The 55633-nt window shown below is 41.0% G+C and carries 70 protein-coding genes and 2 tRNA genes; 32 read left to right on the plus strand and 40 right to left on the minus strand.

The window, feature by feature from the left end; all coding sequences use genetic code 11:
* Nucleotides 1-403: 403 nt before the first annotated feature.
* A complete protein-coding gene (locus IQ230_RS13715; protein ID WP_193932530.1) occupies nt 404-1387 on the minus strand; it encodes a DnaJ C-terminal domain-containing protein in 984 nt (327 codons plus the stop codon).
* A gap of 94 nt (nt 1388-1481) precedes the next feature.
* Nucleotides 1482-3497: a molecular chaperone DnaK gene (gene dnaK, locus IQ230_RS13720; protein WP_193932531.1), complete on the minus strand. Its 2016-nt coding sequence runs from the start codon at nt 3495-3497 to the stop codon at nt 1482-1484.
* A gap of 760 nt (nt 3498-4257) precedes the next feature.
* On the opposite strand from dnaK, the gene pds reads away from it, so the two are divergent.
* The 3 genes from pds to IQ230_RS13735 all read left to right on the plus strand — a co-directional run bounded on the left by pds (nt 4258) and on the right by IQ230_RS13735 (nt 6796).
* Nucleotides 4258-5697: a 15-cis-phytoene desaturase gene (pds, locus tag IQ230_RS13725; RefSeq protein WP_193932532.1), complete on the plus strand. Its 1440-nt coding sequence runs from the start codon at nt 4258-4260 to the stop codon at nt 5695-5697.
* On the plus strand, nt 5681-6613 hold the full coding sequence (crtB, locus tag IQ230_RS13730) for a 15-cis-phytoene synthase CrtB (protein WP_193932533.1): 933 nt from the start codon (nt 5681-5683) through the stop codon (nt 6611-6613). Before pds ends, crtB begins: the two co-directional genes overlap by 17 nt.
* Before the next feature lie 94 nt (nt 6614-6707).
* Nucleotides 6708-6796, plus strand: a tRNA-Ser gene (locus tag IQ230_RS13735).
* 4 nt (nt 6797-6800) lie between these two features.
* Here IQ230_RS13735 and IQ230_RS13740 read toward each other — a convergent pair.
* The 8 genes from IQ230_RS13740 to IQ230_RS13775 form a co-directional block, all read right to left on the minus strand.
* Complete coding sequence (locus tag IQ230_RS13740; protein WP_193932534.1) at nt 6801-8537, minus strand: UvrD-helicase domain-containing protein; 1737 nt, start codon at nt 8535-8537, stop codon at nt 6801-6803.
* Nucleotides 8538-8657: 120 nt separating this feature from the next.
* Nucleotides 8658-8951 carry a type II toxin-antitoxin system RelE family toxin gene (locus tag IQ230_RS13745; RefSeq protein ID WP_193932535.1) on the minus strand — a complete coding sequence of 98 codons (294 nt, stop codon included), beginning with the start codon at nt 8949-8951 and terminating at the stop codon, nt 8658-8660.
* Nucleotides 8948-9196, minus strand: a complete 249-nt coding sequence (locus tag IQ230_RS13750) for a type II toxin-antitoxin system Phd/YefM family antitoxin (protein ID WP_193932536.1) — start codon at nt 9194-9196, stop codon at nt 8948-8950. Before IQ230_RS13750 ends, IQ230_RS13745 begins: the two co-directional genes overlap by 4 nt.
* A 36-nt stretch (nt 9197-9232) precedes the next feature.
* Nucleotides 9233-9490, minus strand: a complete 258-nt coding sequence (brnA, locus tag IQ230_RS13755) for a type II toxin-antitoxin system BrnA family antitoxin (protein WP_193932537.1) — start codon at nt 9488-9490, stop codon at nt 9233-9235.
* A complete protein-coding gene (locus IQ230_RS13760) occupies nt 9477-9740 on the minus strand; it encodes a BrnT family toxin (RefSeq protein ID WP_193932538.1) in 264 nt (87 codons plus the stop codon). The genes brnA and IQ230_RS13760 overlap by 14 nt, the downstream gene beginning before the upstream one ends.
* Nucleotides 9741-9798: 58 nt before the next feature.
* A complete protein-coding gene (locus IQ230_RS13765) occupies nt 9799-10173 on the minus strand; it encodes a hypothetical protein (RefSeq protein ID WP_193932539.1) in 375 nt (124 codons plus the stop codon).
* A gap of 169 nt (nt 10174-10342) precedes the next feature.
* Nucleotides 10343-13252 carry a DUF3854 domain-containing protein gene (locus IQ230_RS13770; RefSeq protein WP_193932540.1) on the minus strand — a complete coding sequence of 970 codons (2910 nt, stop codon included), beginning with the start codon at nt 13250-13252 and terminating at the stop codon, nt 10343-10345.
* Nucleotides 13253-13616: 364 nt separating this feature from the next.
* The gene (locus tag IQ230_RS13775) at nt 13617-13757 is read right to left on the minus strand and encodes a hypothetical protein (RefSeq protein WP_193932541.1); all 141 of its coding nucleotides are present in this window, start codon (nt 13755-13757) and stop codon (nt 13617-13619) included.
* 153 nt (nt 13758-13910) lie between these two features.
* Here IQ230_RS13775 and IQ230_RS13780 point away from each other — a divergent pair, with 153 nt between their 5' ends.
* The 11 genes from IQ230_RS13780 to IQ230_RS13830 all read left to right on the plus strand — a co-directional run bounded on the left by IQ230_RS13780 (nt 13911) and on the right by IQ230_RS13830 (nt 21527).
* On the plus strand, nt 13911-14240 hold the full coding sequence (locus IQ230_RS13780; RefSeq protein WP_193932542.1) for a hypothetical protein: 330 nt from the start codon (nt 13911-13913) through the stop codon (nt 14238-14240).
* Nucleotides 14241-14242: 2 nt separating this feature from the next.
* Complete coding sequence (locus IQ230_RS13785) at nt 14243-15019, plus strand: hypothetical protein (RefSeq protein WP_193932543.1); 777 nt, start codon at nt 14243-14245, stop codon at nt 15017-15019.
* Nucleotides 15019-15516 (plus strand): hypothetical protein, encoded by a 498-nt coding sequence (locus IQ230_RS13790; RefSeq protein WP_193932544.1) that lies wholly within the window; start codon nt 15019-15021, stop codon nt 15514-15516. The genes IQ230_RS13785 and IQ230_RS13790 overlap by 1 nt, the downstream gene beginning before the upstream one ends.
* A 3-nt stretch (nt 15517-15519) precedes the next feature.
* Entirely contained in the window at nt 15520-16095 is a 576-nt protein-coding gene (locus IQ230_RS13795; protein ID WP_193932545.1) for a hypothetical protein, read from the plus strand.
* Nucleotide 16096: 1 nt separating this feature from the next.
* Nucleotides 16097-18568 carry a hypothetical protein gene (locus IQ230_RS13800; protein WP_193932546.1) on the plus strand — a complete coding sequence of 824 codons (2472 nt, stop codon included), beginning with the start codon at nt 16097-16099 and terminating at the stop codon, nt 18566-18568.
* A complete protein-coding gene (locus IQ230_RS13805) occupies nt 18555-19385 on the plus strand; it encodes a hypothetical protein (RefSeq protein ID WP_193932547.1) in 831 nt (276 codons plus the stop codon). Before IQ230_RS13800 ends, IQ230_RS13805 begins: the two co-directional genes overlap by 14 nt.
* Nucleotides 19386-19476: 91 nt before the next feature.
* Nucleotides 19477-20055: a hypothetical protein gene (locus tag IQ230_RS13810; protein ID WP_193932548.1), complete on the plus strand. Its 579-nt coding sequence runs from the start codon at nt 19477-19479 to the stop codon at nt 20053-20055.
* Between the two features lie 2 nt (nt 20056-20057).
* A complete protein-coding gene (locus IQ230_RS13815) occupies nt 20058-20285 on the plus strand; it encodes a hypothetical protein (protein ID WP_193932549.1) in 228 nt (75 codons plus the stop codon).
* On the plus strand, nt 20286-20741 hold the full coding sequence (locus tag IQ230_RS13820) for a hypothetical protein (RefSeq protein ID WP_193932550.1): 456 nt from the start codon (nt 20286-20288) through the stop codon (nt 20739-20741).
* Between the two features lie 4 nt (nt 20742-20745).
* Entirely contained in the window at nt 20746-21027 is a 282-nt protein-coding gene (locus tag IQ230_RS13825) for a hypothetical protein (RefSeq protein WP_193932551.1), read from the plus strand.
* On the plus strand, nt 21027-21527 hold the full coding sequence (locus IQ230_RS13830; protein WP_193932552.1) for a hypothetical protein: 501 nt from the start codon (nt 21027-21029) through the stop codon (nt 21525-21527). Before IQ230_RS13825 ends, IQ230_RS13830 begins: the two co-directional genes overlap by 1 nt.
* A 10-nt stretch (nt 21528-21537) precedes the next feature.
* Here IQ230_RS13830 and IQ230_RS13835 read toward each other — a convergent pair whose 3' ends face one another.
* From IQ230_RS13835 to IQ230_RS13860, 6 genes are all read right to left on the minus strand, one after another.
* Nucleotides 21538-21960, minus strand: a complete 423-nt coding sequence (locus tag IQ230_RS13835) for a helix-turn-helix transcriptional regulator (protein ID WP_193932553.1) — start codon at nt 21958-21960, stop codon at nt 21538-21540.
* Entirely contained in the window at nt 21960-22160 is a 201-nt protein-coding gene (locus tag IQ230_RS13840) for a hypothetical protein (RefSeq protein WP_193932554.1), read from the minus strand. The genes IQ230_RS13835 and IQ230_RS13840 overlap by 1 nt, the downstream gene beginning before the upstream one ends.
* Complete coding sequence (locus tag IQ230_RS13845) at nt 22157-22417, minus strand: hypothetical protein (protein ID WP_193932555.1); 261 nt, start codon at nt 22415-22417, stop codon at nt 22157-22159. The genes IQ230_RS13840 and IQ230_RS13845 overlap by 4 nt, the downstream gene beginning before the upstream one ends.
* Nucleotides 22414-22665, minus strand: coding sequence for a hypothetical protein (locus IQ230_RS13850; RefSeq protein WP_193932556.1), 252 nt, complete (start codon nt 22663-22665; stop codon nt 22414-22416). Before IQ230_RS13850 ends, IQ230_RS13845 begins: the two co-directional genes overlap by 4 nt.
* 200 nt (nt 22666-22865) lie before the next feature.
* A complete protein-coding gene (locus tag IQ230_RS13855) occupies nt 22866-23171 on the minus strand; it encodes a hypothetical protein (RefSeq protein WP_193932557.1) in 306 nt (101 codons plus the stop codon).
* Between the two features lie 106 nt (nt 23172-23277).
* Nucleotides 23278-24582, minus strand: a complete 1305-nt coding sequence (locus IQ230_RS13860) for a site-specific integrase (RefSeq protein WP_193932558.1) — start codon at nt 24580-24582, stop codon at nt 23278-23280.
* Nucleotides 24583-24870: 288 nt separating this feature from the next.
* On the opposite strand from IQ230_RS13860, the gene IQ230_RS13865 reads away from it, so the two are divergent.
* Nucleotides 24871-26232, plus strand: coding sequence for an ABC transporter substrate-binding protein (locus IQ230_RS13865; RefSeq protein WP_228054905.1), 1362 nt, complete (start codon nt 24871-24873; stop codon nt 26230-26232).
* 223 nt (nt 26233-26455) lie between these two features.
* Here the strand turns inward: IQ230_RS13865 and IQ230_RS13870 are convergent, their stop codons facing one another.
* The gene (locus IQ230_RS13870; RefSeq protein WP_193932559.1) at nt 26456-27268 is read right to left on the minus strand and encodes a hypothetical protein; all 813 of its coding nucleotides are present in this window, start codon (nt 27266-27268) and stop codon (nt 26456-26458) included.
* Nucleotides 27269-27620: 352 nt separating this feature from the next.
* Between IQ230_RS13870 and IQ230_RS13875 the strand changes: the two genes are divergently transcribed.
* Nucleotides 27621-28265 carry an SGNH/GDSL hydrolase family protein gene (locus tag IQ230_RS13875; protein ID WP_193932560.1) on the plus strand — a complete coding sequence of 215 codons (645 nt, stop codon included), beginning with the start codon at nt 27621-27623 and terminating at the stop codon, nt 28263-28265.
* Nucleotides 28266-28469: 204 nt separating this feature from the next.
* Here the strand turns inward: IQ230_RS13875 and IQ230_RS13880 are convergent, their stop codons facing one another.
* The gene (locus IQ230_RS13880; protein ID WP_322742413.1) at nt 28470-29024 is read right to left on the minus strand and encodes a DUF2062 domain-containing protein; all 555 of its coding nucleotides are present in this window, start codon (nt 29022-29024) and stop codon (nt 28470-28472) included.
* A 202-nt stretch (nt 29025-29226) separates the two neighbouring features.
* Between IQ230_RS13880 and IQ230_RS13885 the strand changes: the two genes are divergently transcribed.
* Nucleotides 29227-29652: an acyl-CoA thioesterase gene (locus IQ230_RS13885; protein WP_193932561.1), complete on the plus strand. Its 426-nt coding sequence runs from the start codon at nt 29227-29229 to the stop codon at nt 29650-29652.
* A 67-nt stretch (nt 29653-29719) separates the two neighbouring features.
* Here IQ230_RS13885 and IQ230_RS27400 read toward each other — a convergent pair whose 3' ends face one another.
* The 5 genes from IQ230_RS27400 to IQ230_RS13905 form a co-directional block, all read right to left on the minus strand.
* Nucleotides 29720-29851 carry a hypothetical protein gene (locus IQ230_RS27400; RefSeq protein ID WP_265576216.1) on the minus strand — a complete coding sequence of 44 codons (132 nt, stop codon included), beginning with the start codon at nt 29849-29851 and terminating at the stop codon, nt 29720-29722.
* Between the two features lie 40 nt (nt 29852-29891).
* Nucleotides 29892-30353, minus strand: coding sequence for a DUF29 domain-containing protein (locus IQ230_RS13890; RefSeq protein WP_193932562.1), 462 nt, complete (start codon nt 30351-30353; stop codon nt 29892-29894).
* A gap of 377 nt (nt 30354-30730) precedes the next feature.
* Entirely contained in the window at nt 30731-31192 is a 462-nt protein-coding gene (locus IQ230_RS13895) for a DUF29 domain-containing protein (protein ID WP_193932563.1), read from the minus strand.
* Nucleotides 31189-31563, minus strand: coding sequence for a hypothetical protein (locus IQ230_RS13900; protein WP_193932564.1), 375 nt, complete (start codon nt 31561-31563; stop codon nt 31189-31191). Before IQ230_RS13900 ends, IQ230_RS13895 begins: the two co-directional genes overlap by 4 nt.
* A gap of 74 nt (nt 31564-31637) precedes the next feature.
* Nucleotides 31638-31850 (minus strand): hypothetical protein, encoded by a 213-nt coding sequence (locus tag IQ230_RS13905; RefSeq protein ID WP_193932565.1) that lies wholly within the window; start codon nt 31848-31850, stop codon nt 31638-31640.
* Between the two features lie 222 nt (nt 31851-32072).
* Here IQ230_RS13905 and IQ230_RS13910 point away from each other — a divergent pair, with 222 nt between their 5' ends.
* The 8 genes from IQ230_RS13910 (at nt 32073) to IQ230_RS13945 (ending at nt 38184) form a co-directional block, all read left to right on the plus strand.
* Nucleotides 32073-32324 (plus strand): helix-turn-helix transcriptional regulator, encoded by a 252-nt coding sequence (locus IQ230_RS13910; protein WP_015189523.1) that lies wholly within the window; start codon nt 32073-32075, stop codon nt 32322-32324.
* A 94-nt stretch (nt 32325-32418) separates the two neighbouring features.
* Nucleotides 32419-32757 (plus strand): hypothetical protein, encoded by a 339-nt coding sequence (locus tag IQ230_RS13915; RefSeq protein ID WP_193932566.1) that lies wholly within the window; start codon nt 32419-32421, stop codon nt 32755-32757.
* A gap of 359 nt (nt 32758-33116) precedes the next feature.
* Nucleotides 33117-34691, plus strand: a complete 1575-nt coding sequence (locus IQ230_RS13920; protein WP_193932567.1) for an AAA family ATPase — start codon at nt 33117-33119, stop codon at nt 34689-34691.
* A gap of 529 nt (nt 34692-35220) precedes the next feature.
* Entirely contained in the window at nt 35221-35418 is a 198-nt protein-coding gene (locus tag IQ230_RS13925) for a hypothetical protein (RefSeq protein ID WP_193932568.1), read from the plus strand.
* Between the two features lie 2 nt (nt 35419-35420).
* On the plus strand, nt 35421-37094 hold the full coding sequence (locus IQ230_RS13930) for a UvrD-helicase domain-containing protein (RefSeq protein ID WP_193932569.1): 1674 nt from the start codon (nt 35421-35423) through the stop codon (nt 37092-37094).
* 189 nt (nt 37095-37283) lie between these two features.
* Complete coding sequence (locus IQ230_RS13935; protein ID WP_193932570.1) at nt 37284-37535, plus strand: hypothetical protein; 252 nt, start codon at nt 37284-37286, stop codon at nt 37533-37535.
* Between the two features lie 32 nt (nt 37536-37567).
* The gene (locus IQ230_RS13940; protein ID WP_193932571.1) at nt 37568-37768 is read left to right on the plus strand and encodes a hypothetical protein; all 201 of its coding nucleotides are present in this window, start codon (nt 37568-37570) and stop codon (nt 37766-37768) included.
* Nucleotides 37768-38184 (plus strand): helix-turn-helix transcriptional regulator, encoded by a 417-nt coding sequence (locus IQ230_RS13945; RefSeq protein WP_193932572.1) that lies wholly within the window; start codon nt 37768-37770, stop codon nt 38182-38184. The genes IQ230_RS13940 and IQ230_RS13945 overlap by 1 nt, the downstream gene beginning before the upstream one ends.
* On the opposite strand, the gene IQ230_RS13950 is transcribed toward IQ230_RS13945, so the two are convergent.
* Entirely contained in the window at nt 38176-39027 is an 852-nt protein-coding gene (locus tag IQ230_RS13950; RefSeq protein WP_193932573.1) for a peptidoglycan-binding protein, read from the minus strand. The two genes, IQ230_RS13945 and IQ230_RS13950, sit on opposite strands and share 9 nt — an antisense overlap.
* 47 nt (nt 39028-39074) lie before the next feature.
* On the opposite strand from IQ230_RS13950, the gene IQ230_RS13955 reads away from it, so the two are divergent.
* Entirely contained in the window at nt 39075-39371 is a 297-nt protein-coding gene (locus IQ230_RS13955) for a hypothetical protein (protein ID WP_193932574.1), read from the plus strand.
* Here the strand turns inward: IQ230_RS13955 and IQ230_RS13960 are convergent.
* The 14 genes from IQ230_RS13960 to IQ230_RS14025 form a co-directional block, all read right to left on the minus strand.
* Complete coding sequence (locus IQ230_RS13960) at nt 39368-39808, minus strand: hypothetical protein (protein ID WP_193932575.1); 441 nt, start codon at nt 39806-39808, stop codon at nt 39368-39370. The two genes, IQ230_RS13955 and IQ230_RS13960, sit on opposite strands and share 4 nt — an antisense overlap.
* A 7-nt stretch (nt 39809-39815) precedes the next feature.
* The gene (locus tag IQ230_RS13965) at nt 39816-40058 is read right to left on the minus strand and encodes a hypothetical protein (protein ID WP_193932576.1); all 243 of its coding nucleotides are present in this window, start codon (nt 40056-40058) and stop codon (nt 39816-39818) included.
* A 17-nt stretch (nt 40059-40075) separates the two neighbouring features.
* Nucleotides 40076-40441 (minus strand): hypothetical protein, encoded by a 366-nt coding sequence (locus IQ230_RS13970; RefSeq protein ID WP_193932577.1) that lies wholly within the window; start codon nt 40439-40441, stop codon nt 40076-40078.
* Nucleotides 40442-40468: 27 nt separating this feature from the next.
* Nucleotides 40469-40783: a hypothetical protein gene (locus IQ230_RS13975; RefSeq protein ID WP_193932578.1), complete on the minus strand. Its 315-nt coding sequence runs from the start codon at nt 40781-40783 to the stop codon at nt 40469-40471.
* 247 nt (nt 40784-41030) lie between these two features.
* Nucleotides 41031-41720 (minus strand): hypothetical protein, encoded by a 690-nt coding sequence (locus IQ230_RS13980; protein ID WP_193932579.1) that lies wholly within the window; start codon nt 41718-41720, stop codon nt 41031-41033.
* The gene (locus IQ230_RS13985) at nt 41713-42573 is read right to left on the minus strand and encodes a hypothetical protein (RefSeq protein WP_193932580.1); all 861 of its coding nucleotides are present in this window, start codon (nt 42571-42573) and stop codon (nt 41713-41715) included. The genes IQ230_RS13980 and IQ230_RS13985 overlap by 8 nt, the downstream gene beginning before the upstream one ends.
* Before the next feature lie 8 nt (nt 42574-42581).
* Nucleotides 42582-44714, minus strand: a complete 2133-nt coding sequence (locus IQ230_RS13990) for a collagen-like triple helix repeat-containing protein (RefSeq protein WP_193932581.1) — start codon at nt 44712-44714, stop codon at nt 42582-42584.
* A 1-nt stretch (nt 44715) separates the two neighbouring features.
* On the minus strand, nt 44716-45456 hold the full coding sequence (locus IQ230_RS13995) for a hypothetical protein (protein ID WP_193932582.1): 741 nt from the start codon (nt 45454-45456) through the stop codon (nt 44716-44718).
* A gap of 2 nt (nt 45457-45458) precedes the next feature.
* Nucleotides 45459-45953, minus strand: coding sequence for a hypothetical protein (locus IQ230_RS14000; RefSeq protein ID WP_193932583.1), 495 nt, complete (start codon nt 45951-45953; stop codon nt 45459-45461).
* Nucleotides 45953-46729: a hypothetical protein gene (locus tag IQ230_RS14005; protein WP_193932584.1), complete on the minus strand. Its 777-nt coding sequence runs from the start codon at nt 46727-46729 to the stop codon at nt 45953-45955. The genes IQ230_RS14000 and IQ230_RS14005 overlap by 1 nt, the downstream gene beginning before the upstream one ends.
* 2 nt (nt 46730-46731) lie before the next feature.
* A complete protein-coding gene (locus IQ230_RS14010; protein WP_193932585.1) occupies nt 46732-47061 on the minus strand; it encodes a hypothetical protein in 330 nt (109 codons plus the stop codon).
* A gap of 248 nt (nt 47062-47309) precedes the next feature.
* Nucleotides 47310-48440, minus strand: coding sequence for a site-specific integrase (locus tag IQ230_RS14015; protein ID WP_193932586.1), 1131 nt, complete (start codon nt 48438-48440; stop codon nt 47310-47312).
* Between the two features lie 196 nt (nt 48441-48636).
* Nucleotides 48637-48709: transfer RNA gene (locus IQ230_RS14020), tRNA-Phe, on the minus strand.
* A 66-nt stretch (nt 48710-48775) separates the two neighbouring features.
* Entirely contained in the window at nt 48776-49642 is an 867-nt protein-coding gene (locus IQ230_RS14025; protein WP_193932587.1) for a metal ABC transporter permease, read from the minus strand.
* Nucleotides 49643-49717: 75 nt separating this feature from the next.
* On the opposite strand from IQ230_RS14025, the gene IQ230_RS14030 reads away from it, so the two are divergent.
* Both IQ230_RS14030 and IQ230_RS14035 read left to right on the plus strand, forming a co-directional pair.
* A complete protein-coding gene (locus tag IQ230_RS14030) occupies nt 49718-49861 on the plus strand; it encodes a hypothetical protein (RefSeq protein WP_193932588.1) in 144 nt (47 codons plus the stop codon).
* Nucleotides 49862-49891: 30 nt separating this feature from the next.
* Nucleotides 49892-50302: an ArsR/SmtB family transcription factor gene (locus IQ230_RS14035; protein ID WP_193932589.1), complete on the plus strand. Its 411-nt coding sequence runs from the start codon at nt 49892-49894 to the stop codon at nt 50300-50302.
* Between the two features lie 9 nt (nt 50303-50311).
* Here IQ230_RS14035 and IQ230_RS14040 read toward each other — a convergent pair whose 3' ends face one another.
* On the minus strand, nt 50312-51127 hold the full coding sequence (locus tag IQ230_RS14040) for an SDR family NAD(P)-dependent oxidoreductase (RefSeq protein ID WP_193932590.1): 816 nt from the start codon (nt 51125-51127) through the stop codon (nt 50312-50314).
* Nucleotides 51128-51933: 806 nt separating this feature from the next.
* Between IQ230_RS14040 and crtW the strand changes: the two genes are divergently transcribed.
* From crtW to IQ230_RS14060, 4 genes are all read left to right on the plus strand, one after another.
* Nucleotides 51934-52707, plus strand: a complete 774-nt coding sequence (gene crtW / locus IQ230_RS14045; protein WP_193932591.1) for a beta-carotene ketolase CrtW — start codon at nt 51934-51936, stop codon at nt 52705-52707.
* A 45-nt stretch (nt 52708-52752) separates the two neighbouring features.
* A complete protein-coding gene (thiD, locus tag IQ230_RS14050) occupies nt 52753-53565 on the plus strand; it encodes a bifunctional hydroxymethylpyrimidine kinase/phosphomethylpyrimidine kinase (protein ID WP_193932592.1) in 813 nt (270 codons plus the stop codon).
* A 124-nt stretch (nt 53566-53689) separates the two neighbouring features.
* Entirely contained in the window at nt 53690-54241 is a 552-nt protein-coding gene (locus IQ230_RS14055) for a hypothetical protein (RefSeq protein WP_193932593.1), read from the plus strand.
* A 271-nt stretch (nt 54242-54512) separates the two neighbouring features.
* Nucleotides 54513-54851 carry a P-II family nitrogen regulator gene (locus IQ230_RS14060; RefSeq protein ID WP_009632395.1) on the plus strand — a complete coding sequence of 113 codons (339 nt, stop codon included), beginning with the start codon at nt 54513-54515 and terminating at the stop codon, nt 54849-54851.
* A 157-nt stretch (nt 54852-55008) separates the two neighbouring features.
* Here IQ230_RS14060 and rdgB read toward each other — a convergent pair whose 3' ends face one another.
* Nucleotides 55009-55593, minus strand: coding sequence for an RdgB/HAM1 family non-canonical purine NTP pyrophosphatase (gene rdgB / locus IQ230_RS14065; RefSeq protein ID WP_193932594.1), 585 nt, complete (start codon nt 55591-55593; stop codon nt 55009-55011).
* Nucleotides 55594-55633 lie beyond the last annotated feature (40 nt).

Below are 55633 nucleotides of genomic sequence, written 5' to 3' on the forward strand. Positions count from 1 at the left end.
TTCGACTCACTTGATGCTGTTACAGATGTCCTTTGCCAAGGCTTGCAGGAGTTAATGCTAGCTCCTGCAAAGCTGTCTTCCATGACCTACTTCCCTCATCTGAGAATTGTTCTTTAGAACGCGGTTTAGTATTATTTCTCTTCGTAGATGTATCGGCTTAAGTGTAAATTTTTACCTTTTGACTATTGACAATTAATACGCTTAATTATAGGAAAAGTTATTAGTAATAGCTTGCATTAAGGGAAAGGTTGGCAAAAAGCTGCTTTTGTATTAGCTTGAGCAGTAACGAAGATCTCAAAGAGACTTTTTTTCTGATCTCCAACAGCTCACTAGCTATGGATATCTTATTTGAGACAGCAAAATTCCTTGTTTAGCTCATGTTTCCTACACCCGTTAACCTTAATTACACAGGTAAATCAGTACGAGGGTTGTAAGCTGTGGCTTTGTGCAGTTTTTCATAGAGTTCTCTTTCTTGAGAACTCAAATTTTTGGGAACGACGATTTGAATTTCTACTAATTGATCGCCGCGTTGACCTTCTTCATCGGGGTAGCCTTTACTTGCTAAACGTAGCCTTTGACCTGACTTAACTCCTGGAGGAATGTTCATTTTCACTCTACCGTCTAAAGTTGGTACTTCCACAGGAATTCCTAATGCTGCTTCACTGGGAGTAACAGGTACTTGGATAGCAATATCATTGCCTTCTAACTTAAAGAAATGGTGGGGAGACACAGTAATTTTCAGGTATAAGTCACCACCACCAAGACCTTGCTCTCGTAAGCGGATTGTTTGACCTGTAATCATTCCAGAAGGCATATTAATTTCTAGCGATCGCCCATCTTCTAAGCGAATTCGCTCAATTCCACCCTGATAGGCTTTTTCCAAGGGTAAAGTTAATTTTGCTTCAACATCGCGACGACTTGAACGTGAAGAAATTGTGTAAGCAGTTCGCGTTGTTCCTGGACGAAAAGGATCGCGAGGTGGACTACTTGGAGGTGGAGAAGAATTCTTGCCGTTTCTTTCTTTGCGACGTCCTAGTACTTGGTCAATAAAGGTATTAAAATCAGAAAATTGACCATAATCAACATCATCTGTACTACCACGGCGATCGCTCCAAGATTTTGCTCGTGCAGTTTGCTTACTCCAAAACCCTTTTTTCCAGTGACTACTGTATTCGTCATACTGCGCCCTTTTCGTTTGGTCAGAGAGAATTTCGTAAGCCTCGTTGATATCTTTAAATTTCTCCTCGGCTTCTTTATTCCCTGGGTTTAAGTCAGGATGATATTGTCGCGCTAACCGTCGAAAGACCTTCTTTATCTCCTCATTTGTCGCGTCTCTAGGTACTCCTAAAATTTCGTAATAGTCCCGAAAGTTTTGCACGTTTTGCATAGTTTAGCGATCAGCTATCAGCCCTCAGCTATCAGCTTTCAAAGTTGTCAGTTCAAACTAGTTTAATCGCCGCAAGCAGTCACAGTCGAGTGAGTTACAGCCAGTTGTCATCGTCTTCATCCCAGTTATCTTGATAAGACGGACGCGGTCTACTTGACCTGTCATTATAGGTTGGTCTGTCATTATAATATGGGGAGTAAGGGGAACGCGTCTCTCGCCTTGGTGGTTCCCAGTCATCTTCGCCAGTGAAGATACGACGAATTGAGCCAAACAAATCATCATCTTCGTCCTCACTAAAATATTGTCGAACTTCGCGGTTGAGTTCATACAATGCATCTTGGAGATCAGCGTAAGCTTGATCAATTCCTCGATCGTTTTCCTTAGCAAGATATTCGCGCAATTCTCGACTAATTGCTTCAATGCGTTGTCTGCGACTTCGTGCGAACTGCATCCCAAAGTCCAACCCAATTTCTTTAAGCTGTCTTTCTGCTTGTAAAATCAAAGCCTCAGCACGAGTGCGCTTTTCTACCTTTTCTTTCCGTTTGCGGTCAGATTGGGCATATTGTTCTGCTTCTTGAATCATTCGCCGGACTTCTGCTTCGCTTAGGGTAGAAGCACCTTGAATCGTAACACTCTGTTCGCGACCTGTCGTTCGGTCAAGGGCTGTTACTAACAAAATGCCATTGGCATCAATGTCAAATGCGACTTGAATTTGCGGCACACCTCGCGGTGCAGGAGAAATACCCGTGAGTTTAAACCTGCCCAGGGATTTATTATCACCTGCCATTTCGCGTTCGCCTTGAACAACATGGATTTCCACTAAAGTTTGGTTATTACTTGCCGTGGAAAAGATGTCAGACCGCCGCACTGGAATTGTCGTATTGCGGGGAATAAGTTTCTTCATCACGCCGTTACTTGTTTCCAACCCCAACGACAATGGCGTCACATCCAACAACAGAATATCTTTGACTTCTCCGCCTAGAATTCCGGCTTGAATCGCTGCACCGACTGCAACAACTTCATCAGGGTTGACATTTTGGTTCGGTTCTAGACCAATCATGGCGCGGACGATTTGCTGTACCATTGGCATTCGCGTACCGCCGCCAACAAGAACTACTTCTTCAATATCTGTGGGTCGAAGATTAGCATCTGTCAGTGCGCGTTTTACGGGCGTACGCAGTCGCGCCACCAAGTCAGTACACAGCCCTTCAAATTGCGTCCGCGTTAAGCGTGTTTCTAGGTGTTTAGGTCCATCTGCTGTTGCCGTGATGAAGGGTAAATTAATGTCAGTGACCGTTACGCCAGAAAGTTCAATTTTGGCTTTTTCTGCGGCTTCTGTGAGGCGTTGAAGGGCTTGGCGATCGCGTCTTAAATCAACTTCCTCAGTCTCTAAAAACTGATCTGCTAGCCAGTCAACAATTTTTTTGTCAAAATCATTACCACCAAGTTGAGTATCGCCACTTGTAGCTTTCACCTCAAATACACCATCACCAACTTCTAATACCGATACGTCAAACGTGCCGCCACCTAAATCGAATACTAGAATTGTTTGGTTTTCTTGCTTGTCTAAACCGTAGGCTAAAGATGCAGCAGTCGGTTCATTTAATATCCGCAACACTTCCAACCCTGCAATTCGTCCCGCATCGCGTGTGGCTTGTCGTTGAGAATCATTAAAGTATGCTGGTACTGTTAGAACTGCTCCAGTTATTGGTTCGCCCAAGTATCGGCTAGCGTCTTCTACAAGTTTGCGTAGCACCATTGCACTAATTTCTTCTGGCGCAAAATCTTTATCCAGACGCGGACACTTGATTTTGACGTTACCTGCCTCGTCTCTCCGTACGGTGTATGGCACTCGTTTTGATTCTGGACTGAGTTCGCCATATTTGCGACCAATAAATCGTTTAACGGCGTAGAAGGTATTTTGGGGGTTGAGAACGGTTTGTCGCCGTGCCATCTCCCCAACAACTCGCTCTCCGTCTTTGCTGAAGCTTACCACCGAGGGAGTAGTCCGCATTCCTTCGGCATTGGCAATCACCACCGGCTTGCCACCCTCCATGACAGCTACCACTGAGTTGGTTGTACCAAGGTCTATGCCGACTACTTTGCCCATGCGTTGATGTTCTCCTCGCGCGTTTTAATAAATTATTGTTGAGAACCTTTGCTGAATCAATTGTATCTTGCTAGCGAGGGATACATAAGGCAGCGATCGCGCTTTGCTCAAGCAAAAGGTATATAACACTTTAATCAAGATTGACCACGACCGCCTATTTGCCGAGTTTTTAGCTTTTTTAACAGAAGTCGTTACCTATATAGAATAGAACCTGAATTGCCCACTTTCTTGGATAAATGAAGTCTTTACAGATGTTACAGATGGAGAACAACATGCAGTTAATTTGATTGCCAAAGCGTGGTTCTGCGCTCAAGAGTCATAAATTTTCTTATCCATATCGCTTAAGCCACAGCTCAAAGCAACTTTGGTAGACGAATTTGTTACTTCGCTCGGTTATACGAGAAATTTGCTCCACCAGTTTACTCTATGAGCAGTTAAAAAATTTGGGTGAGGTCTTGTCGGATTTTTTGGTTGCTGCTGATTCGGTAACTTGATAGAACCGCGAAACGAATTGAGCAAGCTGTAACAGAAGTGCAGTTGATACTGTTATGTAAACATTTTTTGTGTAAATTCAGCCGAGAAAGTTACTTGTAGAAACGTATCAATCGCAAGTCGTACCTTGATTTCATCATAATTCTGCTGTCAGAGTTGTAGTGTACTAATCTCCTCGGTCTTCGCTTGGCAGCTACAAATGTAAAGGAATGCAAAGTATAATGAGACCGAGTAAACATCAAAACACTGAAGGTCAAATACAAAAGAGATGCGAGTAGCGATCGCTGGGGCAGGTTTAGCAGGACTTTCCTGCGCGAAATATCTCACAGACGCTGGTCACACTCCCATTGTTTTGGAAAGCCGAGATGTATTGGGGGGTTTGGTTGCAGCTTGGCAAGACAACGATGGCGACTGGTACGAAACTGGGCTGCACGTTTTCTTTGGGGCATATCCCAATATGTTGCAGTTGTTTAAAGAACTGGGCATTGAAGATCGTTTGCAGTGGAAAGAACACACGATGATCTTCAATCAACCTGAAAAACCAGGTACATACAGCAGGTTTGATTTTCCTAACTTACCCGCACCCTTGAATGGTATTGTGGCAATCTTGCGCAACAACGACATGCTGACTTGGAGTGAAAAAATTGAGTTAGCAAAAGGTTTGGTTCCCGCGATGCTGCGAGGGCAAAAGTATGTAGAAGCGACAGATCAATACACTTTTTCTGAATGGTTGAAGCAGCAAGGCGTCAGCGATGAGGTACAACAAGATATTTTTATCGCTGCGTCCAAATCGCTCAATTTTATCAACCCAGATGAAATATCAGCTGTCGTATTGTTAACAGCTTTAAGCCGCTTTCTCCAACAAAAAGATGGCTCAAAAATGGCATTTCTTGATGGTTCACCAACCGAACGTCTGTGTCAACCACTGGTAGATTACATCAGCGAACGTGGTGGAGAAGTCCATGTAAATGCGCCCTTGAAAGAAATTTTGCTCAACGCTGATGGTAGTGTTAAAGGCTATCTGATGCGCGGGTTAAATGGGGCGGAAGATTTTGTCATAACGGCTGATGCTTATGTCTCAGCGATGTCTGTTGATGTTGTTAAAGTCTTATTACCAGAAATCTGGAAGCAAAATGAGTATTTCCAACTTTTGGAAGGACTTGAAGGAGTACCAGTTGTTAACTTGCAATTGTGGTTTGACCGCAAGTTGACCGATATTGATCAATTGCTATTTTCGCGATCGCCACTTTTGAGCGTTTACGCGGATATGAGTAATACCTGTCGCGGGTATGCCGATCCTGACCGCTCGATGTTGGAATTAGTTCTTGCTCCTGCCAAAGATTGGATTAAGAAGTCTGATGAAGAAATTTTACAAGCAACGTTGGCAGAGTTAGAAAACCTCTTTCCAGCACACTTCGGTGGAGACAATCCGGCAAAGCTGTTGAAATACCACGTAGTCAAGACACCACGGTCAGTTTACACAGCAATACCAGGGCGTCAAAATTACCGCCCTACCCAGCAAACTCCAATCAATAATTTTTATCTTAGCGGGAGTTACACCATGCAACCATATCTAGGTAGCATGGAAGGTGCCGTACTTTCTGGTAAGCTGACAGCGCAGGCAATTAATGCAGCCCATCAGTCGGCAAATTCTCATAGCCTGCAAATGCAAAACATCCAGCCTGCAACGAATGCTGCAACTGCCTGATTCTCTGTGCATGAAAAAGCTCGCATCTGTGGAGGATGCATACCAACTTTGCCGTCAGATCATGGCAAAGTATGCCAAGACCTTTTATCTCGCCACACTGCTGATGAGCGAGGAAAAACGCCGTGCTATCTGGGCAATCTATGCCTGGTGTCGCCGTACTGACGAGTTAGTCGATGGTCCAGCTGCTGCTATGACAACTCCTGAAACATTGGAACTATGGGAGCAGCAACTAGAATCCGTGTTTGCGGGACATCCCGTTGATGACATGGATGTTGCTTTAGTCGATACTATCCAGCAGTTTCCAGACTTGAACATTCAACCGTTTCGGGACATGATTGCTGGACAACGAATGGATCTGTATCGAAGTCGTTATGAGACGTTTGAGCAGTTAAATCTTTACTGTTACCGAGTGGCGGGAACTGTAGGTTTAATGTCAACTGCTGTTATGGGCATTGAACCGGCAAAGACGACAGCCGCATGGCAGCAAAATCAAGCACCGCACGATCCGACTCCAAAAGCGATCGCCCTAGGAATTGCCAAACAACTCACGAATATTCTGCGGGATGTGGGCGAGGATGCCCGTCGGGGACGGATTTATCTGCCTCTAGAAGATCTCAAACGTTTCAATTACTCTGAAGAAGAGCTATTTCAAGGTGTGGTAGACGATCGCTGGCGAGAACTGATGCGCTTCCAAATTGGGCGGACACGACAGATCTATGCTGATGCGGAAACAGGAATTAGTTACCTATCACCTGATGCACGTCTTCCGGTATGGGCAGCATTGATGCATTACAGTCAAATTTTGAGTGTTATTGAACGCAATGACTACGACGTGTTCCGCCAACGCGCTTATGTCACGCAGGTGCGAAAATTACGTACATTACCAATTGCGTGGTTGCGATCGCAGGCACTTTAGTTAAGAGCTAGCGGTTAGGAAAATATATCTTAAAATCGACTTCTAGCTTTTGCTTGTTGCCTTTAAGTGTGATAATATATTGTTTCGTGACCCTGGAGAGGTGGCTGAGTGGTCGAAAGCGGCGGATTGCTAATCCGTTAAGGATGTCAACATCCTTCGAGGGTTCAAATCCCTCCCTCTCCGTATTTCAGCGTTTTATTCCAAAAGTAGACTTATCCCGTTTGGAATAGTTTTGACATAAAGTTTTACTTTGTCGAGGCAAAATCTCTGTTTTTGGTTCAAACATTTGACTTACTTTTGGAATAACTTGATCAGGTTGCAGATATTCGATCGTCACTTCAATTTCGGGTTGTTCCTCTTCTTCGTCCTCGCTGGGTTCATCTTCTTTAATAAAATAGAGTTCTTCTTTAGCTCTGGTCAGAGCAACATACTTTAGATTCTCTTCTTGGTCTTTTTCCCAGTCTTGCTGATTTGGATATTTTAAAGGCAGTTGATCGGGACGCAAGATAAATACTCTTTTCTCCTCTAACCCTTTGGCGCGGTGAACAGTACTTAGTACAACTGAACTACGGACGTCCGAAAACAATTGTTCAATTTCTTGGCAGAATTGCTCAATGTTCTGACTATTAAAAGACTTGTAACAGATCCAGATGCCATCAAGGCGATCGCACAAAGACTGTTGCTGGCTTTCGCTATTTTTACGTTGTGCCAGCTTAGCTATTTTGGTTTCTTTGTACTCCTCTAGAAATTTGCCGAAGTGTTCAAAATCGAAATCTGGATCTGATCCAACTTCTCTGACGATCGCTGTAAGTGATTTCCCGATATCTCGACCTCGAACCCTTGCAGGTATTCTTTGCGCAATCAATTCGATACACAAGTTGATAGCAGGGGCTGTGCATCGCGAGACGACTAGATCGCCTTCTCTGATTATCTTTGAAACTTTTGTTCGGGGAATGTGTCTGACAACGCCCTCTATAGCGTTTGGCGCAGCTTCAATCTGCGGTACTAGTTTCTGAGCTAGCTTGATGTGTTTTTTTGGGCAACGGTAGCAGATGCTTAGAGGCAGAATCGTAGCTTGCGTTTTTTCAATGATCTGATCAAAGGAATCAGAGCTTGCACCTGCAAAACCATAAATCGCTTGATGGCGATCGCCTACAAATAGTAGTCGCCCACCGCTGCCACGCATCTTTAAAACAAGGTCGAGTTGTGCTGGTGAGAGATCCTGACACTCATCAATAAAGATCCACTCTTGTTTTGAAGGTGTTAAGTTCCACTGGTAAGGCAACCAAAGCATATCGTCATAGCTAATCGTTGCACTGTCAGCAGCCATTCTTTCCCCATCACGCAGGAGAGAAACAAGAGGATAATGCAGCGTCCTCAAATCAAGCGAATCATCCAAGCAATTAAAGTGCGCGATCGTTGCTTCCACTGCGTCGTAATCATGAAATGGTGTTAACGTCACCATACAAAAATGTGCTAATTGCTTGAGTTGATTAGCAATAAAGGTCGCAGTTGGTGGATCTTTTGGTTCCTTGGTGTCTCTATTTTTAGATCGCGCCCACTGTTTGAGAGCTAATTGATAGCGCGAAAATAATCCTTCTGCAATCTCCTTGGCGTAGTCTCTGGCAATGTCGGTGTATTTATGTTCGTCAACGATCGCGTTACCCAAGTGATTGCGGATCGTACTCATTCCGATCGAGTGAATCGTTTTACAAGCCATTGATTTACCGATGCGCAGCTGTAGTTCTTTGGCAACGTGCTTATTGAAGGCTAAGAATGTTGCTTTCTCGGAGCGGAGCCGTGACGCGGCTTCTACAAGCGTTGTTGTCTTTCCACTTCCTGCATAGGCTTCGATAACAGCATCGCCACGTCCGTTTGTTACCCAGTCAAAAATAGCGGTCTGATATTTGGATGGAGTAAACATTGAATGTCCTCCCTCGACAGCAATATTTTACTAGTACGAGCGCATATTTCAGGGAAAGACATTGACAACAAGGCTTGCTTACTGCGATCGCATCGATCGCTTTATGTCAACAACGGAAGTTTACAGGTTGCGGTAAACTTCGCCATCGTTGCGTTTCCCTACCCTAAAAACTTCGACAATTTGAGATTCTTCATCAATGGTGTACAAAATGCGATATTCACCTTGATTGACGCGGTAGCCCCCAGGGTAGCCTTTGAGTGCTGCGCAATCTTGAGGCTTGGGATTGCCTTGAAGTGAAAAGATTTTTTTGGCAACTTGGGTAAATTGTTTGGCTTGGAGATTGAATAAGTCTTTTTCTGCTGTCTTAGCAATCCGCAATGCGTACCGCCGTCCGTGTGTATCTGACTCGCTCATTCGCCTCGACTAGCAATAATTGACTCTAACGTCACGAAGCCGTCGTTTTGTTCGACTGCGCGGCGTAATTCCATTGAATCAATTGCATCTTCTAGCGCTTCCAAACGATTGAGATCCTCAAGGCTGACAATTGCAGCTACAGGTTTACCGTGGCGCTCTAACAAAATTCGCTCGTTTGCATAATTAACGCGATTGATTAGCTCTGGTAGGTTGTTGCGAGCTTCACTAACGTTGGTTTTTGTCATTAGCATACAAAGTGTATGTTTTGTACAAATTATACACTAATTGCTGATGCGATCGCTTTTATGCTTAGCTGCGTGGTTGAATTCTAAACGCTCCGCTAACCACATCTTGATAAGTGATTGTCGTGTCACTCCTAATCGCTGTGCTTCTTGATCGAGCGCGTCGATCATCCATGCGGGGAAGTCAACGTTTACTCGCTTGAGCGAATAAGCAGGACGTAACGCCTTTGATAGCTCTAAAAATTCTGTAACGTCTTCTCCAGAATCAAACTTTTCGTCAAACTCACTTGCCTTCATAAATTGCTACCTCTTCGGATCTAGCACGACGTACTGAAATGATGCGTATTTTGTAACCGCGATAGGTCATGACTGCGGACCAACACTTATCAGCAATTCTCCCAATGACTAAATATCGTGGTTCGTCGGACGTTCTTGCTGGAATTTGAATGCGATTTGTATCGCTCCAAAGAGCTTGTGCTTCTCTAAAGTCGATGCCGTGCTTTTCTTTGTTTGAACAACTCTTATTTTTGTCAAATTCAAAGTCCAATTTGAAAAGTATAGAAACAGCATAAAAACTATACCGTAATTATACTTTTCAAAAGTGCTTATGGTTTAGCATCTGGCGTTACAGGACGTAACCAATTGACCTGAGCCTCCCAAGCACGGCTTACACCAGGAAAGCGAATATCGGCTAGATGTATTGTCTGTCCGTACTTGTAGCCTTGCTTAAGGCGGGTAATTGTGCCGATTTTGCCGTGGTACTTGGAGCCAGGGCAATCGATTTGCACTTGATCGCCTATTTTGAAAGTGTGATTATTCTGATTTTGATCAGCAAAATTTTTTGTTGAGTTGTCTACAGAAATACCTGCATTCCCCTGTATAAGTGCATTTGAGCCTGATGAATTGGTTAGATTGGCATTGTTGGCAGAACCAACACTTGAAGCACTCGGTGAAGCAAAGTGAGGCAAATGGTGAAGCAACGGTGAAGCTGGAAGTGGCTCAGGGAGCGGCGGTGAATCTGGGATGCAACAATCTACTAGCTTTTACATACTGATCGCTTTTCCGATATTTTTGTCAAATTCAAAGTCCAATTTGAAAAGTATAGAAACAGCATAAAAACTATACCGTAATTATACTTTTCAAAAGTGCTTATGGTTTAGCATCTGGCGTTACAGGACGTAACCAATTGACCTGAGCCTCCCAAGCACGGCTTACACCAGGAAAGCGAATATCGGCTAGATGTATTGTCTGTCCGTACTTGTAGCCTTGCTTAAGGCGGGTAATTGTGCCGATTTTGCCGTGGTACTTGGAGCCAGGGCAATCGATTTGCACTTGATCGCCTATTTTGAAAGTGTGATTATTCTGATTTTGATCAGCAAAATTTTTTGTGGTATTGCCTAAAGTGATATCTCCTGATCCAGTATTCAAAGCTCTATTTGCTGAAACAACGTTCAAATAAGCGTTTGGGCTGTCAGTTGAGGTCAGGGGTGAATTGTCAGCTGAGGCACTGCATAAGTCACCAGCTGAGGCACTGCATAAGTCACTAACGCTCTCAGGGAGCGCAGCTGAGGCAGCTAAGTCACTATTTTGTATCTCCCATCGCTGATTCACGATTTTAATTAATGCCGAGCGTTCTTCTACTGATAATCTCTCAATTTGCTGAAAAATGTAATAAGAAGTAGCTGAGAGTGCCTTATGCGGCTCAGCTGCGCTTTCTGTAAGGGCTGGTGACTTATGCAGTGCCTCAGCTGGTGACTTATGCAGTGCCTCAGCTGTAAATCCAATTCCTGATAAATAAACTTGTCCTGTATGAGATCCACGAGTGTAATCAGTCTCTCTTTTGGTTTTAGGAAATATCTCTTGAAACCTCTGACAGACATCTTTTGATACTTTTACAAGCTTGTCTCCACGCCGTGAAGGTTCTACCCAGTCTCGCTTTGTGTCTCCTTTACTATTTGTTGTAATTGTCAAGAAACCATTATCAACGTACCACTTGAGCAAACTATCGTGTAGCTCCCCCATATAAACCCGACCACCAGGCTGATAATCAAGTCCCACATCCTGACAGAAAGCCCACAAGTGATTTGTATCGCGCTGAATATCGCTCAAAGCCTTATCAGTGCAGCTGTAATCGATTCCCTCACGCGCCACTACTGGCAACGCTGCCAGCATCTTATTAAGCAGCGAGGGGCATATTTCCTTTCTAATGAATTCCGGATCGTATCTAAATCGCGGATCAGCTTCTAATTCTCCTTTACTCGGATCGGCATTCTGCTTAAACGTCTTGTTGAACGACAATACAGCCCAACGTGATTTAATCGCCTCTAGCGACGCTTGCAAGTTGGGCGCGTCGTTGATATTAAAGAAAAACACTGCTACTGGTGTGGTTGAGTATTCAGCGATATTTTTATGCTCAACATCTAGCGGATCGCCCGTCACTACCTTTTTGAGCGTTTGCAGATTATCCAACTGATTGAAGTTTGAATTTTCTGATGACCACGAGACACGAGCGCCTTCTAACTTCGCTAACGGAAATTTACGCCCCTGGTCATACATCACAAAATCATTAATCGTCGCACCCACAACACCGATGCTGTACAACTGCAACACCGTTTCTCGTAAGGCATCCTTGCCATTGTTGCCGCCTCCCTTACACAGTAGCGCCCTGATCCGTTGCCCTCTTAGGCTGCGAATTTTATTCAAATCCAAACTTGCCGCCAAAGTGCGAATAAATATTTCTTGCTGCTCTGATTCAAGACAGGCAAGGAGGCGATCGCAATTACTTGGATCAGCATTCGGATCGAAATTAAACTGGCTGCAATACGTGTAAGGAATATCAGGACTGTGTGGCTGCAACTGCCAGCGAGGTTTATTCCCCTCCCACTCAATCACTAATCTGCCATTCAAACAATTAATTCCTGGAGGATTGATCCGGCTCCGAGCAATTCCGAAATCAATTAGCAGCCAATTGTAGATATTCTCAACGTGCGTCGCGGTGGCATACTTATATTCCCAATCGTAGCTAGTCATCACTGAGGTAGAGGCACACCACGCCGCTATTCGCCGTTTCTCCTCATCAGCATCAGCTAACTCGTAATGCGTACCGATCCACTTATACAAATTCTTGTTATACGAAATCCACTGCGTATTGCTGTACAGACAGCGCTTTGCTTGCAAAATGTAATTATCTTCAGCCGGTGGCACATACAGCGTTTCTTTGTCGCTAAAATCGCTTTTAGAAAGCGATTTACCGCGTGGGGTAATAGGATAAGCTGCTTTCCACTCTTCAAACGTCATAGCTTCATCTACAAGCTGCTTAAATGCTGCTTCACCATGCACAACGATAAAATCATCAATTCCCTTCGTTTCTGGTGGCAAGAGCAGCACTTTAACCACAGATCCTTGGGCTGAAATTAACCGCCCCAACTTATCAAGTGCCTTGCAAACATTCGGATTCAAAAATAAATCAGAATCAAAAGCTAGGACAATCGTCCGCCCCACAGTACAGAATTGCGCTAAATCCTTCTTGAGCCTTCCCTTGCGTTGCCCATTCGTTACTCCTGGCAGTGAAATACACGCTTCCCCACAAGTCAATGCTGCGCCTGCCTTCTTAGCTCCCTCAGTAATCAATACTCTTGTACTAGGAGTATTCAGAATAGTCAGCCAATAATCCGGCTCGCCAGTATCGAGAAACAGCGGTGATGTTTCGGCATTACTCGCATTAAAGTATTTCTGATAATCAGGAGATCCATCGCGCTTAAATTTTGGCTTCCCGTCCTCATGACGATGAACTGGGGTATCAGGTTTAAATTGGCTTCCCTCATAGGTAATTTCTCCTGTTTTTGGATCTACTCCCGTTACTGACCAGCCTGGCCCGTGTTCCCAGTGCTGCCAGCGATGTTTTGTATTGCGATTGAGCAATTCATCTATTTCGCAAGAATCGACGAGCGATCTAATATTCCGTGAAGTAATTTGAGGAGATACCCCACTAGAAATAACCCACTCATCAAAATGTTCGCGGTGAATATGGTTAGGGCAGATATCTTTATACTGGCTCATTTACTTACCCTCCATGCTTTGTAGAGATTGCATTTCGAGGGTTGTAGTCTGGGTGACTACCTTACAGCAAAATATTGTTGTAGAATCCATATGTGATTTGAATTACTCCTTATTTGTGATTGGTTAGTACCCGTATCCCAAATGGAGTGAAAACAACGAAGCCAGCGCATCTAGGTCGTCAAACTCTGTCAGCGCTGGCTTTTGCTTTTTCTACACTCCAAATTAAATCAGGTAAGTAGTGTGCCCGATAACGGTAAAAATACGTAAAATTGGCACTGAGCAGATACAAGCTATTAAATCCTAAAGGCTGCTACGGATCAAGATCCTTCCAGTGAAGTATATATCTAATGATTTTGGGAACCAGTTAATTCTCGTCATCAAAAACTTCATCTTCTTTCTGTAATTCTCGTACTTTTCGCACAACCCGATCGTACATAGCTATTACAATTTCTGGCTCTACATTATCTCCAAATATTTCTGTAGCAGCAGATTGTAAAAGATTCAAAGTATCAACTACGTATATGCAAGAATCTTTAACGTATTCGGGAAATTGCTACAACTGGAGACGCTGTTCATATTTACTCATTCCTTTCATATGCGATCGCCATTCCTCTAAATATCGAATATCTTAGATTAGAAGAATTGAGATATTCCAAAATTGGCAGAACCAACACTTCAGCAAGTATTCGGTGCAGGTGCTACACAAGATGCAACTACACTCACAATTGCAAAAGCAGATTTAGCAGCAGTAGGCTTAACAGCAAGCGCTACCAACACAGCAGAATCATTAATAGTAGGAATTCTTTTGCTTGCTAAAAATACACTTACAGCAGCAGCTTTAGATAGTAATCCAGATCAATCAATATCAATTGAAGATAGCTTTGATTCTTTAGTTACTAGAAACAATCAAACTTTCCGTCAAAAAACATACTCAGTCAATCTCCAAAAGCTTGATACTGCTAGCACAATAGATCCAGACGATTATTAACTATGGCGATCGCAATACGTACTGATAGCTTTGTTGCACCATCAATCACGCAACTAAGCTTGTTTAATGCTATTAAACAAGCTTTTCAGAATGCAGGTTTTGTAACTCCGTTTGATGATTACACAAGCGGCACAGATCGCATCGTTGTTTATGCAATAACACTCGATCCATCAAAAACCTATGGTACTACTTACTTAAGAATTCGCTTAACGTCAAGCTTAGTAATTGGGCAGCAGATTTTAGCAACATGGAATACATCAAATAAAACAGGAACTGACGCCAGTTCTGAAGTAACTTATTCTGCAATTGCAACAAACAACCAAGTTGATTTTGTGGCACTTAATGCCACGCCTGAATTAAATATAGTAATGCTAACGCAAGGCTCAACGGCGATCGCACTTGGATCGATATCGCCTGAAAATAAGCCTAGTTGGTGGAATTTAGAGGCATGGAATTATTGTTTTATTCCCATAGGGAATACTTTTGCAACTTGTCGATCGACTACAAATAATCCTTATGGTAATAGCAGTCATGATACCAGTTTAAACATCAGTAGAATGGGAAGTGCAAATAATCAAACAAACCGACGTGATATGCTTCCTGGAATTATCTTGTATACGCAATCAAATCGAGGAATTAGTGGCAGAACCTCAGACGATCTAGTTATGGTTGCTGCTTCAGGAACTACTCGTTATGATACGCTGCAAATTCCAGGCGATAGCAAACAGTATCTAATTATCGATCCGTCGGTAGGAGGCTTAGCAGTAAGGATTAGTTAATGGCTATTTTCTCAGGTCAAGAGAGTAGAGGTTTTAGCTTCCCCAAGCAAAGTGTTGTGATAACTTCAACACAAATTACTAATGGTTTTGCACAAGTAAATCAAACAAGTTTAAGCACTAATTATTTTGAATTTACAAATCAGGGAATTTACCAAGATTATCTATCAACTTTTTCGCGTTTTTTTGGAGTTAACGCGAAACAAGACAACAATTATTTATACATCAACAAGGCTGATTTAGCAGCACTAACAGCAAATGCCAATAATACAGCAGAATCACTTTTAATAGCCTTGCTACTTCAAATTAAAGAATACGAGTCAAACTCGCTACTATCCAGCGTAGTAGTTGAATATTGGAAAACTCAATTTATTAAACTTCAAGATTATTCAATTATCCTGAATATTTTTGTTGTTAAATTATATGCTTTAGTAAAATTTATTAATTATGAATCTCAAAATGCTAGTGAGCCAATCACACCTAACAATATAATGGATTGATTTATGTACTGTTCTGGCCATAACAAAGCTATTGTTACTTATAAACTAGGCAGCACTGCTAAGCAAGTTTATGAAACCGATAAAACACCTATAGAAGTTACAGCTTATCAAAAAAGAGTAGCAGCTACAAACTCATTTAAAAACGAAGGGTTTGGAATTAATTTTTACAGTCCTAATAATAGAAATTGGGTTACGTGGATAGTTCATGATTATGCTTTTTACCCTATTGAAAATTATGCATATCCTGCCATTTCTCCTTGGTTTTGTGATAGGTTTGATTTTAATAGAAATTCATCGACAAAAGAACTATCAGGACCTAGTATAGCTCTTGATACTCTTACTATACTTCCTGATTTAAAATGTCCTAATCCACTAACATCTCGTTGTTATATAGAAATCAAACACAAAGGATTAATTATATTTCAAGATCAAGGCGATTGTCCCGCTACCTTCACAGTTCAATGTGGCGATTGTCCTGAAGACACAATTCGCTGTAAATGTAAGGAGTATCCTGGCTATTGTTGTTTACCTTGTAAAGATGTAGCAGGGAAAATTAATAATATAGTAGTAAGGGCTTAATATGGCAGATTGTAGTGAAATATATGCGGCGATCGCCCGATTAGAAAGAAAGATTGATTCTATCCCGCGCGTCAATGAGCAGGCAATTATTCAGAAATCAGTTAATCTCTCTAAAAGCGCACTGCTACCAGAATTTGCCAAGTATGCCCCACTAGCTGCATTTGGTGCAGTGCAAAGTAAAGTGAATCTTTTAGGTGGAAAAGTCAACGTATTAGGAAATAGTTTGGACGGGCTAAGATATACAACTAATCAATTAGGGTCAAGGGTTAATGTAGCATCAAAAGTAGCCAATAATGCCAAGGTAGCGACAGATAAATTAGGGCGTAATGTCATCGATCAAAGTAAAAAATTAGGCGAGCTTGGCAGTAAGTATGTGAAGCTCGATCAAAAGATGGGGGGATTACTCTCAAAAATCAATCAATTAGGATCTAGATTAGGGAATTTAGCTCAAAGAATACTGCCTTTATTTAATTTAATTGGAGCAGTTGCAGGGCTTTACGCACTGTATGCTACATTGCGCGTTGTATTCCCTAGATTAGATGCGCAAGATCGCGAACTGGATGCACAAAGACAAGCGCTATCTGATAATTTATCAGCTGCGCATCGCGGCATAAATCTAGCGCGTGCTGCACAGCGTACTGCCGATGACGCACTGAGTAGATCCAAACAAACAGCCTATGAGCTAGTGGGAGTAAGAGCATCTGCTTACGCAGCACAGCAAACAGCTAATGATGGCGTAGCTACAGCTAATCGCGCTAGAGGTGAAGCAACACAAGCACAACGCACAGCAGACGCTGCTAACTCTAAAGCTAGTGACGCGGTGAATGCACTACCTGCAATCAAATCTAGTACAGCCACAGCACAACGCACAGCAGACGCTGCTAACTCTAAAGCTAGTGACGCGGTGAATGCACTACCTGCAATCAGATCTAGTACAGCCACAGCACAACGCACAGCAGACGCTGCACTTGAACAAATCTCATCAATCAGATCCACAGCACAAAAAGCATCTAATCAAGCAGCTCAAGCGCTTAATCAGCAGCCTAAAACTGGTCTCACAACTACACCATCTACTGGAATAACAAGAAGCGAAGCAGAGCTAACACGCTTCATTAATACAACCGTTCGGCAGTCAACAGGAATTACAGCAGAACAAGCTAGAGCAGAACAAATTAGACAACAGCAAGTTGTCATACCTCAAATTGTTAATCAAACTATTCAACAATCACCAGTAATCCAACAGATCCAAAATACAGTTAATATTCAACAACCTACACAAAATGTCAATGCAGCAATTCAACAATCACCTACAATTCAACAACTGCAAAATACAATCAAGGCACAAGAGAAAGTGAATGAGGTAAGCAATCAAAAGTTAGATGCTGTTAGCCAAAAGATTGATAATCTTACTACCATTAATAATCAACAAACTACTTTGCTGGGTAGCATTCAAGATATTATTAAAGGAATCCAAAGAATTATTAATGGTTTTGTTGGTCAAATAAACAACTTAGTTAATCAATTTAGTATTGTAATCAATCAAATAAATGACCTAATTAACAAGCTAAATACCTTTATCCAAAATGTAAATAATCAATTAAGGAGTATTCTTAACTATTTAATTGCTGCTTTAGCAATCCTGACTTTTATGCAGCCATTAATTCCAATTATCTTAGCTAATACAGTAAGTATTATTGGGAGACTAGCTGCAATTAAAACATTCTTGGAGAAATTCGCTAAATCAATTCACCTAGATAAAGTTTTAAACGCACTAACTTTAATCGTTTCTTTGCACAATGCTGCAATGCTATCGCGTAATCTTGGTCAAACATTAGGTGATTTGACAAGCCAAGCTTTAACTGTAGTTGGAATCAAAGACGAGAACGGAGGCACTATTGATGTTAACGAAATACTGAGCAAACAAACTAATGCATTCTTTGAATCAATTCTTGGGGCGGAAGTTTGGGCAGGAATAAAGACAAGCTGGATTAAAGCTAATAATATCCTTGCTAGCGCTTCTCAAATTATGTGGACAGTACGCAGTCTATTTGATTCAGGGAGAGAGATTTTAGAATGGACAGCTGAAAATACAGGTAAAATTGGCAACGCATTAAAACGCTTTCGAGTAGTTGGGGAGAATGCTTATAAATGGATGCCAGAACGAGTAACAGCAACTAATGCTTGGGCGCTGAAAGTAGACAGAATGCGTGAAGGTATTGATTCATTAGATGATGCTGCAAGTAGCCTAACGGGTGTATTAGGAGAGGTGCAGAATATTCAATCAGAATTCGGAGAATTGCAAGAACAGAAGCAACAATTTGAGAATAATTTGAAAGAGTTCACACCTAAAGATAGAGAAGATAATGAACCTGTTAAGCAAGCTGTAGCAGCGGGTAAAATAGCCAGTAAAGCACCAGAGGGCATAGAAACAGTATTTAGAGGAGAAGGAGAATCAGAAGATGCCGGAACCTGATAACTTTACACCTCAAGAACAGCTACAAGATACAACTAAAAGAGTTGCAAATAGGATAATTCGTGAATACTTTAAAGATGTTATTTCACTCGAAAATGATTTAGATCTAACGACACCTCGACAAGCGCTATTAAAAGCTTGCTTGCATAGAGAAGATGATTCATTACTGTTAACTATTGCGCGAAATCAATTGTTTAGTCAGTACACTACTTATACTCGCGATCAATTTCCGATTGTTGCTGGATCTTTGCTAGATGAAATTGATGCAAGCGTTACTTACAAGCCTAAAATTACTTTAGTTTTTAGAGAAGATTTAGATGATGTAGAAGCTGGCTATAAACCCGTAGAGATGGAGACTAGTTGGAGGCTAGTAAATGAAACAAATCAGACGATTACAAAAACAGAATTAACAACAATTGCTAATAAGATTAAAGCTAATTTCGGCACAGGTGGCGGGTATATTTTCAGAAAAGGTAGAAAACTTGTTTACTACAAGAAAAAAACACAGGGTTATCAGTTTCAATTATTAGCTAGAGATTTAGCGACTGGAAAAGATTTAATTAGAGAAATACTTTCAATGAATGGTCATAGTTTAGAAAGTAAAGCTCTATCAGTATCAGAAGTAGATGATGAATTAGAAGCATTCCCATACAATCCAGGTACTCAAACAATATTAGGAAAAAGAAAGCCTAAGCCGCGCCGTCGTCCAATGACTAACGTTAGATTTCGCTATGCCTACGCTACTATCGCTGAATGGGGCGCTCCTGTTTATTTGTATAGTCGGAGTTACTACACTCCAGATTCACTTGTCAACTAGCAAGCAAGGAAAGCTATACTTTCCATCCATTAGCCCAGCAGAATTTCAATGCCATACTTGATTCGTTAACACGTAGTATAGAAATCAATTTATGCCAAAACCATTTTCGGATTTAGAAAAGCGTGCAATTGCGATTTTAGCCAGTGGTGGCAATCCTGCTAACTCTGCTGATCTAGAATTAGCTAGATACTGGCAATGGAAGATAAATCCTAGTAGTAGTGCGCATGATTTACCAGCAACATCAACTAGAACAACTGGGAGAAAAAAAGATCCGGTTTATTTACTTCCTTTCGCTGTAATTTTAGCAACTGATGTATTGGCTAAAGTACAAATGACACGACGTACAGCTGCAGCTTTACCTGCAAATGTAAAAACTGCGTGTGGTCATGAAGTATTAGGTTCTAAAAGCGGATATAGATTTAGAAGTTACAAGCCAGCTTATGTTTATTGGCGAACAGGAGCTTCAGAAACTTCAGATCCTAGAACTAGCCGGATTACGGGCAGAAAGTATAAAAGTGCTTTTACAGCAGGAGATGAAGGCTTTTTAGCGCCATTTGGAAAAACTGCATCGACCGACACTGAAGGGGCGAAACAGGAAGCAATTTTTGCTGCATTTCCCACCCCTAAACCAGCTTTGATCACTTTCACTCCCGAAAAGTACAGAGCTTAATTATGGACTTAAAGGAATCTATGCTTTTATGGATTCCTGTTGGCCAGGAATCCCAAGATGAAAATAATGATTTAATTCAAAAAGTGACTCAAGCTAATGGTGCTGTTTTGGATTTTTGCGATGGCATTATTAGCTTAGATGAAACTTTCCAAATAGCTGAATATTACGGTGCTGATGTTGATGATTATCGAGAAATATTAGATACAAACTTTAGATATTTGGGCGCGTGAATGTGGGATTTCACCAATACTCTAAACTGGGACCCAGTTTTAAGAAGAACCTACAACGCACAACCCGCAACAGCAGATGGCGATCAATTTATCCCTATTCCACCAATTACTACTGTCGTTGATAGCTCGATAATCATGATCGGGGCTAAAAATAGCTTGGCTAAACCGAGTTGGTACTTAGCAGGAAGTGTATCATCTCAGTTGCTCATTACGCCTAGCTCTACTACTGAATTCGTATCAGTTGTAGAAAACAGTAGGAAACGCATTGGATTGAATCGTCTCAATTTGTTTCGTTTTAACAATTACAATACTTCGCAAGTATTAATTGAAATTAATCTTGCTCGGTGGCATAAACAGATGTATTTAGAGGTTTGGAAATACTCCGGATCTATTGGCGATCTAGAAGCAGGATTAGCAAGAATCGAAAGCAAAATAGATACTTTAAATTCAGGCTAATCTTATGGATATAAATAAAGACTTTTCTTGCCCAATGAATTGCCCAAATCGCATGACGAAATTAAGTAAAGGATATTGCTTTTTATTTTCTATTTCAATTACTGCATTACTCGCTTGGCAATCTGTAGATCTTCAATATACAAAAGGTAACGGATTAGAGCTTAAAACTAGAGATGTGCCTCTAGCTTTACTACTACCATCAATGCTTTTAATCGCAGGAGCATTAGGAATAAATACAGATCCAATTGCTCAGAAACTTGGCGCTGTACTTACTGATAAACGATAATGAATCCATCCATTGAATTTCACTTATCTTTACCTTTAGCTAGCACTAAAGCACTCGCTAAAGGTTTTTTATTACTTAAATCCAATTCCAGTAGAGCGGGTATCAGATTACAAGCGACAAGCGGCTGTTCTGGGTTTCAGTATTCTGGTTCTTGGAAGTTGAAAGGGCGTGGTCCATTGCCTCCAAGTAAAGCAATTGAGCCTACTACTTGGAGCGTATCGACTCAAAGGCTTTGGCTACCACACGTTAAAGGCGTGGAGGGAAGTTTTTACGCGATCGCACCTTTTAGCGTACGTGTGGACGAAAAAACTACGAGGGGCGATTTTGGCATACATTTTGATGCGAATGTGCCAGGCAGTGCTGGTTGTATTGTGCTGCCAATACAAGATCACTGGGATGTGTTTCGTAAATGGATGGCAGATTTAGCACATCAAAAAATACAGCAAGTACCGTTGAGTGTAGTTTATACAGCACCTATGAAGGCAAAAGAAGCTGCCTAAAAACAACTTTTTAGCTTAATTCTTGAAGAACTACAGCAATGATATTATCTAGTTCTTTTTGCCATTCGCGTTTTGAGCTAATCCAGACACTATCGCATCTAAATTTGAGTTGATAGACAGCGTTGCAAATACGCACTCGCTTTTGCTTGTAAAACAATGTATCTCTGTAATGGTCTGGTGCTAAAGCAGCGTTAACTACGCAAGACTGATAGCTTTTTTGTTTTGGCTTGGGTTGATCGTGTAAGTAAGCGCGTAATTCTCTTTTATTACTGACACCGAATTTACGGTAAACCTTTTTTAAGTGGTAGTGAATATTAGGCACTGAATAGCCCATTTTTACAGCAATTTCAGCAGCATTGTAATCAGCGTAAATGAGGCGCACTATTCTTCGTTCTATTAAAGATAATGCCTCTAGCGTTTCTTCTGTAAGCATCAATCGTAGTCAAAATTTTCAGTTATGTATTCTACTAGTTTTTTATCTGATAATTTATTTAATTTTTCATAAGCTCGTCGCCTTATTTCTTTTGCCCATTCTGTAGCAGCGACGCCAGTATGTCGAGCGAGTTCTTTGCAAGCGATTGTAAATGCTATGGCTATCCAGATTGTTGTATAGGATTCTTTGAGCTTGGTCATACAAATAGTGTCCAGCGGTCGTCAATTATGCACCATCCGTATGTTTCTAAACGAAGCTTATCAAAGGTTGTCATTTCATCTTTAATAGTGCTGTAAGTTCCAAAATGAATTACATCAATGTGTGCTGATAATTCCGCATTCGGATCGTATCCACGAATTACAGCTATCCCTGTCATGAGTCGATCTATTTTAGTGATTTTCATTTGCAGCGATCGCCATTTCCAAAATCTACAGCTGTCATGATTTGAGTTTGTCACCACTTTAATTGAGCAATTTCGTTGTTTTCAATTAATTCAAAAAATGCGTTAACGATTTTTCCAAACTTAACCTCAATTTTAAGGTCTAAACATTTTTGGTAAACAGATATCGCATTAACTTGTTTGCCTTCTTTTTCAAGTGCAACTATCAAACACAACACAGCATCTTTTGTATTCTGTTGATCAAAAAGCGATCTAGCTGTATTGGTGCAGTCTTCTGCTGTGATGTAATCATCGGTATATGACATAGCGATCGCCTTTTTCAAAACCTATGGCTATAATAGCGGCGGATCGCTCGTTAAACCTTATTAAATAGTTGGTTCGGTTTGGGGTAGACCGAGCGATCTACTAACTGGGTTATAGAAGCGACGACTTTCACACACTCTCCTTTTTAGTCAAGCATGGAGCTACTGCCTCACTGTAATAGTGGGGTTTTTTATTGCATCCTCTAAAGTGGATCGATACCTATCTCTAATGCAGCATCCAACCATTTATTGATATCTGCAACCGAATCAATTTCATCTACTGACCTTCTAAGTGCTGCTTTTTCTGATTCAAATCCTGGAGAATTTAAATAGCAAGGGGCATTTATCCACAATTTTAAATAATACTGAATCAGTATGATTTGATTAAAAGTTGGTGCAGGCTGATCAGGTTCTGATCGATGATTAATATATGTTTCTATCGCTCCTGCTAACTTGCCGCTACTTTCTTGCATCCAGTACGGTGGCAATCCATTGTTTAATGTGTACATCTTTCCTCCTTAAATAAAAAAAGACTCTTACAAGGAGTTATAAGAGTCTAGTTACTTGTTACAATACCTGTATCTGCTTAATAATATTATAATCATTTTTTTGCAATTAAGGCTGTATTTCTGTAAACTTAATATCTTGTTCTAATTTAGTTATTTGTTCTCTTAGCCTTTTGTTTTCAACTGTTAGCAAGGCATTCTCAGTAATCAATGCCTTTCTTGATTTGTGATTGGCGTGTGTTGCTTCTAAATAAACTTCGATCATTGTGTCAATGCCTATCCAGCGTTGGTATTCCTTAACATGAGTTTCTACATCATGCCCCATGTATCTGGCCATGTCTGCAATCGGGATACCATACTTGTGTCCTCTGATTGCATATCCGTGTCTTAGGTCGTAAGCTCCTCTTTTCCAGTGTGGTGATTTGCGGAACTTTTTGTTTACCCAACTAACAATAGTTTCAATATTCTTGGCTCTTGTTTGGAGAGGACTGATATTTTTTAAATCAAATAATTCTACCCATTCAGGTTTTAGGGGCAGTACCTTTCTTTCTCCTGTTTTGCAATCAGAATCAACGCGAAAGATATGTAGTGTATTGCTTGAATGCGCATACTCTTCAAAATGCGGATTAATAAATATTTCTTCTGGCCTGAGTCCGTAAGTTGCTAACATCCCAAACACCCATTTTGTAGACTCATCTGGCATAGTTTCCCAAGCTTGGATAATTTCTTCATCACTAGGAATCTTGCGTTCTTTACGCTTAATTTTAGAAGGAGGACAAGCATAAGGAGTGAAATCGAATTCATATTTAATTGATTTGCAGACTGCTTTGAGTACTCGAATTAGATTGTTTCTGGTGACTGTATGTGCTTGTGTCTTTTTGATTGCTGTCAGGATTGATTGATCGTTAATTTTGGCATCTAAATCTAGCTTCTTAAATAAGTCTGCATAGGATTTATCCCAAGTACACAGAGATTTGCGGTTTTTAGATCTAGTGGTCCAATAATTTTGCTCAAAGAGTTCAACGCATTCCCTCCATGTTTGCGGTAGGGCAATCGCTTCGTTTTGTGGGGTGTAATCTTCCCAGGAAAAGCGATGCGATCGCATTAACTCATCTAAGTGAATCGCTTCCTTAAGGGCTTTTTTGATACCTTCGAGGGAAGCAAAGCATTTTAGGTGAGAGATGCGATATTGCTTTGTTCCTCGCTTACTTGTGGGTTTGTCTCCTGGTCGAGCTGGTAGTGTTGCCGTCAGTTGAATGCTGTTGGCATTTCGCATTAGGCGAACCTTAATGCCTTGCGCTTTTAGAAATTGATTAGCTTGATCTATTTCTTCAGCAATAACTTGGTGTACTAAATCGGCTTCTTGCTTTTGCTTAATTCTTTGTGCAGGGTATCGCAGATCCTTTTCTAGCATTTGGAATAATTTTGGAATAAATACTTGCAAGTACTAACTGAAAAGTCTTGCTATATAAACGATACAGCAAGACTTTTCTCTTATATAGCGGATTGCTAATCCGTTAAGGATGTCAACATCCTTCGAGGGTTCAAATCCCTCCCTCTCCGTTATCTAAGTTATCAAACTGCGAATTTTGAGTGAAGACTTAACAATTTCTCACTCTAATTATTTCAATGGTTGCCGTACAATCAAGCTCATTCCCTAATCGTAGAGAAGATACGACTGCATAAGCACAGGAGTGAGCAGATGAAAAGAATTGATGCTGTGAGAAGTCTATATCGACCTCAATGGCAAATAAAACCTAGTACCTTAGTGATTACCTTGACTGCCTTGGGTGCTGGTTTTTTGTTAGCGGCTTGTGAAAATACTCCTCCTGCGAACAATCCAGGAGCGAATAGCGCTTCTCCAGCAGCGACAACCACAACTGCAACTAGCAGTAATGATGGACTCAAGATTGGTTCGTTATTACCATCTACTGGAGACTTAGCTGCAATTGGACAGCAGATGGTAGATTCTGTCCCTTTAGTTGTCGAAACTGTTAATGCATGTGGTGGAGTTAATGGCAAGCCCGTGACACTCATTGCACAAGACGATCAAACTGATCCGCGTGCTGGTGCAGCAGCAATGACAAAACTCGCTGAAGTTGATCGAGTTGCTGGTGTCGTTGGATCTTTCGCTAGTAGTGTTTCGAGTGCTGCTGTTCCGATTGCAGTACGCAACAAAGTGATGTTAATTTCTCCTGGTAGTACTAGTCCGGTATTTACAGAACGAGCGAGTAAAGGTGAGTTTCAAGGCTACTGGGCACGTACTGCTCCACCAGATACCTACCAAGCGCTAGCCTTAGCCCAACTGGCAAATCAAAGAGGATTTAAGCGAGTTGCTACTGTAGTAATTAATAATGACTATGGCGTCGGTTTTGAACGCGCATTTGTTCAAGCCTTTAAGCAACTCGGCGGGACTGTTGTGAATGAAGCGAACCCGACGCGCTACGATCCCAAAGCAACAACCTTTGAAACTGAAGCTGCGGCAGCTTTTAATGGCGATCCTGATGCTGTAGTTGCAGTACTTTATGAAGAAACGGGTAGTTTACTCCTCAAGTCAGCTTATCAGCAGGGCGTTAGTCAGGGAGTACAAGTTATGCTGACTGATGGTGTGAAGTCGGCGGGCTTCCCTACAAAAGTAGGTAAATCGAGTGATGGCAAATATATTGTATCGGGAGCGATCGGCACAGTGCCAGGTGCTGACGGTCAAGCTTTACAAGCGCTTACGCAGCTATGGCAATCAAAAGAAGGTGGACCTCCTGGAGAGTATGTTCCTCAAGCTTGGGACGCTACTGCACTCCTCGTTCTCGCAGCGCAATCTGCTCAAGCTAACACGGGTGAAGGAATTGCAAGCAAAATTCGTGAAGTAGCAAATGCACCTGGAACCGAAGTTAGTGATGTTTGTGAAGGGTTAAGATTACTCCGTGAAGGTCAAGACATTAACTACCAAGGTGCGAGTGGTAATGTCGATGTCGATCAAAATGGTGATGTCGTCGGCGTTTATGATGTTTGGACGGTCAATGACGATGGAGAATTAGCAGTCACAGACAAAGTTAACCCGAAGTAAGTTAGAGGCGGGGAAATAGTGAGTGGTGAGTGACTAGTGACTAGTTTTGAATTTTGAGTTTTGAATAAAAAGAATTTTCTTAACTCAACACTCTAAAAGTTTTGAGTTTTGGAAAACGCAGCGTGCCAGAGGTATTAGAATTCTCAACTCTCTTAAACTCATAACTCAACACTCATAATTTATAATTCCCCGTTTTCTCTGCACCCCTGCGCCCTTGTGTTATTTAAAGGCCCAATCCGCCGAAGTTATAACCAACTCCAATGAAGAGTCCAAGATCGGTGTTATCAACAAACGCCACATTAAGCGCCGCTGTTGCTGTGAGTTGAGAGGTAATAGGAACGTCTACGCCACCTGTTAACACAGCTCCAAAAGTGCTATCTTCACCTGTGGAAATTGCTACACCTCCGCCTACGTAAGGAGCGATCGGCAAGGGATCTGTGAAAGCACCTACAGGCTGAAATGAGAAGTCGTAAGTAACAGGAACTAAAATAACTGCATTGTCCCCTAGCACAACAGAAGGACGTGTTGATAGAGTGTTTGTTAAACCAATTTTGCTAATGATTGCAAAATTACCACCGCCTAGGGCAGTGCTGCCATTATCACTCAAACCAATGTTACCAGCAACACCTATATAGCTAGAGCCACCAATTGTTGGTTGACCAGGATCAATAAGGATTTGAGCAACCTTGGAATTTTCTAAAGACGTGCTTTCTGTTGTCTGAGATGCAACTGGTGACTCTGTTAGAGGAGCAGATGAAGTCGCAGTTGTTCCAGGAGCAGGTACATTTCCTGGTGTTAGGGTAGCCAGCGTTCGTGTTTGTTGACTTTGAATTCTCTCTACTAAACCATTGCTAGATTTAGACTGGTCTACAGATGCTTCATGTGCAACAGGTTCAACAGCAGTAGTGTTCGCATCAACCGTCTCGGCATTGCAGACAGCGAAACCACTTCCAACTACAGCCATACCTGCTAGCAAAGGTACTAAAGAAATTGCTCTCAATTGGGAAGGATCGCGCTGAGCATGAGTTGTTTTCATAGTCACTCCTCAACCACCTTTGGATATATTTAATGAGAAACTTTGTACGTTTTTGGCTGACTTTTGCCAATATCTAACATTTAGCAGAGGAAACAGCAATTAGGATCTCCTAACTTGACAGATTTTTAAAACTGTGCACAGTAAGAGAAATCAAGAGCTTTATTTGCTAAAATTGTATGTTTGAGCAATAACACACACATAGTTTTTGTCTAAAAATAGACGAATTACAGAATTTAACGTTGATGTCTTATGTATGTCTAGCAGGTTGCAATTTATATGTGTTCAATTTATGGGCATCACAATACTTAAAAATGAACTAATAACAAAAACGTGCTAAATCTTAACCAATTGGATGAAGACTATTTTGTGTTTTGGCGACTCGAATACTTGGGGATGGAACCCTATTACACAGCAACGTTTTCCTCGTAATATCAGATGGACTGGGGTTTTGCAATGTCACTTAGGTAACGAATATCACGTGATTGAAGAAGGATTATGCGGACGAACCACTCTCCGCAAAGATATGTTTGAGCGTTATACCAGTGGTAAAGAGTATTTGATTCCTTGCTTAAGTTCGCACAAGCCAATTGCTCTAGTCATTATTATGCTAGGTACTAACGATTTGAAACATCGTTTTGCAGCTTCTGCATTGAATATTGCTAAAAGTGCTGGAGTTTTAGTGAAAATTGTTCAACGCAGTAAAACAGGAACTCATGGTACTGCCCCAACAGTGTTATTAATAGCACCACCACCAATAAAGGAACTAGGAGATTATGGTAGAATGTTCAGAGGAGCTGAAACTAAGTCAAAAGAGTTTGGTAGACTTTACGAAGCAGTTGCTCAAAGCTCCAAATGTGCTTTTTTAGATGCAGCAAAATATATCACTTCAAGTAATATAGATGGAATTCATTTTGATGCAAATGAACATCTAAAACTAGGTGAAGTAGTAACTGGTGTAGTCAGAGAGATTTTTCAGAATGAACCGATATCGAGTTAATTTAAAGACCTCGTTCTTGATTAATTACAGTAATAAAAGTAATAGAAGTTTGCTATATGTAGTAAATATATCTCAATTAATGAACAGACAAGATACATACCACATATTTACAATCTAATACAGTCAATCTACTCTACTTGATAGAATTAAAATTATTTTAATTAGTAACTAATAAAATGAATTTGTTATAGCTATTAAGTTAATTTATTTATTTACGTGCTTTTGATTAGTTTTTTTTAGGGGAAGACTTTTAGCACCAAAAGATAATTGCTCTTGACGTATTTTTTGTCTCAGCTGTTGGTTGATTGTGTGACGACGTAAATAGCGGATTAGAGGTATGGAAACAAAATAACAAGCGATCGCACAGAGTAACCCAACAACAAAGCAGCCAGTAAATAGTGCAACTATAAACTCAGTACCTACCTCTACAAATGTCTGCCAATCTGCTATTGCTTCAGTAGTAAATGTTAAATCAAAATTGAGCAGCCAACGTCCAGTCTGAAAATTAAACAGCAAAATTGGCACATAAGTCAGCGGGTTACTGATCCAGGTACCTGCTGCTGCCATTAGCTTGTTACCCTTTAGTAAAGTTGCTAATGCTACTCCCACGATGGTTTGCAGCCCAAATAAGGGAAATAATCCAGCAAATACGCCAGCAGCTAAACCTCGTGCAATGTATCGCGGAGTTCCTCTGACATGTAGTATGCGCCAAGAAAAACTGCGAACTTGTCGTATCCAGTGCCATCTAGACTTCTTCACTATTGCTTTGACTTCATCAAGTAGATGTAGCTCTATTTTTGGTATCTATTTACTGATTTCAGTTTTTGCGGAAAAAAATATAGAGTTTGAAATAGCGATCGCATCACCTACAAATAAGCTTAAGCTAAAAAAGCCATAACTTGCTCGTCAGAAAATACTGATATATAGCGAAGAAATTGTATTGCATTTAACATATTAAGTTATGAATCAAGACAAGCTTTTACCCTTTGAGACTTCTTTGTCGTTGGCTGTTAGAACTTACGATATAGATTTTGCAGGGATTGTTAGTAATATTGTATTTATTCGGTGGTTAGAAGATTTACGCTGCGAAATTTTGGTTAATCACTTATCTATTGCAGATCAATTACAAAATAGTATAGCTCCACTACTAATCCAAACTAAAATTGATTATAAAAAATCGATTACTATGACAGATAAGCCTATGGGTAAAATGTGGATTAGTAAGCTAAAAGCATTCAAGTGGTTTGTTAATGCTGAAATAGCTGTAGATGGTATTGTTATGGCTACAGCTGAACAAACAGGTTGTTTTATTGACCTAACGACAAGACGTCCGGTTCCCGTACCTCCAGAACTCCAGCAAAAATATTTAGAGTACAATCAAATTTAAATCACCTTAAGATTGAAGACTCAACACTACTAGCAATCTATATGTGTTGGTTACTCAATTTTGTTGTTTAAACCAGGCTTCTTAGCAGGTAAATAGCACGTAAAGACAGCCGTATACCTCGCGCTTTGATCGCAGCAACGCCGACATTAGCAGCTTTGAGTTTGCCGTTAGCTTGATTGAGTTGTCGGTCAAAATTCATTTGGACTAAATTTGGCTTAAATCATTGTGCATATACGAGACTAATAGGGTAGCTCCTCATCGCCAGGGAGAAATCTAAAGTCAAGAATTTGATCTGCTGAGTAAGAACACTCAGTGGGAAACACATCAGCTGGCAGTCCAGTTTCTAGCGTCGCTATTTCAGTAGCATCGGTGTAAGCTTCTGGTACTAATTCTGCTACACGCGGTTTCAGGCTTGGTTGTTGTTTGAATAGCCGTGCAATGCGTTTTCTACCATTTAAAATTGAACCTTGCCAACTCCGACTACGCGCTTCGGGTTGATACTCCCACTTAAGTAAATGCGTGAGAATTACAACTAAATAACTCTCTAATGCGTGTTCATTACTGCGGTTCAATCCCTCTAATTCCTCAATCAAATTATCAATGTCTAGATCGTCCCATTGATGACTTTTGAGACTATCAATTTGGCTTGCTAACCATAGCCCGTAATCTGTATCGTAAAGATTGCTTGTATTTGCACTCATAGTTCTTGATCCTCTCCTAGTAATTCCCACGGTGCATTTTCAATCAATGCCTTGAATTGCAATAGATAATCCCACGACCGACTATACTTAAATTCTCCCTTTTGTGCGGGGTTATTGCCGTAATTTTGGCGCTTATCTTCGATGAATTGATTGATAGCTTTAAGCTGCCCTTAATTTTTATTCAATTGGATAAATATCCTGCTAGGAGATGAGCAGTGAACGTAGAAGTGCCCATCTATATGAATGCCAGGACCCGGACTTGAACCGGGGACACGAGGATTTTCAGTCCTCTTGTCTTATACGGAAAAATAAGGGTTTCGGCTTGCGCTAAAACCCTTTGGACTAAACTTGGACTAAAACCTCATGTATATATAAGGTTAGTCGGGTAGCTCCTCATCACCAGGGAGAAAATCAAGGTCAAGAATTTGACTGATCGAATAAGGACACTCTGGAGGGAAAGTGTCAGATGGCATTCTGGTTTCGCGGCAAGCTATTTCAACACCATCAGCATAAGCATCTGGCAAGATTTCTGGTATGTACGTTTTGAGGCTTGGTTGTTCTTTCAATAGTCGAGCAATGCGTTTTCTACCATTAAAGATTGAACCATTCCAACTTCCAGTACGTGCAGATGGTTGATACTCCCACTTGAGTAAATGCGTGAGAATTACGACTAAATAACTCTCTAATTCACGCTTATTGCTGCGGTTCAATCCTTCTAATTCCTCAATTAAATTATCAATGTCTAGATCGTCCCATTGATGGCTTTTGAGACTATCAATTTGACTGGCTAACCATAGCCCATAATCTGTATCGTAAAGCTTACTTGTATTTGCACTCATAGTTTTTGTTTCTCTCCTAGTAACTCCCACGGTGCATTTTCAATTAGTGCCTTGAACTGCAATAGGTAATCCCACGAGCGACTATATTTAAATTCTCCCTTTTGTGCGGGATTGCTGCCGTATTCTTGCCGTTTATCTTCGATGAATTGCTCGATAGCTTTGAGAATGGTTTCTTGCGGTGTTTCTTTGTCTCTTGCCCAACGTTCGATAATGTCAGTTCGAGAGGTATTATGAGCATCGGCAAGTTCGCCTAAACTTTGCCATGCAGTATCGGTAAGCCTAATAGATCTAAGGGTTTTAGGCGCATCATAGGCTACTGAGAATTTACCGTTATCGTCTCGCACGGCATCACGAAATATGTTATTATTCATGTGGTTCTATGTGTGTTTAGTATACCACGTATATACATGAGAGCGCTACTCATGTATATACGTGATATCAAGTATTAGTTATTGCCTTTCGAGTTGATGCGTGGAAAGTCATGCCCGATAGCGCTAATAGCTTTGACCATATCGAGCAGTGTTGCTATATCTTCAATGCTATAATCAGGACTAACTTCTGCTAATAAAGCAGCATCAGTGAGGTGATTTATTGCATCACAGAGATGGTCGTGAATCCTGCTATTAGCTAATTCACGCTTTACCTGTGTAAGATCCATATTTGTGTCCTATAGTGTGAAGTTTTTTGTAATACCAGATAGCTAAGCGACACTACGACTTACAAGCTGTACATCTGGATGCGAAACTAATTACAAGGGCAGGTATTTGTAAAGGGAATTCCTAATACGAAATGCCTGTCCTTTTGTGTTGTCTATCTGCTCACACTTTAGTGTGATCTGAAACAAATGTCAACTATTGTGTGGATATAAAAGTATGGTATTATGCAAGAAAGCGACCAAGAAGGTGATTTGACTTTGAAGTTACTTCGAGAGAGGACTGGACTTAGCCAGGAAAAGCTCGGTAGGCGACTGGATTTGAGCCTTCGGACAGTTGGAGATTGGGAGACTGGTAAGAAAATCCCGCGATTTGATAATGCCATCGCCCTAGCCCGTGAGCTAGGAGTATCTCTAAAAACGCTTGCCAAAGCGATGAAACTTGATGTAGAAGGAGTACCAGATGATGAATCAGACTGATTAATCAAAATGCGAGGATTTACCCTTGTATTTACCAGGTAAACCCTCGCATCTTTGATGAGTCCATCTACCAGATCAACTCATCAAAGACATAATGGAGCTACTGCTAGTAGCCCTCTGCCTGTCAATTCTGGCATTAAGTGCAGTGGGCATATTAATTGCGGCTATAAGAGTCATGCGCCCCTCGGTGCGACTAGTACAAACATATCAAAGACCGCGATCGTCACGACAGCGATCCAACAAAAAGCAGCCAGTGCGATTGCACCACAAGAGCGCAGATCGCCAACTGCAAAGCAAACTATTCTCCATGACTATGGATCGAGCAACAGCATTGCGACTAATTGAAGGACTTCGAGAGCTTGAGCCTGGAAGACCTGAAAATTGGTACTGGGAAAAAGCAATCGACGACCTCATTCGAGATCGTCGTCGCTAGTTCCCGTAAGTTGTTGTATCCGTTGATCGGAGAATTTCAGTAAATTCTCGATAGTACAGATGTTGCAACTACGTTTAGATAAAGGAGGCAAGAAACCGAAAACCAGCACCAGCTTAGATTTGGACGATCGAGATGGGAGCTGGTTTTCTAATTTGCAAACAGTTTTAGCAATTAACTAAATAACCGTCGTCGTGATTTAAATCACTGCACAACCGTCACGTTTACTGTCGTAAACCGTCGTAAACCGCCTAAACCGTCGCACCTTCAATCTATCAAATAAGAAGGTGATTGAACACAGTAGAAAATAGCGCAGCTACTGGACTTCGACGGAGTGAAGTAGCTGCGCCTGAGAATTAAATATGCTCGAAGACTGGAAACCGTCAAGCTTTCCTGACAATGACTTCTTAGCAAAATGTCAGCGAGGAGACGCAAGGTTAATCGATATCGAGTCTTACTTTGAAATTCTAAAAGATTTTATCCTGCGCTTTCCAATTAACGATCCGCGCCGATGTCAAGCAGAAGAGCATTACTTTCAAATAGAAAAGATTCTAGAGCGGATGAACCCGCCACAATACACGCAAATTGACCCTAATACTGCATTCGCTTCACCCGCATCATCATCACCCGTTAAGCGTCCCCGCCAACCGAGAGAGAAAACATTAGGGGAACTTGAATCAGAAATCATTGCAGCCGCCACTAGCTCAAATCCTAAGCTTGCCCTAACACAAGTAGCCGCGCTTAACGGCTTTCAATACAGCCTAGTTGAACACTTCGCGACATCGCTAATCGAGCAACAGGGATTAGGAGGCGACTACGACTTACAAAAGCAAGCCTACACCGATTGCATTCGAGCGATCCGCGAACTCGAACTCAAAGAAGATCCAGGAGAGAAAGACTGGAAGCTATTCGATCTAGCACGCAAGTACGGGCGCTCGAAAAGCGAGATGCTCGACAACTATTACAAATCGCTCCTCGTACAGCATCTCGAAGATCCGATCAGCCTGCAAGAATTCCTTGAGAAGAACCCCGACGGGCAAAAATGGCTGTTACGCGGTTGGATACCCGAAAGATCGATCACTCTGTTTCACGGTCACGGCGGTATCGGCAAGACGCTCTACACGCATCACTTAATCAAGCACATTGTCACGGGCGTTGATTGGGAAGAATACAAGGTTCGTGAGGGTAAAAATGGCGTTTTGTACGTTCAGACCGATACGCCACTGCCAACCGCTGTAGAAGCGCTCAAGAATGCTGATATCCCGATTGACGCGCCAATTCAACTTCAAGGCGATTGGCGAATTGAGTTCATGCATTACCTCTATCGCTGGATCGAGCAACAGCGACCAGCGTTAGTAATCATCGACTCGCTCTCGTCAGCTTGCCGATTCTCAACTGTCAGCGAGAATCAAACCGAATATGCACGTCCAATCCTCCAGTTGCGTGACATTGCCTCAGAGTTCGGCTGCTCGTTCATTATCATTCATCACTCGAACGGCGAAGGCGAAGCGCGTGGCTCAAAAGCGATCCGCGCTGCTGTGGACCAGGTATGGAAGATCGACCGCGCCACAAAAAACGAAGAGGATCCGAAACGCATTCTCACGATCCAGAAATCGCGGTCCAGGGCAACCAAGCGCTACGAGCTTGAGTTTGATGATGAAGAGTTTTCGTGGAATCTGCTAGAGCCTGAAGACGAAAACGGGGAACCAATTCAAAACCGCAGCGCTCGCTGGCTGATCGTTAATCACCTGCACAAAAACAAGGGCGATAGATTCTGTATTCAAGACTTGGCGCAGACAGTAAAGATCTCAGAGGCAACCGTAAGAAAGGAATTATCAGGTTTAGCTCGTGAGGGAGCGATCGACAAAATACGCAATCCTAATTGGAATTCGCAGTTTGACCGCGTACCTAGATATTTGTATTTAATGTCATCGTAGTTTATGTAACTCAGTACATTTTTGTGCCCTCACTGATGTGATATTGCAAAATGGCTGAAACCCGCGTGGTTGACTGTTTGATCCGTTGGCAATCGCTGAAACCCGCGTGGTTGACTGTTTGATCCGTTTGACCGTTTTTATGGAGCATCTGCGGATCAAACAAGGATCAATTGGATCAAACAGTCAACCACGCGGGTTTCAGGCGGATCAAACAAGGATCAAACAAGACTTTTACGGATCAAACAGTCAACCATGAGGGTTTCAGCCATTTTGCGGTATCAAGATGACATTAATTAAGAATCTTATTGACAATAATTTCTTAACCCCTTGGATCAAACAGTCAACCACGCGGGTTTCAGAAACCTTATTGAGAATTAACGGATCAAACAGTCAACCACGCGGGTTTCAGCCGTTTTTGTACGGTTTTTACTTAGGTAATTACCAAAAAATAGGTATTAATTAACACAATGGCAATGTATTAATAAATACCAGTGTTTACAAATCTCAACATTTAGTTTTTTGTATAAAAATGAACAGACTAAATCTTTGGCGATATCAATACAAAGGCTTCTGGATTAGAGTTTTTATAGACATCACAGAATCCCAACGATTTAATTACGTCGCCTGTGTCGAGCTACCACGTAGTGGCATCATTCAAACCACACATTTATCAAGCAAAGAAGAAGCAGAATTTGCAGCAGAAGAAATAATTGATAGCTGGAACTAACAATGAAAGATTTTGAGCCATCGCATTATCAGACAGCAATCTTCAACTGGATACAATCCGGTAGAGGTAATGCCGTAGTTCAAGCCGTCGCAGGTAGTGGTAAAACAACCACGCTAGTTCAAGCCGCTTCGCTTTTGCGCTCTGAAAACGCGGTATTCCTCGCCTTCAACAAGCACGTTGCCACCGAACTTCAAAAGCGCTTGGGTAAAACGATGGCAGCCAAAACGATTCATTCAATTGGCTACAACTGCCTGCGATCGCATTTGGGAAAACTTGAAGTGCAAGAAGACAAGTACAGAGACTTGGTAAAACCATTTGCTGATGAGATTGGTAGGAACCTTCAACACGAACACTACAGGCAGATGGAACAATGGCGCAGAGAGAAAGCACAAAAGCCAAAACTACCCGAACCGCCAGAGCCACCTGACGCTAGTCGCGTAGCCAAGCAGCTACAAACGCTTGCTCACTTCGTCCGCGTCACGCTCACTCTGGTTACAGACCGAGCTGCTGTAGAACAAACTTGTCAGCATTTCGATTGTTTAGAAGACGTGTTTACGCTTGATCTTCTACATCAGCCACTCATTGAGCTATTACGTGATGGCAAGCGTGAAGCTGAGAATCACTTTACTGTCGATTACGACGATATGTTGTGGTTGCCTAACGAGTGGAATCTTTCACCGCGTAAGTGCGAGTGGATCTTTGTCGATGAAAGCCAAGATTTATCACCAGCGCAACTCGAACTCGTTCTTAAGCTACGCGGGCGCGGCGGACGCATTTTATTTGTAGGAGATGAAAAGCAAGCGATTTACGGCTTTGCGGGTGCAAGCTCAGATAGTATCAAGCAAATTATCAAGCGAACTAAAGCAATAACGCTACCTTTGAGCATCTGTTATCGCTGCCCTAAAAAGCACATTGAACTAGCTAAAAAAATTGTCTCCGCAATTGAACCAAAACCTGATGCGCCTGAAGGAATTGTTGAAGATATTGCCTACAAACACCTTCATAACTCGGTCAAAGAAGGTGATTTGATTATCTCGCGTCGTACAGCTCCTGCAGTGAAGTTGTGTATTGAGTTAATCGCTAAACGTATTCCCGCACGAGTACGAGGACGCGATATTGGTAAATCTCTAACTGCGATCGTCAAAGAAATTGCCAAGAGGAAAGACTTTGACTTTACTCGATTTGGCAAGCTACTCGAAGAATACAAAGCTGTGAAGATAGCTAAATTGAGGCAACGTAAAGCTTCAGAATCACAGATTGACTCATTGAGCGATCGTGTTGCAGGCGTGCAAATTTGCTACGAGGCATACGAGTGCCAGACGGTCGAGCAGCTTTGTGATGAAATTGAGCAACTATTCAGCGATCAGCGCTCCAGCGTAGTTCTGTCAACAGTTCACCGAGCAAAAGGACTGGAAAACGAGCGAGTATTTATTCTTCGCCCCGAAGATTTACCACTTCTTTGGCAGAATCAGCAATCTTGGGAATTAGAGCAAGAATACAACCTAAAATATGTAGCCCTAACCAGAGCGAAAGCCGTGTTGTACTTTGTCAATGAACATGAAGGTGAAGAAGATAGTACGCAATCAGAAGTTACTGAGTTACCCAGAATCCTTGATCCTGGCTATGTGTATGTACCACGAATTCTTGAAGATGCTTTTGATGAAATTGATTTCTAGATTGCCAATAAAAACCCCCACTGATTAGCAGGGGAGATAGCTTCATGCCATGACTAATTAGGAGAGTGTGTGAAAGTTACTTTACCCAGTTAGCAGATCGCTTGGTTCTACCCCAAACCAATTATTTAATAAGGTTTAACAAGCGATCCGCCGCTATTATAGCCATAGGTTTTGAAAAAGGCGATCGCCATGAGCAACTTCATCCGCATTGGCACTAATATTATTAATCTAGAGCAGGTTACATTCATTAATATGATGGATGGCAAATTCGTAACAATTCACTTTAACGTTGCCGTTGGAAGTAGTGAAGAGACCTACTTAGAATGTTGCGTATTCGATAAAGATTCACCTGAAGCTAAGGCGTTACTTTATTACTTTGATCAAATGAATCCTACACCAAACTTGTTAGATGTTGTAGATGACCAATTCTTAGGCAATTAAAACTAATTGATAAGCATTAACCTCATGGTCTCATGACCAAGCTCAAATCATCCTACACAACAATCTGGATAGCCATAGCATTTACAATCGCCTGCAAAGAACTTGCACGTCACACAGGTGTTGCCTCGACTGATTGGGCAAAAGAAATAAGGCGACGAGCTTATGAAAAATTAAATAAATTATCAGATAAAAAACTAGTAGAATACATAGCTGAAAATTTTGATTACGATTAATGCTCACAGAAGAAACTCTATCAGCATTATCTTCAATAGAAAGAAGAATAGTGCGCCTCACTTACGCCGATTACAATGTTGCTGAAATTGCTGTGCAGATGGGCTGTTCAGTCCACAATATTCACTACCACTTAAAGAAGGTTTATCAAAAATTTGGTGTTGCCAATAAAAGGGAATTACGCGTTTACTTGCGCGAATCCAACCCGAAAATAGCATATAGATCCTCCGTAGTTGATCCTGATTTGGCATCAGTTAGTTACAGAGATACGTTGTTCTACAAACAGAAGCGGGTTCGTATTGTCAACGCTGTTTACCAGCTAAAATTTAAATGCGATCGCGTTTGGATTGGTTCTAAGCGCGAATGGCAACGCGAATTAGATCAAATTATTGCTGTGATTCTTCAAGAATTAAACTGACTCTAGCGCTTGCCAAGTTTGAATTCCTACTACACCATCAGCCACTAATTCTCTCTTCTTCTGAAATGCCTTTACAGCTGCCAAAGTCTTTGGTCCGAAATGCCCATCTAGTTCTAATTGAAATCCTTCTTCTTTAAGTAGTCTTTGAAGTGCCCAAATTGAATCGCCTTTCATCCCTTCTCGCACCGATGTATATTGAGCTAAATCCTGTCGCGGTACCTGCTCAACATCAACTGTGCCAGGAACGTTTTTAAATCCATTTTCTGGTACTGCCTGTAAAGCCAACTGTGTCTGAATTCCCCATTTACCATCCTCAACGATTCGCGCTTTGAGATTATTAAAATTGTAAAGTTGCTGAAACGCCTTAATTGATAGCCAACGCATATCCCTAATCCCCGCGCCTTTAAAATCAAAATGCGGTGGATCAAAGCTACCTAGCCAGTCCCACTGAAATCTTTCTAAATAAGGTCGCCACCAAAAGTATTCCCTTGCATCAATTGATAACGCGCCGTTGTGGTTGCTATCTCCTGGTCGAGCAGCAGCAGGAATGCCACAGCGTTTATTCAGAAAATGATTGTATAAGATAAACTGTTGTCCTAACGTGCGGTAGCAACTCTCAACCTCAAGAGGCTTGGTTCCTGGTGCAGCCTCTACTGCCCTAATTAACGCAGCAGCAGCAGGTGCTTGTAGATAAGGATGTGCGGCTTTCTTAAATTGAATCCGAGGATGGCTAACTCTTTGCAAAACGCCAGGAGCAATGCGCTGTATCTGGTGAATTAGCTGTAAATCAAAATTGACAATGCCAGTAGTGGAGCAATTGCGATAGCTACCGAGTGTACTCATTGATATTTACACGTAGTTAGGTCAATCAATTCATATAAGAATTTTTATTGGCTTTACCCATTAGCCAAATTGAAAGAAGATACTTGAAGAATAAGAAAGAAATTATAAAACTAACTATTAAATCAATGAATAACGCTATTACTGAAATTCCTACTAATACTCATTATCCAATTGAGAAATTACCATCACACGCCCCTGGATTAATTGAATGGTCCCTACTTGCTGGCGTTGCACTATTCTTGATAAAAAATATCTGGCAAGAATTCCAAGAGAGCGAGAAGGCAGAAAGAGAGCTAACAAACAAATTGGTTGATAGGATTTTGAAAGAAGAGGGCGATCGCTAAGGAGCTTGGTTAATATTTTCATCACCTATTGCACCGCTATACTTCCAAACTTCTATAAACATTTCTTGATGCCATCTAGCAATATTTATTTCTAACAAGTAAGGAAGTAAATTAAAATCCTTAAATCTAACAAGTGTTAATCTATTTAGTCCCAGCTTAATCCTAGGATAAGATTCTACTGCTGATATAAAATCACTCGTACTACTTGGAGAAAACAACAGTCTAGCACCACAGTACCCAGCTAAAAACCAATTAGGTTTAGCTTGTGGATTGCGACAGCCAACTAAAAGAATATAAGAATCAACAACTAAAGTAATTGTGGGAATAGGAAATTCCCGAATAGCTTTAGGAAGATTGTATTTTGTTAAAGCATCTGGATAATAAGTTTGACGCTTTACTAAATCCCAATTTAAATTATTTCCGAATTCCCAATTCATCTAATAATTAGATGCCAGTACTACCAGTAAGTGCAGGATTATGTACAGTTGTGCGCGTAGCTGGATAAGCTTCTACGTGAGAATCAGGCATGAGAACTTGAATTCTCCCTGCTTCTACTCTTGCATTTAGTAAAGTTGCAATAAAAACAGCATCTTCAATATCTTCAACTGGATCTACACCACCCCAGTAAGTTGCAGGGTTACTATTAGTGTCAGGTGCTATACCAATTACATACCCATTTTTAGCCATTTTTGGTTAATCCTTTATTAAATAGAGAAACTTGCTTTACGCGGTGTGCGAATTGAAATAATCACCCCACTGTTAAGACCACTAGTATAAGTCTTACCCATTTGAGTGCGTCTGAATTGGTGATATCTACTTGAAGGAATAATTAATTTAGCAACTTTTCTTTTAGTGCCAACTTTGTAGACAACATTAACGCGCATTACAGCACCAGTTCCTAAGAGTTCAGAAACTGTAGTTAATGGATGATTTGTCCCTTCCTCTTCTTCCTTAACGCCTGTTTCTGCTGCAAGTGTTTTGTAGGTTGCAGGATTAGCTCTAAAGTAAGAAGTAATATTAGTCTGTTCAATCGTATAAGTGATTGAATGTACGGTTAATATTGGAGCCATATTTGTAAATTCCTATGTAAATTAGTATTACCCTAACCGCCGTTTACTCTTAAAGTAAGCATTAATAATCTCACCAGTAATAGCAGTTGACCCTTTATAAGTTGTGAAATTTTTTCCCTCTAACTGTGATAAAGCAGTTTCAAGATGCGCAACAGGGACAACAATTGTATTCCTAGCATATTTATTAGTAGTTGCTATTTTACGGCTAAGAGTTAATGGCACGCCTAGCCCCGAACGTAATAGCCCCTGAGTGGTCATAGGCGGTAAATTATTGTCATTCTCTGTTGCTTCCCGCATCCCTAAATATTGATTAATTCCGTCGTAGTATGCGGGTAAGTTCATGATGAATGAATTGCCCCTAATAGTAAGAACAAACTTCTTCTTATTTGCCATATTAATTGCTAATTCTTTATTGCAACTTGTTGTTGCGTTTGATTCGATATTAGCTACAGCAATGCTTAGTGTCAATAGCCTCAAACACTTGTTAGGCAACGTTTAGAGGCATTGCAGAGTGTTATACGCATTAGTAAGACTCATTAATGAGTCCACAGTAATACGTTACTACTACAACAAAGTTTAGAAAAAAATTTTAAGCAACACTAACCAATGGCGTTGCACGACGTCTTGTCACATCAACAAGCGAGATAGCGTGCGGTACTCCCCAGACGTGTAACTCTGCATACCGAAACCTCATCAATTCAACAGGTCGGCGTCTAGGAAGTCTACGCAATTCACCATAAATGACTTCTCTAGGCGGGATATCTGGATACTCTGCCCGACTCTCAGATACTCTTAGATTGCTCCATTCAGGGCTGTGATTTTGAATGTCTAGGACATTTTCAATGATCCTTCTACCTTCTCCTTCATGTGTTACGAGAAGCCGAAATTTATAACCTCTTTTTTTGTCTATATAGCTAACTGTTATTTTGCCTTTATGCCAAGTGAATAATTGTCCTGTCGCAAACTTTGTTTTAATTCTCTCTGCTAATACTCTAGCTTTAGCTTCGTTATAAGTTTTTTCCGTTTCATTCATTAATCTAAAGCTAATTTCTCCAGTTGCCCTTGGTTTACCGTTAGCTTCAGAATAAGTTTGATAAAACATTAATTTAACTTGCGGATAAAACTCATAAGTATCTTGAAAAGTTGTCACAGGCGTTGTGTAAAACGCTCCTACGTTTTTACCTTCTAATAAGTCGAACAAATCCATAATGACAGGGATTCTTTGCATTAGTTCGGTTTTACTGCCTTGTAATACAATTTTGTTCTCGTTATCAGCCATTGGTATTTCTAGGAGTTAAGGTTATTGTTGTAATTGTGTCATCAACAGGTTTTTCGTTAGCTCGTTTTAATGATAGATAATAATCATCTATTTCAAAGGCAACGACATAGCCCGCTTCAATTATGGCATCCTCATATTCTTCTATCAACTCTTCTACAAAGTTTTGCCAATTTTCGGGTAATCTTTCTATCTGTTCTTCTATTTGATTTGCAAATGATGCATTTGGTAATTGTGTTGTAACTGGTTCCCATCCAAACCAGCGATTTTTACGGGCTGTAAGAATAAAAGAGGCAATCATGTTGCGTTGTACTGCCCCTTGTACAGTCATCAGATACCCCATAACTTGACCGCGTAGTTCTTCATTACCTTCCTCTGCTAAAGCAAGCCCTACTCTTGCAGAAATCACGGGAATATGGATGTGTGCAGCAGCGACACTAGAACTTTGACCGAGTTTACCAATTGTTTTTCCGATCGCCATATTAGCTAATCGAATAGTCCCAAACCCTAAGTATGTTCCAATAATTGGCGCTAAACCATCTTTGATTATTTTGTTATTAGCTTTGATTTGTTGTTCAAGAACCTGATCTGCTGTATTCCAATCAAATGTTTTGATAGCAAAGTAAGCTTGCACCAGCATTTGAAATATATTACTGACACTAAAAGGAAATGCTTTAGTAATCAGTCCAAATACAAACCCTGCGAATTGCGATAGTTTGCGTTGTAACCAGTTGGTCGGCGTATTTGATGCTGTTCCACCTGCAAAGTCTATTCGGCGGATACCTTGAGGATCTCCTGTATTAGCTATCCTTGTTTTACGAGATCTTAGTATGGCTTCATTAACTACAGTTGGCATAATTAAGGTTAAGAGTTTGTATTGTCTGATGATTTGGTTTTGTCATCAATATCAATTTTTGTTCCTGCTATATGTCCTTCGTAGCGCGCTTTAAATGCTTCCCAAATATCATTTAACTTGCGTATTTCTTCTTCTTTATCTTTTTTAATTGCATCGCCTGTTAATGCGTTCTCTTCAGGATTTGGTTTTAATGGTCTATAAAGTGCTGCTCTACTAATTTCAGTGTCTTCTAAGATGCGGCGCAATATTAATCTTTGGTCTACTGGATCTGTATTTTTAAAGCCGATGGCTCTTTGTGTCGATGGATTGAGAAAGTCTGCAAGCTCGTTTTCTTGTAGTTTCCCGTCTTGCCCAACGGCTCCAGGCGTAACAGATATGGGAATGTCAATGCTGGTTGCCTGACCTTGAAAGCCCATGTAATCAATGATGGCTTTAAGGTAGCTAATTGCTTGCAAAGCAGCAGTTTTAGCACCGATAGCTTCAGCAGTGGCACGGGTAGAGACATTAACAGCAGTATCAGCATCAAAGCCAATTTGTGCGAGCAGTCCGGTCAACTCGGCGATCGCTTCGGCAATATTCTCAAACTTGAGCATCTGCTTATTGCCGTTCTCATCGGTGCGCTCAATTTTGATTGGAAATAAGCCGATCAGCGCATCCCACTGTTTGAGTGACCACACTTGAAAATCAACTTGATCGTTGATAATCACTTGTTTATCTAGAAAATCATCAAGGAGATATTCAGGCAGCATTAAAGGATATCTATTTGTGCCTAATTTATCTTGGATGTTGCGCACTCGCATATTTGTATCAACTCCGACGCCAGCATCGCCAGCGTTGATCAAATTGCTAAGGTTTTTTCGCATCCAATCTTGTAAATTTTGATTGCCCGCGTTAATTGCTTTTGTTGTACAGCCTCCTGGTTGTGTAGTTCGACACGTCCCTGTCGCGGCTGCGGTAGCCAGTGCTTCTGGTGAGGTTTGATTAGCGATATTGCTTAGCGGACCTTGAATTTTAGTAACAGTAGTATCTGGTAGCTGTCGCAACAAAACGGTAATAGCTGCAAGCGCTGTCCCAATTTTTCCTAGTTCATCTAATCCTTTTTGGTTCATGTTTTCGCTGTCACCAAGCCTGCGCTTGATATCGTTTATTTCTTGAGGATTAGCGCCAGGAGTTCCTGGATCTCCTTTTGGTCCTGCAGGTCCCCTAAGTCCTTGCGCTCCTGGTAATCCTCTTTCTCCTTGTCGCCCTGCTGCACCAGGCAATCCTGCAGGTCCCCTAAGTCCTCTTTCTCCTTGTTGCCCTCTTTCTCCTTGTTGCCCTCTTTCTCCTTGTTGCCCTGCTGCACCAGGCAATCCTGCAGGTCCTCTAAGTCCACGCAAACCTGGATCTCCTTTTGGTCCTGGGATTAACGGGCGTTGCAGTGCTTGATTTGCTACTTTTTGAGCTTCACTTGCTGCTTTACCAATTGAATCAACTCGCTTATTGAATTTAGCTAAGTCATCTTTAAATTTTTCAAAATCTCTAAGTGCTTTATTTGCTTTATCTAATGCCTCTTTTGCTATTTTTTCTGTTGCAGCAATAATTGGTTTTAAATTAAATACTTCTTTTAATGCGTTAGTAGATTTTTCTAAAGCTTCTCTTGCAGTCTGCCCTACTTTAGCTACAGTTGATTCAAGATCAGAGATTTTTCTTAAAGCTTGATTCCCTTTATTAACTCCTTCTTGTGCCGTGCGTTTAACTCCAGTAACAATCCCATACAATCGCGATAAATCGCTTGAAACCGAATCTGTATATCTTTCTAGTGCGTCGATCCTATTGGGTAATACTTTAATAACGCCGTACAGCGCAAATAAACCTGCAACAGCACCAATTAAACCAAATATTTTACTTAAAGCATTATTAGCGACACTGCTTGCTTGTGAAGCCTGCTGTGCTGCTTTTCCCGCTTCTTGTAATGCTGAAGTCGCTTTTTGTTGGGCAACGAATCCTATTGCTGCTGCTGCTGCTATTTCTGGTTTAAGTATTTTTTTAGCTCTTTCAATAGCTTTCTGAATAAGTACTTCTTCATTAATGCGCGGGATACTATCAATCTTTCTTTCTAATCGCGCTAAAGCAGCGTAGATATCTGCACATTCAGCCATACTAGATCCTCGCTGCTAAATTATTAATTCTATTTGCTACTTCTTTGCAGGGAATGCAACAGTAACCTGGATATCCTTTGGATTTACACCGAATAGTACCTTCTGGGCAATCACCATCACACGCTACATTGTAAGTTGGTTTTTCCTTACCTGTTACTTTGTACTTAATTCCTTGACTATCAGTAACAGTTAATTGATAGCTGTTTTCGTAGCTATCACTATCAATAGGCACTAATTCCCAACTTCTAATAATGTAAGTTTGAGGGCAACCAGCAGGATTATTACCAAGGAAAGTACCATCTCGACTCCAAAAAAGAATTCTCTTGATTCCATCTCTATCAATTGCTGAAAGCTCATAGCGATATCTCCACTTCCTGCATACCTGAGGAAAACCCGTATCACCTCCTTGAACTAAGCCTAAAAACTGAACAGGCAAACGAACGCCAAGAACAAAAGAAGCATTACCTGAGGTTCCAACATAAAACTTGCTACGAAATTGATTATTAGGGTCATTTAGTACGTCTAGTGTTAAAGTTGTTTCTGCACTATCATATTGCTGTGTACTTTCCTTGTAACTATCCATGAGAACGCGAATTTTATACCACGTAGTATTATTAATAACTGGTGTTTGAATTAACTTAACCTCTATATCTATAGGACAGTTATTAGTAATAATCTCCCCTAGCGATTGCTCATTAAATCTATATGTTACTTTTGCTTTTTTAGCTCCAATACAGCGCATAATTAAAACCAGCTAGATGAGATTTGCCTGTTCATTTCAATTTCAGATAAACCAGAATCAATTGTTTCTGGATAAAGATGGATAAGAAACTGTATTGTTTGATATCTTATTGAATTACTCTTGATTAAGAACTCAGTATTCCAATAGCTAATAACAATGTTTGAAATAAGTGAATTAGATTCATGTTGCATGACATAAAGTATAGCTGCTGCTAATAAAGATTCAGCAGTGTTGTTTTCAAGTGGTGTTAATTCAGCTAGATCATTTTTTTGAATATATAGATAATTTGCATCTTGCTTCGCATTAAATCCAAAAAAACGAGCAAAATTCGATAAGTAATCTTGAAAGTAACCCTGACTTACTTCATTAGAATAATTAGCAAATAAATCAACTTGAACCGATTCATTAAATTTAAAAGATGGCGCGGCAATCGTTCTGAGTAAAACTTGTGTAGGAAAACTAAAACCAGTAATTACAGATGCAAACAAGATTGCCATTAAGCAATCCTCACGGCTAATCCGCCTACGGAAGGATCTAAAATCAAATACTCTTTTGTATCACCTGGAATTTGTAAGGTATCAAAGCGCGTACTTCCAGAAGCTGCAACCATGATTAAATCGTCTGAGGATCTCCCTGCTATGCCTTGGTTTGATTGAGTATAAAGTATGACTCCAGGCAATATATCGCGCCTGTTTGTCTGGCTATTTGCAGTTCCCATTCTGTTAACGTTTAAGCTTGTGTCATAGGTAATATTCGCATAGGGATTATTGGTAGTTGATCGGAATGCTGCAAATGTATTACCAGTTGGCACAAAGCAATAATTCCACGCATCTAAATTCCACCAACTAGGTCTATTAATAGGAGCAAAAAAACCAAGCGGAATTGCAAGCGTACCTTGAGTAAGCATGATTAGTGCTAACTCTGGTGTAGCATTGAGTGAAACAAAATTAACCTGACTGCCTGTTGCAACTGCTGTAAAAGTAACCTCTGTACTTCCGTTAGTTCCTGCTTTAGTTGAAGTGTTCCAACTTGATAAAACTTGCTGACCAATTACTAAAGTAGAAGTCAGCCTAATCCTTAAAAATGCTGTACCGCTTGTTCTTGCTGCATCTAGTACTATTTGATAAACAAGAATTCTATCAGTACCACTCGTGAAATCATCAAACGGTGTAGGATAGCCAGCATTAACAAAAGCCTGTCTAATCCCATTGATTAAAGTTGTTTGCGTGATAGTAGGAGCAACAAAGCTATCAACTCTAGTAGCTACTGGCATAATTAATAATCGTCCGGATCAATAGTTGCGCCAGTATCAAGCTTTTGTAGGTTAATAGAGTACGTTTTTTGCCTAAATGTTTGATTATTTCTAGTAACTAGTGAATCGAAACTATCTTCAATTGATATTGATTGATCTGGATTACTTTCTAATCCTGCTGCTGTAAGTACAGCTTTAGCGAGTAGTAAAAGTCCTACAAATAGCGATTCTGCTGTATTCGTAGCGCTTGCTGTCAGCCCTACTGCTGTTAAGTCTGCTTTCTCAATTGTGAGTGTGGTTGCAGTTTGTGTAGCACCTGCACCGAATACTTGTTGTAATGTTGGTTCTGGCAATTTTGGAATATCTCAAATCTTCTAGTCTAAGATATTCGATATTTAGAAGAATGGCGATCGCTCCTACCTTGCAAAAAATTAAGGCTCTTCCTCTGGATCGTATATTCCTTCACTTGGATCGTATATTCCTTCACTAATTGCGAATGATCTAAGCTCGCGATATGCCGCCAGCAAAAACGAACGATTAGCCCAATTATCACCTTTACCACCTTTGACACACTCCTCGCCCTATAAGTGCGAGGAGTGTGTCAAGAAGCTTTTGGCGCAACTGGTCGATCGCCTTTCACCGTGAGCGCATCGAAAGCGCGTTGATGATGGCGGTCAGTAATCCAGTGGTGATATAGCTCGGTGTGGGTTTTGACGCTATGCCCCATTTGCTGCGCTGCTAGCGTAATATCTAAACCAAATTGCAACGTGCGGACTGCCCAGCAGTGACGCAGATCGTAGGGCTTGAATGGTAGCTCGGCATTGCGGCGGAAGTATTGGGTGCAGCGTTCGCCTAATTCGCTGTTGTTTTTGCCATTTACGGCGGGTACAAGCGGCGATCTGAGATTAAAGATATCAATCCACTCAGGGTAGTACGCCCATACTCTTCTAGCGCCTGTTTTGCCGTCCAAAATATCTATGTATGAGTGTCCAGCCACGAGAGCTTGCGAATCGAGGTGAAAGACTTCGTGCGGTCGAATGCCAAAGGTGGCGATAATGCCGTATGCCCATTGCCACGCGGGGTTACTAATACGGTTGTACCAGTCGGTGATGATTTGGTCATCGGGTAAGTCACGCGGTCGGACGCGCTTCGGGTTGTAGTTGCCTGCGAGTGGTTTAGTGTCGTAGGTGATTTGAGCGAAGTTAGCGAGCGCTTGCAGTGCCATACAGTGGCGTTTGCGGTTTTTGGTATCCGGTGCAGTGGCACGGATGGCGGCTGTGATGATTTCGGGCGTAAGGGCTTCATTTTGTGGCAAGCGGCGAAAGACTTCCCAGTAATCGCCTTCCCAAGTTGTTATTGATTTAGGAGTTCGGGCGCGGCGGTGGAAGTAATCGGTTTCAAATAGTGTAATCCAGTCGCTAATTGAGAACGTTTGTACTACTGGTAGTGTAGTGGCTTGTGAGGTTTTGATGTACGGTTGCCAGGAAAATTCTCCCGCATCGAGTAGCGCACCAACTTTACGAGCTTCGATTTCAGCTAAAGAAATACCAGCAGGATTAACGCGAACACTCAGCGTTATTCGCTGCTGGTAATAGCTTTTGTTGTTTGAACCAGGCTTAGGAGGTAGATTAGCACGCAAACACAATCGTGTGCCTCGTGCTTCGATCGCAACGCCGACATTAGCAGCTTTGAGTCTGCCGTTAGCTTGATTAAGTTGTCGGTCAAAATTCATTTGGACTAAATTTGGACTAACTGATTGTGGAATGACGCAACCGCGATGCTTTGAGCAGTTTGCATCAGAAAATATCTATGATGACCCTACACTGAGCATTTGCAGTGAAGCTTAAGCTGCGCTTAATTTTTATTCAATTAGATAAATGTCTGGTCCGTAGATGAGTGGTGGAGTGTAAAAACAGTCATCTAGCGGATGCCAGGAGGCGGACTTGAACCGCCGACACGAGGATTTTCAGTCCTCTGCTCTACCAACTGAGCTATCCCGGCAGGTTGACTTTTTGCGCTTAACTAATGTAGCAAATTCGTATTGTGTTGGCAAGTGCATTTTTAGAACTAGGCAACTTTGAGGGATAACTTTGTCCAACAGAAAACGCTGACAAAGAGGAAAAATTGCACGATCACAATGCTAGGACCTGAAGCAAAATTAAAGATCCCTGATACAAGCATGCCTACAATGCTACTGATGGCACCAAGCAATACAGAAGTCAAAAGAAACCGCATAAAGCGATCGCTTGTCAGTTTAGCCGTCGCTGCGGGAATGACGAGAAAAGCGTTAACTAGCAAAACACCAACAGCTTTAATCGCAACTGCAACAGCAAAAGAAAGCAGCACAACAAAAGCATAACGATACAACTGAACTGGAATACCTTGAACTTGAGCAACTGCAGGGTTAAGAGTCAAAAGAATTTGTTGTCGTAGTGTCAGCAGTAGAAAAGTGCTGCTACCGACAAGTACTAGCAGTGTTAATACCAAGTCGGTTGTCCCAATGGCTAAAATATCGCCGAACAACACTGACATCAAGTTACCGCGATATCCCTGTATTAAGCTACTAAGAATGACACCAATCGCCAGAGCACCGGATAAGACAATACTTAAAACACTATCACTTGCCAAGTCGGTTTGATCGATCAAGTATAGGACAACCAAGCCAAACACTAAGGTAAAAGGCAATAACATCCAAGTAGGATTCAATTGTAATATTACCCCTAAAGTCACACCGACTAAAGCAGCATGACCTACAGCATGACTAAAAAAAGACAATTGTCGCAGAGTTACGAAACTACCAAGTAAACCACCGAGTAACCCCATTAATAAACTACCAGCGATCGCACGCTGCATAAATGGAAATTGCAGTAAATTCCATAAATCATTATTTCCTATAAAGGCTAGTTGTTCTATCCCGTAAAAGAACCAATCCATTTTGTTAGATGCTCAAAAAGAGCGCGTAAGTATTAGGTCAACTAAACTATAAAGTTTAAACCTCAGTCAGACAATTTGTTTACTAGAGTTGCGATCGCCAGATTTTGGGAATCAATATTTTACTTTTTGGGCGATCGCAACTATTCATACGACAAAATGACAGCTAACTTTGATGTATTAGTTGAAAAAAGTCTTATTAGTAGCCCAAGCTATACTTAGAATAGTTCAGACCAAATACTTGATTGCCAAATGTCACCAACTAGTATTACTAATTCTGGTTTAACAACTTCTACCCAGGAGAAAGGACTTAAATGCAATCCACCACATCCTGTTGATGTAGATAGCGTACACCACTTGCAACTCAAAAGCCTCAACACTGAAAAAGCTCAACGCATGGCAGAGTTTTTTAGTTTACTAGGAGATCCCAACCGATTGCGAATCCTCTCACTTCTGGCAGAAAAGGAACTTTGTGTCTGTGACTTAGCTGCAACTCTAGATATGAGTGAGTCAGCAGTTTCACATCAATTGCGCACTTTAAGAACAATGCGCCTAGTCAGCTACCGCAAGCAGGGACGCAACGTTTTCTACAACCTTCAAGATAGTCACGTACTCAATCTTTACCACTCTGTCGCTGAACACCTCGATGAGATTGGCGAATAATTGTTAACACTAGTCTTTCTGTTGCTTTAGCCCTCTACGGAAAACTGACTGCATTAATCCAGGAAATAGTCCATATGCAGCTTTTGAAAGATTAGCAGAACCAACTAAAACTTCTTCCCGCTGATGTTTGACTGCTTCCCAAACAGCTTCAGCAACATCTTCCGGTTTTTCTATCACTGGAGTATTCAGCACTTGGTTGAGTTGGTCAAGACGCGCTTGTGCATCTTGTTGATCTTTACCCCGAAGTATTGCGCGTTCGACAAAGTTGCTTTTAATGATACTAGGATAGATGCCACCAACGTGAATTCCCTTGGGTTTGAGTTCAGAATGCAAGGCTTCAGTTAACCCTGTGATGGCATACTTGCTTGTCGTGTAAGGGACAAGATAAGGAATCGGGACTTTACCACCAATAGAACTTATATTGATAATTGTGCCAGACCCTTGTGCGAGGAAGTGGGGCAGTAGTGCATGAATTGTGTGAATATATCCCCATAGGTTAGTATCAATGGTCTGATGCCAGTCTTCTAGGGAAAATTCTTCTACAGGACCAGAGATATAAATTCCGGCATTGTTAACTAGCACTTCAATTGTACTGTAATGCTCGATTGCTTTACTGACAAGTGATTTTACCTGCTCTGGATCTCGGACATCAGTAGGAATTGCGATCGCCTGACGACCAAGTTTTTGAATTTCTTCTGCTGTTGCTTGTAGCGGTTCTAGTTGTCTTGCCGCTAATACCAAATCATAACCTTTGCGAGCAAACAATAGTGCCGTTGCTTTACCGATACCTTGCGAGGCACCTGTAATTAAAACTGTAGCAGCCATAATTGTGCAATTTTGATGCTGTACTCACATATCTATTAGTCAGATTCTGTTGTCACTGTACCTCTCTCTGTTGATAGAATTATCTATCTTATTGCACGTCATTTTGTTTAGTCATTCAGGTAATATCTTAAGTTTTTGCGTTATTTGATGTTAGTAAAAGTGCAAGCGATCGCTTCTTCAACGCTCTGACAATTCTTGTTGTTTCTAATTCTTGACAAAAATCTTGAGCTAGTGTAAGAAACTATTTTTTACGATACAAGTCATTTTTTTGATTTAGCTTTTTTTATTACCAAAGAAAGACTTCAAAGTTTTTTTTGATGCTATGATAAGAAATGTAAAGTTACTATAACAAGGACACTTAAGAGATAAACAGCCATAATCGAGGTATTTTTACCATATCAATAGCAGGCAACAAAGCTTATAGGTTATATCCTTGAAAGCTTCAGTTAGTTATGCTTAGTTGCATCAGATACAGAAGAAAATTTTGCTCAAGAAAATTGTAATTAGTGTAACTTGTTCATCACTTTCAAAAGCTTAAACAATAGTGAATTGTCTTATCTCAAGCAAACAAAATGCTGCTTGCAAGAATATGATATTAAACCTATTAATTTGATAGCCTATAGATAAAATCTGCAAAACGAAGTTAGCAAGAGATAAAGAGTACACAATCCTTTTATGCAGTCAATGTTTAATATTAGCTTCACTTTTACAACTTGCTCTACTGTTTTAGATTTAATAGACACATTATTTATCTCCTAAACTTGAATATTTAATACTCATCAAAAATACTGTTTACAATACATAAAATGATTCAATCTGCTGCTATACAGCCAAACTTTTCTACACAGAATACAGCAAACAAGTATGCATTGCGGTGCTTATTAATTGCTACTTTAGTCATATGCTGTTGGGCAGCTTGTCTAAGCTATTTAATTTCTATAGATATCTCAAGTACTCCTATCATTCAATTATTACCATTAATACTTGTACAAACATTCTTATATACAGGGCTATTTATTACTGCGCATGACGCAATGCACGGTGTAGTTTTCCCTAAAAATATGAAAATTAATAACTTTGTTGGGGGGCTAGCCGTAGGATTATACGCTCTTTTCTCATACAAGAAACTCCTAAAAACTCACTGGCAGCATCATCAAAACCCTGCAACGGAGTTAGATCCAGATTTTCATAATGGCAAACAAACAAGCTTCTTAGGCTGGTATTTCCAGTTTATGAAAAAATACTGGAGCTGGTGGAGATTATTAGGGTTAATTAGTATCTTTTATTTGGCTAGCTATGTCGTTCATTTACCTGAGAGAAACTTAACATTATTTTGGATATTGCCATCAATTTTAAGCTCAGTACAGCTATTTTATTTTGGTACTTTCTTGCCACATAAAGAGCCAATAGGGGGTTATAAAAACATTCACAACGCTCAGAGTAACCCATTACCTATCTTTTGGTCATTTATTACCTGTTACCATTTTGGTTATCACCAAGAGCATCACGAGTACCCCAATGTACCTTGGTGGATGTTGCCAGGTGTGTATCAACGTCAAGGAGCAGCACTCAAAAATTAATTGTTATTTATAATAACTTGCTAGGACATAACTCAAACTACAACTGTGACTAAATCAAGCATACCTGCTGCTTTAACTATTGCTGGTTCAGATAGTGGTGGCGGTGCAGGAATTCAAGCAGACTTACGCACTTTTGCTTTTCATTGCGTTCACGGCACGAGTGCAATAACCTGTGTAACGGCACAGAACACATTAGGAGTCAAGCGTGTTGATGCTTTACCTGCAGCCGCTGTTATGGCGCAGATCCAAGCAGTAGTTGAAGACATTGGTGTTCAAGCGGCTAAGACAGGAATGCTGCTGAATCAAGAAATCATTGCTGTTGTTGCACAGCAGATAAAACAGTTAAATATTCAGAATGTAGTTGTCGATCCTGTTATGGTATCGCGTACAGGCGCGCAACTGATTGATGAGACAGCAGTTGCGAGTTTACGAGAACTCTTGATTCCCTTAGCGACTGTTGTCACACCAAATAAATACGAAGCACAACTACTCAGCAGTTTAGAAATTCATAATATAGACGATATGCGGGCTGCTGCTGGGCAAATTTATCGACTTGGCGCTAAAGCAGTTTTAATTAAAGGCGGCGCAATGAGTGGTAATTTGCGCGGTGTCGATGTTTGGTTTGATGGACAACGTTGGGAGACTTTGACAACCACACAGGTAGATACAGACAACACACACGGTACTGGTTGTACTTTGGCAGCAGCGATCGCAGCTAATTTAGCACTAGATTGTGATGTATTGACTGCTGTACGTCAAGCTAAAGAGTATGTCACTACTGCCTTGCAATATGCTTTAGATATTGGTAAAGGACAAGGACCTATAGGACATTTTTTTCCTTTGTTAGCCAAATCATAGCGAAGCCAATTATTTTACTTTTGTCTAAGTAGCTAGAAAAGGAGTGCAAAATCGACTATTCTTGTGCATAACCTTACAGGATGGCTAAATCTGATAGCTGATTAATACAGATCTGGCTAAACTGATGAAGTTCGTTCTTTATGCCCAGCCATCGATGCGATCAACTACAACATCTAGCCATAATTCCTCTTCTGGAAAGCATTATTACTCTCCTTCAGTACCGATTTCGGTATATAAGGAACTTGCTGCACAACTGCAAGCAACACAAGCCAAGCTTAATTCGCTCAATGCAGAAAACTATGCATTAGCCAAGCAAAACCATCAACTGCGACAAGAAATCGAAAAAGCTGTACAGTCTGTGATTAGACTGCAGCAAATTGTTGAGAGTACTGTGCCGTACAATCGTAGATCTCATCAGACTAATCAACCTTCCTCAGCGCGGGCAATGCATCGCCGCAAAAAAACAATCAAAACGCCTGTTATTGATTTACCGCTAAAGCAATCTAGTACACCCCGTTTACACACTGAACAAGAAGACGGTAGATATCGCCGCCGTGTATCTGCTACTGCATCAGAAGTCAATGGTTGGGGTTTAGCGATCGCTATTTTACTTATTATCATATCAGCGTTCGGTGCAGGCTATTTAATTGTGGGACCATTGCGCTCTAATCGTTAGCATCTGACTAAAAGAAACAAAACAACGTTAAGCAGTCGTGAGTTGCTCGCCGAATGTATTATTTGTTACTAAATACCAAGACTATTGAATGCTATTTAAAAGTTCATGTCTCATAGGGAAGTTGTGGGTATTGAAGCTAGTTATACCGTAGATGCTAAAGAATAGATTGACTGAATGTAACATCGTCCTATAATTGACTTTGTTTTAGAGCTTATGTGGTGGTAGCGTTTATTTTGATGCTAAAAGAACTTAAAATAAGGAGTGCAGAAAATTGAAAAAAGTTGAAGCAATTATCCGACCCTTCAAACTCGATGAAGTAAAGATCGCTTTGGTCAATGCTGGGATCGTCGGTATGACCGTTTCGGAAGTTCGTGGTTTTGGACGCCAAAAAGGACAAACAGAACGCTATCGCGGTTCTGAGTACACTGTAGAATTTCTCCAAAAACTTAAAGTTGAGATTGTTGTTGAAGATAGTCAAGTTGATATGGTGGTAGACAAAGTCATTGCTGCTGCCCGAACAGGTGAAATTGGAGATGGCAAAATCTTTATTTCCCCTGTAGAGCAAGTGATTCGGATTCGTACTGGAGAAAAGAATCTAGAAGCTGTGTAATGAAGGGCGAGGGGTGAGGGGTGAGTAATTAGTTTTGAGTTTTGGAAAGCGAAGAAAGGTGCCGGAGGCATTTATTAAAAGAACTTGCTTAACTCATAACTCAACACTCATAACTCATAACTCCTCTGCTCTATAAATAGAATATTGCAAGTTCAGCTCAAAGTTGTGTCAGTTGGGGAAGTAAAGCTTTAAAGGCTTGACCGCGATGGCTGACTTGCTGCTTGAGGTCTGGAGGCATTTGGGCAAAAGTCATTTGGTGAGTTGGTACGTAGAAAATGGGATCGTAGCCAAAACCTCTATTTCCACGAGGAGCTAAGAGAATTTCACCTCGACAAATTCCTTGAGTTTGCAGAGCAATTTCTCCGTTAGGACGAGCGATCGCAATTGCACAAACAAACTGTGCTTGGCGATTTGATGTGTCTTGTAGTTCTCGCAAAACTCGCTGAATGCGATCGGTGTCAGTTTTACCATAACGTGCAGAGTATACGCCAGGAGCACCATTGAGGGCATCAACTGCTAAACCGGAATCATCCGCGATCGCCCATTGATTAGTTACTTTTGCAACAACAGATGCTTTAAGACAAGCATTTTCACTGAAAGTTGTACCTGTCTCCTCAACATCTAAATCATCAGGTTTGAGAGTTAGTTCCCAACCAGAGTCAATTAAAAACAGTTGCATTTCTCGCAGTTTACCAGGATTGCTTGTCGCAACCACAAGTAATTTTGGATCGTGTTTCTTCATATTGTTTTAAACTTTAAATCATCTCAACAAATGAGAGCTA

The organism is Gloeocapsopsis crepidinum LEGE 06123, assembly GCF_015207655.1.
In the GTDB taxonomy this organism is placed as follows: domain Bacteria; phylum Cyanobacteriota; class Cyanobacteriia; order Cyanobacteriales; family Chroococcidiopsidaceae; genus Gloeocapsopsis; species Gloeocapsopsis crepidinum.

Coding starts and splice junctions, on each gene's coding strand:
- IQ230_RS13800 (WP_193932546.1), top strand. CDS start 16,097: ATGGCAGATTGTAGTGAAATATATGCGGCGATCGCCCGATTAGAAAGA.
- IQ230_RS13890 (WP_193932562.1), bottom strand. CDS start 30,353: ATGAGTGCAAATACAAGCAATCTTTACGATACAGATTACGGGCTATGG.
- IQ230_RS13915 (WP_193932566.1), top strand. CDS start 32,419: ATGGAGCTACTGCTAGTAGCCCTCTGCCTGTCAATTCTGGCATTAAGT.
- IQ230_RS13785 (WP_193932543.1), top strand. CDS start 14,243: ATGGCGATCGCAATACGTACTGATAGCTTTGTTGCACCATCAATCACG.
- IQ230_RS13940 (WP_193932571.1), top strand. CDS start 37,568: ATGACCAAGCTCAAATCATCCTACACAACAATCTGGATAGCCATAGCA.
- IQ230_RS13825 (WP_193932551.1), top strand. CDS start 20,746: ATGGATATAAATAAAGACTTTTCTTGCCCAATGAATTGCCCAAATCGC.
- IQ230_RS13870 (WP_193932559.1), bottom strand. CDS start 27,268: ATGAAAACAACTCATGCTCAGCGCGATCCTTCCCAATTGAGAGCAATT.
- IQ230_RS14035 (WP_193932589.1), top strand. CDS start 49,892: ATGTCACCAACTAGTATTACTAATTCTGGTTTAACAACTTCTACCCAG.
- IQ230_RS13830 (WP_193932552.1), top strand. CDS start 21,027: ATGAATCCATCCATTGAATTTCACTTATCTTTACCTTTAGCTAGCACT.
- IQ230_RS13950 (WP_193932573.1), bottom strand. CDS start 39,027: ATGAGTACACTCGGTAGCTATCGCAATTGCTCCACTACTGGCATTGTC.
- IQ230_RS13975 (WP_193932578.1), bottom strand. CDS start 40,783: ATGAACTTACCCGCATACTACGACGGAATTAATCAATATTTAGGGATG.
- IQ230_RS13790 (WP_193932544.1), top strand. CDS start 15,019: ATGGCTATTTTCTCAGGTCAAGAGAGTAGAGGTTTTAGCTTCCCCAAG.
- IQ230_RS13945 (WP_193932572.1), top strand. CDS start 37,768: ATGCTCACAGAAGAAACTCTATCAGCATTATCTTCAATAGAAAGAAGA.
- IQ230_RS13925 (WP_193932568.1), top strand. CDS start 35,221: ATGAACAGACTAAATCTTTGGCGATATCAATACAAAGGCTTCTGGATT.
- IQ230_RS13850 (WP_193932556.1), bottom strand. CDS start 22,665: ATGTCATATACCGATGATTACATCACAGCAGAAGACTGCACCAATACA.
- IQ230_RS13740 (WP_193932534.1), bottom strand. CDS start 8,537: ATGTTTACTCCATCCAAATATCAGACCGCTATTTTTGACTGGGTAACA.
- IQ230_RS14055 (WP_193932593.1), top strand. CDS start 53,690: ATGAAGTTCGTTCTTTATGCCCAGCCATCGATGCGATCAACTACAACA.
- IQ230_RS13980 (WP_193932579.1), bottom strand. CDS start 41,720: ATGGCTGATAACGAGAACAAAATTGTATTACAAGGCAGTAAAACCGAA.
- IQ230_RS13935 (WP_193932570.1), top strand. CDS start 37,284: ATGAGCAACTTCATCCGCATTGGCACTAATATTATTAATCTAGAGCAG.
- brnA (WP_193932537.1), bottom strand. CDS start 9,490: ATGAAGGCAAGTGAGTTTGACGAAAAGTTTGATTCTGGAGAAGACGTT.
- dnaK (WP_193932531.1), bottom strand. CDS start 3,497: ATGGGCAAAGTAGTCGGCATAGACCTTGGTACAACCAACTCAGTGGTA.
- IQ230_RS14000 (WP_193932583.1), bottom strand. CDS start 45,953: ATGGCAATCTTGTTTGCATCTGTAATTACTGGTTTTAGTTTTCCTACA.
- IQ230_RS14040 (WP_193932590.1), bottom strand. CDS start 51,127: ATGGCTGCTACAGTTTTAATTACAGGTGCCTCGCAAGGTATCGGTAAA.
- IQ230_RS13930 (WP_193932569.1), top strand. CDS start 35,421: ATGAAAGATTTTGAGCCATCGCATTATCAGACAGCAATCTTCAACTGG.
- IQ230_RS13745 (WP_193932535.1), bottom strand. CDS start 8,951: ATGAGCGAGTCAGATACACACGGACGGCGGTACGCATTGCGGATTGCT.
- IQ230_RS13900 (WP_193932564.1), bottom strand. CDS start 31,563: ATGAATAATAACATATTTCGTGATGCCGTGCGAGACGATAACGGTAAA.
- IQ230_RS13905 (WP_193932565.1), bottom strand. CDS start 31,850: ATGGATCTTACACAGGTAAAGCGTGAATTAGCTAATAGCAGGATTCAC.
- crtW (WP_193932591.1), top strand. CDS start 51,934: ATGATTCAATCTGCTGCTATACAGCCAAACTTTTCTACACAGAATACA.
- IQ230_RS27400 (WP_265576216.1), bottom strand. CDS start 29,851: ATGAATTTTGACCGACAACTCAATCAAGCTAACGGCAAACTCAAAGCT.
- IQ230_RS13865 (WP_228054905.1), top strand. CDS start 24,871: ATGAAAAGAATTGATGCTGTGAGAAGTCTATATCGACCTCAATGGCAA.
- IQ230_RS14005 (WP_193932584.1), bottom strand. CDS start 46,729: ATGCCAGTAGCTACTAGAGTTGATAGCTTTGTTGCTCCTACTATCACG.
- IQ230_RS13895 (WP_193932563.1), bottom strand. CDS start 31,192: ATGAGTGCAAATACAAGTAAGCTTTACGATACAGATTATGGGCTATGG.
- IQ230_RS13795 (WP_193932545.1), top strand. CDS start 15,520: ATGTACTGTTCTGGCCATAACAAAGCTATTGTTACTTATAAACTAGGC.
- IQ230_RS13820 (WP_193932550.1), top strand. CDS start 20,286: ATGTGGGATTTCACCAATACTCTAAACTGGGACCCAGTTTTAAGAAGA.
- pds (WP_193932532.1), top strand. CDS start 4,258: ATGCGAGTAGCGATCGCTGGGGCAGGTTTAGCAGGACTTTCCTGCGCG.
- IQ230_RS13960 (WP_193932575.1), bottom strand. CDS start 39,808: ATGAATTGGGAATTCGGAAATAATTTAAATTGGGATTTAGTAAAGCGT.
- IQ230_RS13990 (WP_193932581.1), bottom strand. CDS start 44,714: ATGGCTGAATGTGCAGATATCTACGCTGCTTTAGCGCGATTAGAAAGA.
- IQ230_RS13910 (WP_015189523.1), top strand. CDS start 32,073: ATGCAAGAAAGCGACCAAGAAGGTGATTTGACTTTGAAGTTACTTCGA.
- IQ230_RS13965 (WP_193932576.1), bottom strand. CDS start 40,058: ATGGCTAAAAATGGGTATGTAATTGGTATAGCACCTGACACTAATAGT.
- IQ230_RS13835 (WP_193932553.1), bottom strand. CDS start 21,960: ATGCTTACAGAAGAAACGCTAGAGGCATTATCTTTAATAGAACGAAGA.
- IQ230_RS13805 (WP_193932547.1), top strand. CDS start 18,555: ATGCCGGAACCTGATAACTTTACACCTCAAGAACAGCTACAAGATACA.
- rdgB (WP_193932594.1), bottom strand. CDS start 55,593: ATGAAGAAACACGATCCAAAATTACTTGTGGTTGCGACAAGCAATCCT.
- IQ230_RS13920 (WP_193932567.1), top strand. CDS start 33,117: ATGCTCGAAGACTGGAAACCGTCAAGCTTTCCTGACAATGACTTCTTA.
- IQ230_RS13750 (WP_193932536.1), bottom strand. CDS start 9,196: ATGACAAAAACCAACGTTAGTGAAGCTCGCAACAACCTACCAGAGCTA.
- IQ230_RS13970 (WP_193932577.1), bottom strand. CDS start 40,441: ATGGCTCCAATATTAACCGTACATTCAATCACTTATACGATTGAACAG.
- IQ230_RS13855 (WP_193932557.1), bottom strand. CDS start 23,171: ATGTACACATTAAACAATGGATTGCCACCGTACTGGATGCAAGAAAGT.
- IQ230_RS13810 (WP_193932548.1), top strand. CDS start 19,477: ATGCCAAAACCATTTTCGGATTTAGAAAAGCGTGCAATTGCGATTTTA.
- IQ230_RS13770 (WP_193932540.1), bottom strand. CDS start 13,252: ATGAGCCAGTATAAAGATATCTGCCCTAACCATATTCACCGCGAACAT.
- IQ230_RS13985 (WP_193932580.1), bottom strand. CDS start 42,573: ATGCCAACTGTAGTTAATGAAGCCATACTAAGATCTCGTAAAACAAGG.
- IQ230_RS13995 (WP_193932582.1), bottom strand. CDS start 45,456: ATGCGCTGTATTGGAGCTAAAAAAGCAAAAGTAACATATAGATTTAAT.
- crtB (WP_193932533.1), top strand. CDS start 5,681: ATGCTGCAACTGCCTGATTCTCTGTGCATGAAAAAGCTCGCATCTGTG.
- IQ230_RS13860 (WP_193932558.1), bottom strand. CDS start 24,582: ATGCTAGAAAAGGATCTGCGATACCCTGCACAAAGAATTAAGCAAAAG.
- IQ230_RS13840 (WP_193932554.1), bottom strand. CDS start 22,160: ATGACCAAGCTCAAAGAATCCTATACAACAATCTGGATAGCCATAGCA.
- IQ230_RS13875 (WP_193932560.1), top strand. CDS start 27,621: ATGAAGACTATTTTGTGTTTTGGCGACTCGAATACTTGGGGATGGAAC.
- IQ230_RS13885 (WP_193932561.1), top strand. CDS start 29,227: ATGAATCAAGACAAGCTTTTACCCTTTGAGACTTCTTTGTCGTTGGCT.
- IQ230_RS13715 (WP_193932530.1), bottom strand. CDS start 1,387: ATGCAAAACGTGCAAAACTTTCGGGACTATTACGAAATTTTAGGAGTA.
- IQ230_RS14025 (WP_193932587.1), bottom strand. CDS start 49,642: ATGGATTGGTTCTTTTACGGGATAGAACAACTAGCCTTTATAGGAAAT.
- IQ230_RS14015 (WP_193932586.1), bottom strand. CDS start 48,440: ATGAATTTTGACCGACAACTTAATCAAGCTAACGGCAGACTCAAAGCT.
- IQ230_RS13815 (WP_193932549.1), top strand. CDS start 20,058: ATGGACTTAAAGGAATCTATGCTTTTATGGATTCCTGTTGGCCAGGAA.